Origin of the sequence: Shewanella loihica PV-4 (genome assembly GCF_000016065.1) — a bacterium.
Taxonomy (GTDB): Bacteria; Pseudomonadota; Gammaproteobacteria; order Enterobacterales; family Shewanellaceae; genus Shewanella; species Shewanella loihica.
Window position 1 is genome coordinate 1439513 of sequence record NC_009092.1, and the last position, 56817, is coordinate 1496329.

Here is a 56817-nt window from a genome sequence, read left to right on the forward strand (position 1 = left end):
CCACGCCGCTTATTAGGGCGATCAGCATCGCCATGGTGGCGAGCCCCACTATCCAGCGCGCGGCCACCACCGGCAGGTAATGCAGATCAAAATGCAGGCGGTAGAAGAAGTTGCCACCTCGGGAGTCGCGGATCTCGGTGATCATCTGCTGACCATCCTGGCTGACCACATGCTCATGGAACTTGCCGCGCCGCTCGCCCTTTTTAGGCTCGTCCGCCCAGCCGAAGCTCAGGTAAGGCTTGCGCTCACTCGGGAAGGAGATGGTCCAGCTCGCGGCGTCGGGGGCCTTGTCGGCCAGATAGGCCTGGCCCTTTGCGATCTGTTGACCAATTCGCTGCTGGTCATAGTCTTGAAAGACAGACTTGTGCAGCTCGGGTTTGCTCCACAGGCTGATCTCGTGACGAAAATAGCTCAGGCTGCCGGCAAAGAAGATAAGCAGTAGTAGCCAGCAAACGGCGAGGCCAGCCCAGGTGTGCATCCAGGTCATGGAGCGGAAAAAAGTCTCTTTCATGGGATTAACCTAAAACGAGTATGAGGCCATAGAGCAGGGTGCAAAGCGCCACAGGTTCCAGCACCACGCGCAGGTGAGACCTGAGGCTAAAGAGGCGGATGATCATCATGGCGAAGATGCTAAAGGAGACCATAGTGCCGACAAGCACCGCATCGAGACGGCTAAGGGGCAGAGTTTGTGCCAGCAGCATACAGGCGAGCGCCGCCACGCCGTAACCACCCAGCAGGGAGGCTAACAGGCGCACGATGACCGAAGCTCTGGGAGAGAGGTCTCGCCCGAATGACGTTAGACGTGGAGAAATGCTTGTATTCACTATGGATAAATTTATGAACTAAGGGTTAGCTTATTCTACACTTGTTGAGATAGGTTCTCATTCGTATTTACATGTAAAGCTGTTATCTCAAGTTACTCTTAGGTTTGCCCTTTGGCCCTCCCTTAGTTTGTGGGCTAGCATGAAGATGACGTCATAAAGACAGATTGATTAAATTTTGTTTACTTTGTGGGATTTATGGCCAAAACCGCCTGTTTATGCCTGATATCCTGTTTTCGCCGCTTGCTTTTAACCAGTATGGGGAGTACATATTAGTAGACACTGAATGGAGATTTACTTGGATTTCGCCCATGCTTATATAGGCGTCAATTGAAAAAAAAGTGCTTCAGCCCCTTGTTTTTTCTTTCACTCATCCCAAGTTCATTATTGAAGTCATCCTAAAAAGGAAAACCTATGAAAATAAATCTTTCTGGTCATCACGTAGATATTACCGATTCAATAAAAGAGCATGTGAATCAAAAGTTTTCCAAAATCGCGACCCATTTCCCAACGCTCATTTCACTCGATGTCATCATTGCTAAAGAGCACGGAGAGTTTCAGGTCGAACTCAGTACCAATTACGAAGGTAGCCGGATATCAGCCTCTGGGAGTGACGATATCATGTATCCTGCTATCACTAATGCCGCCAAAAAACTGGATGCGGCGTTAAAGCACAGAAAAGGCCATTTGAAGGCAGATCTGCATCAAAAGCCGGTAAGTACCACACCTGAGATTGCCCATGAGATCATCCAGGAGATGAAGTTGGTCTAAGCCTAAAAGGCATAAGAGACGAGAAAGCCACCCTTAGGGTGGCTTTTTTGCATCTGGACTATTTTGAATAAGTGCTTTTGTAAATAAGTGCTTTTGTAGATAAGGGCTCTTGTGAAGGGCCGTTACGAGTAGCTGCTTATGCGTATCTGAGGCTAAGGCAGGTCGACCTCGAGCGCCGGGCATTCAAGGGTTGTGCTGTGCGTCTTGTCACTCAGGTCTTGGTAGAGGGTTAAGGTGCTAAGCTTAGCCTGATAATGACCCGGAGGGATAACAAATGCCTGTGCCAGTTGCAGCGAGACGCTCAAGGACTCGCCCGCAGGTAGCAGTAGATAGTCCTCATCAAGTGGTTCGCCACGCTTGGCGAGTGCGCCCTGATATTCAAGCGTCTGTTGGCTATTCAGGTCGGTCAGGGTCAGAAACTTGCTAAACCAGGCATCGAAGGGGCTGTGCCAGCTCAGCAGGTACCAGTTGGTGTTTGCCGGCGCAGTTATCTCGAAGGTGAGGGTATTGTCTTGCTCCGCCTTTATGAGGCGACACGTGGGTAGCGCTTGATGTGCGAGGCTATTCATACTTATGGTCCAAAGTAGCAAGAGACTAAGTGACAGAAACCTTAAAGGCATAAACATAGGCGTTAACCTTGGCATTAGCTAAACAAAAAAAAGGGCGGATAATTCCGCCCTTAGATTGACAAGAAAGATAAGAAATAGATTAGTTTAAGTTAGGCGTGTTTTCAGCAAAATATTCATGGCTGTCAGCATTTTGAATCGCCTGTGAAGGATCGCTGATCGCCAGTGACTTAGCACCGCTCTGACCGTAAACAATATCATCAGTGCCCGCTACTACGTTGAAGTGGCTGGTTTCATGGATGATGGTGCCGCCCTTAGAGTCAGTACCCGACGTTGGGGCTGTCCAGAAGGCATTACACATGTAGATCTTGTATGGCTGAGTTGGGTAAACATAAGCGTAGTATTGCTTCTTACAGCTACAGTCGAAGGTCAGTGGCTCGTTGTTGAGCGCGCTATCGATCTTGCTGAAGTTGTTGCTTACCGTGTTCCAGCGAGACGAGCTGTAAGCGCCGAACCAGGTGCTGTAACGCTGTGAGTTGCTGCTGGCGGTGGCCAGGTGCTGGTTAGCGTCGGCTGACATTGTCTTAGCCGCGGCTAGGCCGGCAAGGATATCACTCTGCTGTGAGTTGCTGCAACGACCGGTGAAAGAGATGCCGTCAGGTGTGGTGCCGCCACCATCGCCGGTGCCTGGCTTGCCCTTGTTAGCGCCGCCTTTAAATTCGCGGCCTTCCAGGTAGAAGCTCGCTGGGGCAGAGTGTATGCCTTCTACGCCAAGGCGAGCCAGTTTCTTAGCCTGACCTGGGTTTGGCGCAAACAGCTGCATAGAGCTGACATCATAGCTGATCTCATAGTTAGCCGTGGATGACATGTCATACAGTGACGATAGCTCTACCTGATAAGAGATGCTCTCACCGGATTTTAGCTTGATGTAGTCTTTATGGCTTGGTGCTGGACGCTTGTAGTGGGCACCAAGGTAAGGGCGCTCTTGACCATCAGCGGTAACTTTAAATAGCGACTCTTCAACACCGTCTGCCGCAGTAAACCACTTGAGTAGTTTCACCGGAACGTTTGCTTCGTTGGTCAGGGTTAGGGTGACCATCACGTCCTGATCGCTGCTGAAGCTGTCTTGGCTCATCTGCAGTTTAGCGGCGATCCCTTCGGCGAGGGCTGATTGACTCAGTAAGGTGGTGGCAATAGCGAGTGTTGATAATTTGAATAGCTTGCTCATCAATTTGTCCTTTTGATTGAGGTTATTTTTATAGTGTTAACAAATGTTACTCAGTTGTTACATTTCGGAGTTTAATCAAATTAAGGTTTGAATAGCAAGTATTTATTGGAGCTTTATTTTGAATAACTAAAGTTGGCTAGTGCAATGTACTTTATCTGACTAGCGACAGGAAATTGGCTACCCCAACGTCAACGGTTTAGCTGCCATGTTCAAGCGTTGCTTTAACCCTCTCCTTAGCAGATTTTCCAAGTCGTAACTGCCCATCTCACCTCCGACCACACGCGGTTAAATACCTCTTGGGCTCGTCTTTGATTCGAGTCCTTTTCGGAAAAAATTGGAAAAATAAGTTGTGCGCAATTTAAATTTTGGGTATAACTGCTGCAAATGAATTGCGCGCAACTTAAATTGCATTCTTATTCGTATTCAAGAGTCGTACTCAAGAGTCGTAATCAAGAGTGCACTCTAAATTGCAAAAAGCACTTTGCTTTCAATGAACCTATTCTAGATGAGGAAAGACCATGAAGACTTTATATGAGACTCAAGCCACTGCGAGCGCCGGACGTAACGGACAGGTGACGACAGACGACGGCAAGCTGTCTATCGCCCTTAGCTATCCCAAAGAGATGGGCGGCAGCGGCGAGGCGAGCAACCCTGAGCAGCTATTTGCGGCGGGCTACAGCGCCTGTTTCTCCAATGCCGTTCTGCATGTGGCCAGAGAAGCTAAGGTAAAGCTGACGCAGGCGCCGGTTACCGCTAAGGTGGGCATTGGTGCTCGCGCAGAAGGTGGTTTCGGCCTAACCGTGGCCCTGAGTGTCGAGCTGGCGGTATCTGATGAGTTATCTCAGGAGCAAGCCGCAGAGCTGGTAAGAACGGCCCATCAGGTCTGCCCATACTCTAACGCAGTGCGCAACAACATAGATGTTGCGCTAACTGTGAATGGCCAGTCTCTGTAACTAGCTAGCTACTCTAGCTTATTAGCGAGTTCCAGGCTGGCAGCCCTAGGTGAAGGTGTTAACACACTAAAGCCTGTGTTTTGCCAGCTCGGTGAGTAGCATCTCACGTCCCTCGCTTTCCACATGGGTCAAGAAGGCCTGAGCGATTGCCGAGGGACGTTTTGATTTAAGCCAGAGAAAATACCAGTTGGAATTGATCGGCAATTCCTTCACATTCAGCTGCGCCAGCCCGGTATTGCCGCCAAAGGCGAGGGTATGGGCCGAGAGTATGCTGACGCCCAGTCCTGACATCACCGAGTGTTTGATCGCCTCATTACTCTCTATGGTCATCTTCACGTTAAGCTTCACCCCCTGTTTCGCCATGAAACGCTCAATCGCCAAGCGGGTGCCCGAGCCATTTTCACGCATTAAGAAGGGCGCATCACAGAGCTCGGCTAACGAAACGCCATCCTGACTGACCAGGGGATGATTCTCCTGGGCGATAGCCACCAGAGGATTGTTGAAGAATTCGATACTATCTGTGTTGAGATCCGCTGGGGGATGACTGAACACGTAGAAGTCGTCGATGCCCTGTTTGAGGCGCTCAATGATCTGCTGGCGGTTACCCACATTTAGCTGCACTGCGACATTGGGATAGCGCTCGCAGAAGGGGCCGAGCAGGTGGGGAATAAAGTATTTCGAGGTGGTCACCACCGCCAGGCGCAGGGTACCCGATTTGAGCTCCCCCATGTCCGACAGCGACATCTCCAGCCTCGCAAAGCTGTCGAGGATCTCTGTGGCCGATTTAACCACCTCCAGCCCCGCCTCGGTAAACACCACCTTGCGACCCACTATGTTATACAGGGGGAAACCTATCACATCGGCGAGCTTCTTGAGCTGCATCGAGATGGTCGGCTGAGTGAGGTGCAGGGTCTCGGCGGCGCCGCTGACGCTGCCGCTATCATAGACAGCCAGCAAGATCTCCATCTGCCTGAGGGTACCAAGATGTGCCTGTAGTCTGAGGGACATAGTCGCTCCATGTATAGATTTTTATCTATATAAAAACATAAAAATATCTATTTTTATATATAAATTGTTTTTGGCAAGATCGCTCCAGCTAAAAGAACACCGAATTTTTCGCGGTATCAGTCGTAAACGGGGGATCTTATGAAACAGTTAACTCAGCTTGTCCTGGCAGAAAAACAATCACTCTTCAGCCTAGTCGTGGGCATGGTGGTGACGGCACTGGCGTTTGCCGCCATGAGGGAAGGGCACAACGGTATGGGGCTGCTGGTTGTCGGTCTCGGCCTGATCTCACTGACCTTGGTCTCCATCGCCGCCAAGCTGTCGTCTAAGCTCTCGAATAGGCGCCGCACCGTAAAGCCTACCACTCGCCTGCAAGTAAAGGGCGCCTAAGATGCAGCTAGATATCACCATTGCCTTCTTTATCCTGGGGGCGCTCGCCACCCTGATCCGCTCCGACATTCAGTTTCCCAAGGCGCTCTATCAGAGTCTGACGCTATTTCTCATGCTGGCCATCGGCCTCAAAGGGGGCGTGGCACTGTCAAAATATGGTTCCATGGCGCTCTTGCCACAATCCTTGCTGGTGATTGGCATGGGGCTGATTATTCCGCTGATAGCCTTTCCTATTCTGCGCTATATCGGCCAGCTCAAGCTTGAGGATGCGGCCTCTATTGCGGCCCACTATGGCTCGGTCAGCATAGGCACCTACGCGGTGGCCGTGGCGTTTCTCGAGGCGCAGGGCATAAGCTATGAGGCCTACTTCCCGCTGTTTGTGGTATTGCTGGAGATCCCCGCCATCGCCGTGGGTATCGCCCTGGCCAGGCGTTCGGGCACTAATCTCAAGTGGCGCACGCTTATCCATGAGGTGTTCTGCAACCAGAGTCTGGTGCTGCTGGTCGGCGCGCTGATCATCGGCTACTTCTGGGCCGAGCGCATCGAGGGGGTGACCCCGCTCTTCTTCAACCTGTTCCATGGTGTGCTGGCCCTCTTCCTGCTGGAGATGGGCATGCTTGCCGCCAGCCGTCTAAAAGAGCTCAAGCAGATGGGCAACTTCATGCTGGCATTTGGCGTCTTCATGCCACTGATTGGTGGCTTGCTGGGCAGTATTCTTGGCTTACAGATGGGACTGTCGAGCGGCGGCGCCACTCTGCTGGCGGTACTGGGGGCGAGCGCCTCATACATTGCGGTGCCCGCGGCAATGCGGGTAGCGATTCCCGAGGCGAATCAGAGCCTGTCTATCACCTATTCACTGGCAATTACTTTTCCGTTCAACGTATTGGTGGGCATACCTACCTATGCGCTGTTCACCTATTGGTTATCAAATTAAGAGGCACGTATGAATAAAGCAAGAGTTGCAATCATCATGGGTTCACAGAGCGATTGGCCGACCATGAAAAATGCCACCACAGTCCTGGATGCCCTGGGGATCGCCTACAGCAAACAGGTGGTCTCGGCGCACCGCACCCCAGAGCGTCTGGTGAGCTTCAGCCATGGCGCGGCCGACGAAGGGATCGAGGTGATCATCGCCGGTGCTGGCGGCGCCGCGCATCTGCCGGGCATGACGGCAGCCATGACGCATCTGCCTGTGATTGCGGTGCCCGTGATGAGCAAGGCCCTGAAAGGGATGGATAGTCTACTTTCTATCGTGCAGATGCCAAAAGGGGTTGCGGTGGCGACTCAGGCGATTGGCGATTCAGGCGCCTTTAACGCCGGCCTGATGGCGGCGCAAATTCTAGCCTTGGGCGATAGCGAACTGACCCAGCGTCTGTGTGACTGGCGTGCTAGCCAAACCTCAGGTGTACCGCTGGAGGTAGAATAATGCGTATCGGCATTATCGGTTGTGGTCAGCTGGCGCGCATGATGGCGCTGGCGGGCATTCCATTAGGGCTGAAATTTAGCTTCGTCGCCGATGGTGGCCCTGATACGGATCTCAGCTGTGTCGAGGGGCTCGGCCCTGTGGCGCCCTGGCAGCCGGGCCAGAGTGTCAGCGCACTCTATGAAGCCTTGGGAAAACCAGAGGTGATCACGGTCGAAAAAGAACAGGTAGATCTCGAGCTTGTTCGCGCCCTCGAAGCCCACTGCATCATTAGACCGAATGTCGATAGCATCGCCAAGTGCAAGAGCCGTATTCACGAGAAGCAGCTATTAGCCGAGCTTGGTATTCCCTGCGCGCCCTTTACCTATGATGTCAGCCTCGAGGAGAGCGCCAAGACCTTAGATTATCCTATGGTGATCAAGTCCCTCGATGAAGGCTATGACGGTAAGAACCAATGGGTGGTGCGCAGCAATGATGATCTTGTCAGCGTTGCGCCTAATCTTAAACAAGGTCATTACCTAGCGGAGCAGTGGATTCCTTTTGATGCAGAGGTGTCTATCATAGGTGTGCGCGGCGCCAGCGGCGAGGTGAGCTGTTACCCCCTGACCGAGAATCAGCATCAAAATGGGATTCTGGTGCGCTCAATGGCGCCTGCCAGAGGACTAAGCGGCGAGATGGTGCAGCAGGCGCAAAGCTATATGACCAAATTGCTGCAAGCCCAAGAGTATGTTGGTGTGCTCGCCATGGAGCTGTTTGTGCTGGGTGATAAGCTGCTGGTGAATGAGTTAGCACCTCGGGTACACAACAGCGGCCACTGGACTCAGCTCGGCGCTCAAACTTGCCAGTTTGAGAATCACATCCGCGCCGTCGCCGGACTCGCCCTGGGGGCAACCTCGGCCATAGGTAAGACCGGCATGCTGAATCTGTTAGGTGTCGTTGCTCCGCCAATGGACGCCCTAAGCAGCAATGCCAGCCTGCACTGGTATAACAAGGCCGCCAAGCCCAACCGCAAGTTAGGACACATCAACTTCATGCTGGATGACTACGCCCAACTGGTTAGCCAGATGCAAAGCGTCGAGCAGTCGCTGGTGAAGTGCTAAGTTAAAAAGTTCATGCACGAGATTGGTGTTTAAGGCTTAGCTTCAAAGATTAATTGTCTTAAACCGATAAAGAGGAAAGCCCCGACAAGACCTGCCGGGGCTTTTTTATCTTTGATTTTAAGCCGTTAAATAGACTTGCTGCATGCTCTTAAAAAGCGATAGATACAAAAAAGCCGCTAAACCCCTCTGGTAAGGGCTTAGCGGCCTTTGAAGGTTATCGCTAACCTGATGTTGGTGGGGCGGCGTCATCTGAATAGGTTTGCTTTCTATCTGTTTTGATTAATTTATTGCCGGTTCAGTTTTTCTTTTTGGAGTACCATTTGGAATACCGTCTTTAAATGTCATTTTTGTTTATATTTTTCAATATTTAATATGTTTTTCAATGGTTTGGGTTTCTTTTCTTGCCTGGAAACTGAATTGGCGTCTATATTTCGATAATTGGCGTATTTTCACTATTTATTGAAAACATTGTAGTACAGTTTTGTTGCCTCAATCAGCATGTCATTATCTATTTTTTTTCCCTGTTCGTTGGCTAGAAAGATTATATCGTAAAGCTTGGCTATTCCATTTTCGAGCTCGTCTCTTTGGGCTAGTAACGAAGTATTTTGTTGTTTCAGTTGTGCGATAGGTGGTGTAGACCTTTTCAGCAATTGCTCATGTTTAGCTCTTTCAGCTTCAATTTGTCGCACTCTTTTCTCCTCGGCCAATTTTTCCTTTATGGCCTTCTGCTCGGCTAGGAAGTTACAGTAGTTTTCCGTAATGAGTTGAGTGACGATGTCCGTCTTATTGTGACCTTTGCACATTTGAGTGAGTTGATTGGATACGTCTCGATTCAAGCTTATTGATAGCGTAACCAAATTCTTATTCTTTCTGTGCTTCTTTGCTCGCCATGCATTACCCATTTTTTTGGCAAATAGCTTAATGTCAGAGGGGGGAGTATTTTTAGATAAGAAATGTTTAGCCAAAGCGGAATTTATCAGCTCACTTTGCAATAGTCCCTGTTGTAGAAAAACTCCCTGTTTAGATAAATATTTCTCTATCCATTTCATCGTGGCAGGGGTCTCTGAATCCAAAAATTCAAAAAGCTTGATGGCGTCAGGAGGCGTGAGTTGTTGTCTATTTGGCATGATTGGGTTCATGGTAAATTTGCGTTACTTGTAACGTAACATGGATTTTACCTTTTCAGTATGTCTATTTTCATGGGCTTTTGTGTGGTAGAACTAAGTGAAAAATGGACTTGTATGAATTCTAGGTATGCGACTTTTAGAATCAATGACGGATGCAGCTGCAGAAATTCGGTGGGTGTTATTAGCTTGGGCTGCTCGTTTGGGCAGTGGCTTTCAATCTGGGACAAAGGATGATTTGGCGTTGGCTTTGGGTGTATCAAAGCGGCATTTGGGTGTAGCGTTGGAGTACTTGGAAAGAGAGGGGTATCTTTGGAAGATAAAGAGAGCGATAGTGTTGCCTCCAGGAAAAAAGCGAAAAGTTGGCTTTGATTTCTGCTTGTCGCCCGAAGCATTGAGGATGTGGCATGCTTGGGATTCTTCCGAAGTCATATGGAAGGATGAAATTAACCATGTGCTTTTATCTTCAACACCTATAGCTTCATTTAGAACATCTGCAGCGATAACAACCCAAATGCGTTTGGTTTGGATCGCGCTATTGATGTCATCCGACAAGACTGGATATGTCGTAGGTATCGAGGATTCGTTTTTCAGTAAAGTACTTGGAATGACAGAGGCTCAGATTCGCCGAACGGTTAGAGCACTAGAGCTAGTTGGTGTAGTGTCAGTCGTTGCCGCTCAAATAGCTCGTACTACTCTTTTTGGGCCTATGCCTCCTGTCTATAAAGTTCATCCCCAGTCGAGTCAGTGGAAGATTATTAGGGTGGGTATTACTCGTAATGATATGGAGTTTGAGCCTATCAGGCTTCTAAGGAAACTGATTTCTTATGATCAGCTCGCAACAGTGCGTATGCGCTCTAAGAATGGAAAATTACCAATTCAAGACTCATATCTTTCTGAAGATCAATATTTTAGGTTATCGAAGCACTTTCGAAATAAGAAGCTTAAAGCCTTGGTTCAACAAACTTGCTTGGCGATAGTTTTCTCTCATGCTTCAAACATTTTGGCTACTCGTCTATCCGGCACTTCTCAGCTGCACAGCGGATTGAATTCATTATCTGAATCGAATAAAGGGGCCTTAACGGTCGTGGATCAGCCTGCGAATTATCAGGATAGGGATTTGTTTAATAGAGTTAGCTTTGAACTGTCGAATAGTCTGTCTTGTGGGGATGTAGTGAGCTTTGAAAAGGTGGGGGTGGAAGGTGGGGACCTAAACAACAAAATGGAAAATGAGATTTTCCGATCGTTTATCATTAAGGAATTGACGATTGATATAGTCGATTTAATCCAGCAACTTTCAAAAGAATTGCAAGTATTTGTTGATTCTTTTGGGGATAAACTGCGTGTCTTGAGTTATCAAAAGCATCAAGCTATCGGTGTCTCTCTGCCTGTGCAGGAAGCCTCTCTCAAACAAAGCCAAGACACAGGCTCAAATGAAAAAGCATACAAAATGCTAGCTTCACATGTGTTGGAAGTTATCGTTCCCAATGAAGAAAAATATACTGACTGTTTGATTTATGCTGGAGAGCTATATATGGCTAACTCCAGAGTGAAGCACCCAAAGGTTCGCCAAGTTGATAATCTAGTTTTGTTGTAAGAACACGTAGCACGATTGATTTGTGCGTCGAAGTCTTGAGTTTTACCTGTCAATCTTCGATGACAAAATATTTTAACTAGAGACTAAGCGGGAGGGGGAAATCCGCTTCAATTGCCTTCGTTTCGATCTGTTATGGCAAGGGGTTCGATGTATTCTTTTGTCTGTTTGTTAATATTAGTTTTGTTATCAAACTCTTAATGTGTGTGTCTGTTGATAATAGCATTTCCAACTGTACCCAACTGGTTGGTATTTCGTTTAAGTTAAAAATTATTGAGTCCAAACAAGTTATGAACAATAACTAACATGGGCTTATCAGTATGCGAACACGTTATCCTGCTAACACTAATCTTGTCGTGATCGATAATGGTCAATATCAAGGATGGAAAGTCAATTCTAGACCACTAAGTAAGCAATACTTGGATGCAATCCTCCGAACCATGCATGCCGCTCTTGATGAACATCCTCGTACCTTAATGGTACGATTTGATTTGCATTTGCCGCTTCTCAATTTCGATGATTCACCGAGGTTTTATGATTCAACGGTCATCAGTAAATTTTTCAAGTCACTTAATGCAAAAATCCAACATGATAGAGCAGTCAAACTACGAGAGGGAAAGCGTACACATCCATGCACGTTACGATATGTATGGGTGAAGGAATGTCGGGAGGCTGCTACGGACCATTATCATGTGGCGATTTTTCTCAATAACGATGCTTACTGCCATTTGGGAAGTTACAGTAATGGTGGCAACAATCTAAGAGCTAGAATTGTTGAGGCATGGGCTAGTGCTATTGGAGTTGATGAGTTCGTTGCAGAAGATAAAGTTCATTGCCCTAGTAAACCATTGTATTACATAAATCGTAATTCGGTTGGTTTTACTACAAGTTTTGCTAAAGCTTTTGAACGATTGAGTTATTTAGCCAAGCTTGAGACTAAGCACTATGGTGATAACACTCGTTCTTTTGGGTGTAGTCAACGTTAGCTGGGTGGTTCCATCAAGCTTTGATAATTTGCGGTATATCAGGGGCGTCTGTTTCGCCCCTGTATCTTGCTCGAACATATGTGAGGTTTTTAATACCTTAACCACAGCCATATATCTTTGCCAATATCCGCGACAGCGACTATGCCATCCCCAGCCACTTTAAGTGGTGCAACTACCGTGGTTTTTACTGCGGTTACTGCAGCTCCGGTGACTAAGGCGCCAACTGCTTTGCCATACTGACCGTCACGTAGGTGTTCTGTGGAGGTGGATAAAGTGTCACTGGTGCCATTAATCAGTGTCTCTATGGGCTTGGCTACCATATCGCCAGGGGTGCCCAGTACTGTGTTTACCGAATCGGGAAGCCCTATACGTTCACCTACCATCTTGGCTGCAGTCGAGGCTAATGCGATATTGGCACTACTGCTTTGTGCTAGACGTTTAGCGCTCAGTCCCAGTAAGCCAGCTCTCGCTGTCACTTGCATCGTAAGGTGTACGTTGTTACTTACTTGATCAGAGGTCGATTCTTCATCAAGGCACCAATTTACGAAATGCTCGCAGTTACTATTTAGGAGGTGATAAGGCCGTAAACCCACTTGGCTCAAAGCGCGTTCAACTGCACCATCTCTATCATATGCAATCGCTTTGCGTTTAACCTTCGCTCCTTCAGCAAACTCAGTTAAGGTTACTTGTTCAACAAAACCATCTTTGCGTTGATGGATAACTTGGTTATGGCCGACACAAAGGCCGTGATGCTGTGTTAGCCCTAACGGGTCGATATTGGTGACCAAATGATCACCGGCTTTAAATTTCTTCATGTTGTACTCCAAATAAAAAGAGAGCAGCGCCCGTTAAGGCTACTGCTCTCAAGTGAGGGATTAGTGGGAGGGTTAGATTTCTAGCTCAACAAAGTCCTTATCGATTTGCTGCTGGGTAATACCTATGTAGCGTAGGGTGACGGCCTCAGACCCGTGTCTAAGCATGCGCATCACCCGTCCAATGTCTTTACATGACTGATACAGGTGATAACCACGGGTCTTACGCATCGAGTGGGTCCCTAATGCGACCTTGATGTCTTCACCGACGAAGGCAAAGGCTTTGGTCACCGCGCGGCGACTGAGCGGCTTAGGCGCTGCATGCTGCATTTGTTGACTGCGATAGGATTGAAACAGATAGATGTGGTCAGGATGACGCTGGTGGATCTCTTCAATCAGCGCCTTGGTTTTGGCATTGAGTATGATATTGGCTTGCTTACCGGTCTTCTGCTCGATGATGGTTAAGCGGTCACCTTGGATATCGCTAAACTTGATCGCCAGTAGATCGGAGATGCGCAGCGCCAGGTTGAGTCCGATATTCCACACATCGGCCATCTGCTGACCAAAGTGACGCTCAAGCAGATAACTGATAAGCTTGATGGTATCGCGGCTTTTCACCGCCTCGACTTCTTTCATAGTGAAGTTCCCTCATTTGGCTATTTGATGAATATGGGAACCAGCCTCTTGCCAACCCCTATCGGGCCTGGGTTTGCTGGTGCCCACAATACCTTTTTGAGAACCAGAGTTAGTCAGTCGTGACTTGCACCTGGTAAACTTCCATGTCGACATAACTACAGAAGTTCTGCACTAGTAGCTGCACTAGACCGTCGACTTCACGCAGATGGCTTTTGCCATAGAAACAGCTGTAGACCTCTTTCTGAAGGAACAGTACATCCATCTCTTTTTCCAGCTCCGGGAAGGGACCACCGCAATAGGCAAAGTCGGTGAAGTAGTTGAGCTGCCATTGATCACCACTGCGGTAGAGGTTAATTTCTACCGGGTGATAGCCACCAGACTCGGCACTGTAATCCGGGTCACGATAGTTAAGGGTAACTAGATTGGTACCGCTATCGACTGTTGCGACTTGCTGCTCAAGTAACTCGTAAAACTGCTCTGGTAAGTTAATCGCCGTTTCGCGTTGTATTTGCATAGTAAACTCCAAAAAGTAAAAAGCCCGTAGGTCAAAGACGCTACGGGCAATGCCGGGTGATTCGGTATGAGGAAGAAAACTAGGTGTGGCAACTCCAGCTTGGATGATCGTTGTTGCCGTGGTTGTAGTAAATGCCGTTGAGGATTTTCTGCCACTCTCCCTCAGGCGTTCCGTATTGATCGCACTGTCTTTGGTAGCGGCAAAAACCGATCTCCTTTGGAAGGTGGCCAAGCATATCGCGCTGGCACACATAGAGTACCGTCTTGCGAAGTGCTTTAGGTGGCTCGATAGCTGCTGGGCCTATGATGTGACCATTATTGTCTAAAGGTCGCTCGAAAGTGGGCAGGGTTAATTCCAGGCTAAGGCGTTTGAGTAGTTCGGGAAACGCTGTGCAGGCCTCTGCGACCGAGGCCTGAGAAAAGCTGTCAGTAAATTCAATCATGAGGTTCTCCAAAATAAACTGGCTGCCAGAAGAGCAGCCTGTTATGCCGTGATGAGTTTTGTTCGAGGGAAAATATTAGAGCCAACCGCGCTCCGCAAACGACACACATTGGTCGCCCACCACAATGTGGTCCAGCACTGGCACATCTATGGTACTGAGAGCGTTGATTAACCGCTCGGTGATACGCCTGTCGGCCGCTGATGGCTCTGCACAGCCTGAAGGATGGTTATGGGCCAAGATCACCGCAGCGGCATTACATAGCAGTACCGCCTTAACGACCTCCCTGGGGTAGACGTTGGCGGCATCAATTGTGCCGAAAAACATCTCATTGAATTCTATTAGCCGATGCTGGCTATCCAGCATCATCACGCCAAATACTTCACGTTGGTGCTGGTGGAGCTTAAAGCGCAGAAAGTCGCGGGTGGCATCGGGGTTACAAAAGGCATCACCACGAACGAAACGCTCAGCCACTATGCCTGCTGCAGTTTCGAGGATTTGCGATGAAGTTTGTGACCAGCTGTTGCTGGGTAGGGTGATCACTTTGTGCATAGTGCCTCCTAAGGTTGCTAAATCGGTATATGCACTGGGGTGATATATATCTGAAAATTTTTCGAAATGCGGGGGATTGGTAGAAGTAAAGGAGGGAACGGACTTAGGCAGCGGACAGTTAAAATTTACTGCCACTGCTTATCTGATGAGACAATCACAAAGGAACTCATCATGAAACTCATTAAACTTAAAGAAGTACTGGAAATGACCAGTTTAAGCAAAGCGACTCTTTATCGGATGATTAAGCTGGGTGCATTCCCTGAGCAGCTATCGATTGGAGGGAGGGCTGTTGCGTGGGTCGAAGACGAAGTGCTCAACTGGATTGAAGAGCGAATCGCTGCCAGAGATGCGTGCTAAGCAAAATCAGACGCAGCCAGTTCGTGCTGTATAGATAGCTTTGTGACACCTGACCGCTCGCACAAAAACACCTTGCGGATGATTTTTCCCGTTTATTCTAAATGAGCGTTCTCGGCCAAGTGCTTCTGACAGAATCGTCCCTCGAATCTCCAAACCATGTTGGCAGGTGCATTACCTGCCAACATGGGGGAACGAAATTTGAACAGGAGCACAGCATAAAACTCATTCCTCTAAAGCAAGTCACCTAACGTACCGGCCTTGGCCGTTCGTCCATCTACAACTACATGGCGGCAGGCTACTTCCCCAAGTCAGTGAAGCTAGGTCCCCGGCTGGTGGCCTGGGTTGAAGAGGAAGTCGAGCAATGGATTGCTGATAAAATCAGCAAGCGAGACGTGGGTAGTGACCAAATAGTCAAATCTGCTTCTGGAGTGGATAAGGCTTAACCAAAGCGCGATTTTGTGGCCTGTAGCACTGGATAGGGAGCGCTGACTCTGGCACAATCACACCCTTCGTGGATTCGCTTAAGTGTCTATTCCTTAAATAATTAGAGCTACGGCGCTTATCTCAAGCAGATAAGATCGTTAATCATTTCTCGGAATGTCTGAGGGTGTTTGGGGAAATGATGAAAATTAGATTGTACAAAAAGTGAATCTTCTTCGGTGTGGCAATCTCATGACCGAATAGACCGTTGCGCCAACGGAACAAATGAAACAATCGAGAGCCATTAGCATCAATAACTCACCGAAAGAGAAATGGCTGTGGATGATGTTTTTGGCTCTAAAGTGTATACATCTCGACTAATAGGAATTCGCAGTGTCTCGACTAACTGATCTACTCGCCAAGGCCAAGGCCAAAGATTCACAGCTGGGTGCCGATTTGGAACGCGAATTTAAGGTGCTTTCCTCCCGGTTGTCGTTTGGTCTTAATTTTGAACGTCACAGCCCGGAAGCTGTGGAGTTGCCTTTGCGCTCTATTCGTAAGGGGGACAAGGTCCGCGTGTTGCCTGAGCGTGGCTCGGCCAAAAAAGGTGATCAGCGCCTGTGGCAGGTCAAGGCCATTCACAAGGCCCAAAATATCGCCGACCTGGAACTACTGGATACAGCAGAGCCAGAAATGCAATCGGCGCCGCTGAGCGAGCTTATCGTTGTTGCTGAATTCCGCGACACTATTTATCCGGGCCTGGTTAGTACAGGCAAGGTGACCCGTGGCGGCGACAAGCCTTTTCATTCAGTCATTAATGGCGAGAACTACCACGTTCTGAAGGCGCTGACTTATACACACAGAGGCAAGATTGACGCTATCTACATTGACCCGCCCTATAACTCTGGGGCCAAGGACTGGAAATATAACAACGATTACGTTGAAGGTGACGACCTATATAGACACAGCAAGTGGCTAGCAATGATGGAGCGGCGTTTATTTGTCGCAAAGGAACTACTCAACCCAGCGGACTCGGTACTAATAGTCACTATTGATGAAAAGGAATACCTTAGATTGGGCTTACTGCTTGAGCAGGTTTTTCCCGAAGCAAAGATTCAAATGGTTTCTTCTGTAATCAATCCTTTCGGTGTTGCACGGGCCGGTCAGTTCGCACGCGTCGACGAGTACATTTTCATTGTCAACTTCGGACAGTCAGTACCAGTCCAAACTCCCATCCAGACTCTGCAAGTGGGTGATTCTATGCAAGTAAACGGTGACGAAGACTTGGCAGAACAAGCAGGTGAGAACTTAAAAAAAGTTGATAAAACAACATATTGGTTTTCATTCATGCGTGCGGGAAGTAACTCTAGCCGAAGTCACTCGCCGGGATGTTTTTATCCGATATTTGTATCTAAAGATGGCGCGATTAAAGCGATTGGTCATCCATTGCCAAAAGGCGAAAGCAAGGATAACGTCAAAACTCCTGCGGGCACTTATGCCGCTTGGCCAGTTAATGAAGCTGGAGGTGAAGCTGTATGGCAAGCAAGTCATGAAAATGCAAAACAACTCTTGGCCTCTGGTTATATTAGGTCTGGCAGATTCAACAAAAAACTCGGTCGCCACAGCATCACTTACCTTAGAGAGGGCACAGTAGAAGCAATTGCTAATGGACTTCTGACTATCGCAGATGGTGAAATCAACAGAGTGGTTGAACAGACCCGAACCTATGTTGGCAAGTCAACTTGGAATATCCGCTCACATAATGCCACTAGTCAAGGAACCAAGTTGCTTGGTCGCATTCTTCCTCGAAGAAAATTTCCGTATCCAAAGTCACTATACGCGGTTGAAGATGCGTTGCGCTTCTTTGTAAGTGACAAACCCGACGCCATCATTCTCGATTTCTTCTCCGGCTCTGGTACCACTGCTCACGCCGTGATGCGGCTGAATAGGCAAGATGGTGGTCGTCGGCAGTGCATCTCAGTCACCAACAACGAAGTGGCTGCTGATGAGCAGAAAGCACTGCGTGAGCAGGGTTTGCGCCCCGGTGATGCTGAATGGGAAAAGTACGGTATCTGCGACTACATCACCAAACCCCGAGTGGCCGCTGCTATTACCGGCAAGACGCCAAGTGGAGATCCGATCAAGGGCGATTACAAGTTCACCGATGAATTTCCGATGGCTGATGGCTTTGAGGAGAACGCAGAATTTTTTACGCAGACTTATGAGGCCAAGAACGCTGTTAATCACAACCTGGCCTATGCCCGCATCGCGCCTTTGCTATGGCTGCGAGCCGGTGCAAAGGGTAGTCGCATCGACGAACTCCCTGTCGAGGGCTGGGCTGTGGCTGATACCTATGGGTTGTTAAACGAGGTTGATGAGGCCACACCGTTCATCGATGCCGTTGGTGCTGTTAACGGTTTGCGGATTGCGTACATCGTTACCGACGATGACCGGCGCTTTCAGGCGATTGCCAAACGCCTACCTGAAGGCGTAGAGCCTGTGCGCCTCTACGAATCCTACCTGTCCAATTTCAGCTTTGCGAACGGGGAATAATAAAGATGAAGTTTACCCTTAAGGACTATCAACGCGACGCAGTACGAGATGCATTGAACAACCTCAAAGATGCCCAGGATGACTGGCGACGCAAGTCGCGTAAATGTGCGTTTTCACTGACTGCGGTCACTGGTGCAGGTAAGACGGTGATGGCCGCTGCCGCTTTCGAAGCGTTGTTTCACGGTGATGATGAATTTGATTTCGACGCAGACCCCGGTGCAGTGGTGATCTGGTTTAGTGATGATCCGTCACTAAACGAGCAGACGCGCTTCCGCTTGATGGAAGCGAGCGACCGTATTAATCACACCGATTTGGTAGTGGTAGAAAACACCTTTAATCGTCCCCGATTCGAAGCTGGGAAAATTTATTTTCTTAACACCCAAAAGTTGGGCAAAAATAGCTTGTTGGTGCGTGGCCACAACCAGGAAGAATTGGAAGCCCAGGCTGGCTCTTTGTTTCCTGAAACTCGGCCAGATCTGCGTGCATACACCATCTGGGATACGATCCAAAATACGATTGAAGACCCCGAATTAACTTTGTATCTGGTGCTGGACGAAGCTCATCGTGGCATGGGCAATGCCGCAGTTAAAGAAAAAGGCACCATAGTGCAGCGCTTAATTAATGGTTTTGGCAGTGTGCCGGGTATCCCTGTAGTGTGGGGAATTTCGGCAACAGTAGAGCGATTTAACAAGGCGATCGAGTGCGCGGGTAAGCACATCAAGCTGCCCAATGTCGTAGTGGATGCGGACAAGGTGCAGGAGTCCGGCTTGATTAAAGACACCATCTTGCTAGATATTCCCGACGAAACAGGCGACTTCGATACTGTGCTTGTACGGCGAGCGACAGACAAGTTGAAAGAATCCACTATTGCTTGGCAGGAGTATACCAAACAACAGGAGGAGGCTCGCGTTGTTGTTCCGATGATGGTGCTTCAGGTACCTAATACGCCGGACCCAAATGAGATCGGTAGGGCACTGGATACCATATTTGATCGCTACCCAGAATTGCCTGCTACCAGTGTGGCGCATGTTTTTGGTGATCACACCACGCAGCAATTCGGTAACCACAATGTGCCGTACATCGAACCGCAACGAGTGCAGGATTCCACTTGGGTGAGGGTATTGATTGCAAAAGATGCCATTAGCACCGGTTGGGATTGCCCGCGTGCGGAAGTGATGGTTTCTTTCCGCGCTGCCAGCGACCGCACACATATAACCCAATTGCTCGGCCGGATGGTGCGTTCGCCTTTAGCCCGCCGCATCCCTGGTAATGATCGACTCAATGCTGTGGATTGTTTGCTGCCGAAGTTCAACCGCAAGACGGTTGAAGAGGTGGTGGATGCATTAATGAATGGCGATGATTCTGCACCACCAACCGGGCGCATTTTGGTTGATTATGTGGAATTGAAGCCTCACCCTAAGGCCAACAAGTCCGTTTGGGATGCGTTTGAAGCTCTGCCGTCTCAGAACCGTCCACAGCGTGGTGCAAAACCGGCAAAGCGTCTTACCGTACTGGCCCATGAGTTGGCATCCGACGGCATTCTGGCTGGTGCAGGCAGGTTGGCTCATGGCGTGTTGCACAAGGCGCTGGATGCATTCCAGGAATCTCAAAAAGATAAGATCCAGGGCAAGCGCAAGTCAGTGCTCACCGTGGATGGCAAGACGGTTATTGCCGACATGAAGGGCAAGGAAAAGACCTTCGATGAGTTTTGGGAAGATGCCGACGTCGCAGTGATTGACGATGCTTACCGGCGCGCAGCGCGCATCTTTAGCCCGGATATCGCAAAAACTTATGTTGAACATTTGGCACGACAGGTCGCAGACTTAGACGACGATCCGGAGGAGTTTCTTGAAGCCATCGTAGAGGCCAGAGTCACAGTCGCGGGGCTGGGTTTGGTCACTGAAGTTCAAGCTTATTTCGACGCTGAAGCTGATAAGCTTGCGAAAGAGTGGCTGGTGAAATATGCATCTCAGATCAAAGCCCTATCAGACGATCGCAAGGAGTCATATCGACAGATCGTGGAGATGAGTACTGAGCCCCAGAGTTTCGATTTGGTAAAACCTGAATCTCGCTGTGAAGCAGCCAAGGCACGAGAGAGCGACAAGGAAATCAAATTCCCAACTTGGAACAATCATTTACTGTCAGACAAGGACGGCAAATATCCAGTCGAGATGAATGAATGGGAGCGCACGGTTGTCGAGGCGGAGTCAAAGCGTGATGGCTTTCTATTCTGGTATCGCAACCCTCAGCAACCGGGGCAGTCCTCTTTGGGCATAGCCTATCTTGAAGATGAGCAATTCAAGATCGTCCGTCCAGACTTTATCTTTTTCGCGGAGCAAGATGACAAGATCGTAGTGGATTTGGTTGATCCGCATGGGGTCCATCTGGCTGATGCTCTACCAAAGTTACAGGGCTTGGCAGCTTATGCAACCAAGCATGCTAACGCTTACCGCCGCATCGAAGCTGTAGCGGAAGCGCATGGCAAGCTGCGTGTGCTCGATTTGACCCGCACAGATGTTCGTCAGGCAGTGCTGGATGCATCGAGCGCGAAGAGTCTGTTCGAAGGTCTATCGGCTGATGATTATGTATGACGACACAACGAGAATGAACTAAAGACCCAAATGAAGGCGGCAATCACATAACGAAACCGCAGCAAGCCAAAAATTATTAGTGGTTGTTAGCATTAAACTACAGGATGCGGAAATTTTAAATATTCAATATTTTCAAATATCTAAATCCAATGTGCTGGAATTTCCAGCTCAAAGCTCCCCGCAACATACTGAAGCATCGTGATGATCTCACGATGCTTTTTTTCATCATAAGCCTGGCCGTTTTGCCTCTGGGCCACCAGCATTTGCAGCTCTGGCAGCTGAAACATCCCCAAACGATAAAAATTGCCCCAACTGGGCTCGCCAAACAGGTTGTAAATAACCTGGTTATCATCCCTTTCAGTGGCAAGCCGTTTTGGCCCCTGGACTTTGGTCAGCGCTACTTCAGCTTCGTCTTTGTCTTCGTAGGTGTTGAGGAGTTTCATAATGAGTACGGTACTGGATTTTTGGGAAGCGGACATTGAACGTGATATGGGGAGTAATTGCAAATTCTGGTTTAGATTTGTTAGATAGACTTGGTAGATATAAGCTGACGTGACAAGCTACTGTACACTTATATATACTAACAAACTTAAATATTACAGGGAGTTGTTACGGTTAGTGGAAGACAAAAAACAGCGTGATGAGAACGGTTGATGATGACAACTCCAACCATACAGTACGCTTATGCATTGGATTGCAAGGGAAGTCTAACCCATATCAGTGATGCACAGCGTTCAAATAGCTACACTTGTCCAGGCTGCAAATGTCCTCTGACGGCGGTTTTGGGGGAATTCAACGCCAAGCATTTTCGGCATTTTGAAGAGTGCTGTGCGCTTGAGACCTACTTGCACAAATGCGCAAAAGAGGCATTTTACCTACGTTATCAACAAGCTCTTTCTACTGAGACAGCCATCAGCCTGGAACTGGAGCGTGAGGTTTCCTGCTATGGCGCTCGTTTAGGTCTACTGGGCAGCGCAACGGCTAGGTGTTCGAAAACCAAGTCTGCACGTTACAATTTAACGCAGTTTTTTAACTGTGCAGAGCTTGAGAAGCGCGATGACGTTACAGGGCTACAACCGGATGTGATGCTATGCGATTTGCAGGGCAATAGGCGTTGTTATGTAGAGATTTGCGTAACGCATCCATGCTCCGAGGAAAAGATTGCTAGTTGCGTCCCAATTTTGGAGTTTAAGGTTGAATCTGAAGCAGACATCCAAATGTTGCTTACGGGGCAATACTCTATCAAAGATGAGCGACTCAATGTTTTTAATTGGCAACCACCGCCACAAACAGTTGATCACTGCGTCGGGTATTGCTCAGTTGGCAATGTAGAAATGTCTGTTTGGAGTTTAAGCGATTCTGGCAGACTAAATGAGAGAGTCATGCCACTAGACCAAGTGGACTTGTTGACCAGCTCAACATTGAATACATGGCCCCGCTCGCTTGAGCCAGTTGAGGTGGCAGATAGATTAAAAACCTTTTTACGTCATGCTGAACCTAGTTCGCGACTTCCAAATTGCCTTTTATGCGCGCATTCGATGCAATGGGACAGTGGCTTTGTACAGTGTCGCAGTAAAGGTAAACAGGTTGCGTATACTGAAGCTCGTCAGTGCGCCAAATATCAGGTTGCAGTATGACAAAAAGACTGACGTGGGAACAAACGCGTGTTGTTCGTCATGACGCGGGACATGCTTTGATTAAGGCTGTGCCGGGCAGTGGAAAAACGACCACTCTGGTTAAGCGTGTAGAGCGGTTGATTAAAACAGGAGTAGAACCAGGTTCCATTCTAATCCTGATGTACAACAAATCGGCAACTGTGAGCTTCAGCGATAAGTTAAAGCTGGCCTTGAAGTCGGATGCTATTCCCGAGGTACGTACATTTCACAGCCTTGCCTTGAAGATAGTGGCATTGGCAGAGCGCCAACAACTTACACCCAAGAAAATGTTAATAACGCCGGGTAATTATCGTTATGACGAGCTGGTTAAACAGGCTTACCGTGTCGGGTGCAGTTACGACTCTGGTTATATTGAACAGAGTGATATAACGGATTTTGAAACATTTGTTTCTCGATGCCGTGCATCCGCTGTGACACCAGCCGATGCGGCCGCAGATCCTACGTTCAGTAAGATCAAGCCAGAGTTTATTCGGGCATATGGATGTTACTGTGAGCTGCTGGAAGCGAATGGCCTGAGAACATTCGAAGACAGCATGATTGAAGCTGTTTCTCTGTTAAGGATCTATCCCGGCCTTGTAGCCCGATTCAAACACATCATCGTAGATGAATACCAGGACGTCAATCTCGTACAGCATGAGATGATCCGCTTACTCACCAAACCTGACACATCGGTGATGGTAGTCGGGGATCTCAATCAGTGCATTTACGAATGGCGGGGGGCGCAGCCTGACTTTATGGACGGTTTGTTTGAGCAACAATTTCCCAATACCACTGTGTTTCAGCTTTCGTGTACATTCCGATTTGGTCATGAACTTTCGCTGATTGCTAATTCTGTTATTCGGCGTAACTCTAGCAAGTTGACCAGGTTGTGCGTAAGCCATCCATCTACGCCTAAAACAGAAGTCAAGCTGCATTTGGATAACTGTTTATCCGAGGTGTTATCAGCAATAGCTACTGAGAATGGTTCACAAGCGATACTCTCCCGTTCAAATGCAAGATTGACTGAGGTTGAGTTGGTATTACGCCTGTGTGGGCGCACATATCGCTATCTGAACGGTTCATCGTCTCTCTATAGCCGCTCTGAAATAGGGTTACTAGTGGTAGGTGTGCTGCTATGTGTTTATGGCGACCTAAGACTAATAGAGAATCACCCGTGTAAACGGGAAATGCTCTACGGGTTTCTGAGGGAGGCCGGAATCCGATGGCAGAAAGGTCAGGTTAAAGAGGCTCTTGATGCCCTGATGACACAGGTGGATGTGTTTTCGGTATTAGGGAGACTATTCGAGAATTCCCCACATCAGAGGGAACGCCTGGAGCGACTCGCCTCGGTTCGCAATAAAGACGATGATAGCGTGCTGGCGTCGAATGTATTACAGCACTTGAGTCTGGCAGGATTTATTGAAGGTGTCGGCTCGGATAGCGTGAGACGCACTGCATCAAATGATCGTCTGCGGGGTGTTGATCGGATTGAAGAGCTACTGATATCAAATCCAATTGATGCTCGAACATTTTTGAATCTTATTCTGCATCCGCAAGACATATCCGCAGACAGTGAGCCTATCACGCTTGCTACCATACATGGTTCTAAGGGCCTTGAGTGGGACCACGTCATATTGATTGGGCTTAATGATTGCGAATTTCCTGGAGGTAAGCCTGATAGTGGCACTCAATTACCTGCGCTAACGTCTGAATCGATTTCTAACGAAGAACTAGAAGTGGAGCGGCGGTTGTTTTACGTAGGGATTACTCGTGCAAAGCACCAATTGCATTTGGTTGCGCCACTAGATGAAAGCCTCACTTGGTGGCTTAAAAAACGCTGGGATAGCACTCCGAAAAAGGTGCCTGTAGCGACTCGATTCATCTATGAAGCAGGGTTAACTGCTTGTTCTCTAACGAGCCAATCCATTTATGCCGGATTGTTAGAACAGCAAACGACTGAATTTAGCAAGTTTCACCAATGGTATCTGAAGGATCTTCAAAGGCTAAGAGTTTAGGGGAGCTTGTGCATTTGCCTGTCGAGAGGCTGTTGATGACAGCTCCCTAAAACCTTTGGCTATCAATCTCCTTTAGGTTGTTGAGTATTTGCGTAAGCCATTACACAAAAGCAGCCCTGTAGCCCCTGCAGTTGCAAGACCTAGCCATTTGTTTTTACAGGTAAGACCGAAAGAGCCTACAAGTAGCGCAGCCAACAGCTGCTCAGAACCATCTTTGGTGCCCAACAGCTCATTTGCAAAGTGTTCACAGTTGAAACTGATAGGACAATAGCGCCGGTTCTCCTCTGAGATGCGCTGAAGCTGTGCTTTCAAAGCAGTGGGGTCTACGCCAATAGACCTCTTAAGCTCAACCTTCTTACCCTGTGAAAAGTGCTCCATCGAGATAACCTCAACATTGTTGTCTGGTGAGTTATGAGCGACTAAGTCACGATCAACCATTACGCCTACGTGCATGACTAGCCCCTTGCTGCGATAGACTCGATCGCCTATCATCGGATTTAGTTTTTTATACATATTTACCTCATAATTAGGAAAAAACGACAATTGATACGTATTTAGTGGATGTATGCGAAAAACGTATTTTTGCATGTTAATCCTATATTGAGGTGAGGACAAGATCTTGATGGAGAAAATCGAACAAACGACTTACTCGGCCGTGATGGGGGCTGTGGTTAGTAGCATCAGGCGAGAGAAGGGGATCGAACAGTCGGATGTTGCCGCTCGTATGGGGTTGTCTCAGGCGAGTTACAGTCGCTTGGAAGGAGGCAAGGCTACCTATTCTATAGATCAGGTATTTCTCGTCGCAGAGGCTTTACAAGTAGAACCAGCAGAGCTGTTTCAACGTGTTTGCACCACTGTAGGTAAGCTGAAGGCTGAAGAGTTTGATGTAATTGCACAGCAACGTAGCAATGCAACCGGTAGTCAGAGCTCAAGTGTGGGCACTCTTGTTGCCGGTGCTGCGCTTGGAGCTTTGTTGGTTGGTTTATTGAGCAAATCAAAGTAGCTTTAAAAGACGTGGCTATTTGAAAAGAAGGGGCATTTACCTGTACCCCTTTCGTATCTGTATTTGGACCATTCAAAGCCCAATCACAACAATGGTACCTCCAGTTATCAAATTGGGATTACTGCAGCTTGAGCTTGTCAAAATCTGAGTAAATTGTCCCTTAGATGCTTGGGTTTTCTTGGCTGTGGCATAATGAGCTAGGTTTCGATAGCGTCGAGAGCTGGGATGCGTTAACACACCAAAGGAGTATACTTATTAATCGTCGTTGGTATCGCCTTCACAGTCATAACAAAATCCATGAAGGCCTGCGAGCTTCTCTCCGCATTCAACGCACAATGGCTGATCTTCTTCTGAATCTACATCGTAAGTATCAAAAACATTTTCAGCCATGCTAAATTCCCTCTAGATAATAAAAATATAGTCGAAAGGGGAGCATATTTGGATTGGGTACTTAATGCAATACGTTGTAGCTAAGCATGTTTCGTTCGATATGTAACCGAGAAGATGGGCAGTTCCAATATTTATGAGTTGCCCGATTTCAACTGACTCGCCGGCATGAAACGGACAAATTTCCTTGGGAAGCCTCTTCAATATGCTTGCTCCACCAGCTCATCATTGGACGGCGCCGCTCCAGGAAATCGGAGCGGTTATATGCCGCCCGAACCTGATTTGCATCTACGTGAGATAATGCAGCCTCAATTAAGTCAGATTCAAAGCCTTGCTCGTTTAGCGTGGTGCTAGCGAGTGCTCGCATGCCATGGCTTACCAATTTTCCTTTTAGCCCCATACGTTTTAATGCAACATTGGCTGTTTGCGTGTTGCAGTGCGACTTAGGATCTCTATCTGCAGGGAATATGTAATCTCTGTGCCCACTTATGGGTTTTATCGCGTCAAGGATGCCTAGCATCTGCTGAGTAAGTGGAATAACATGCTCACGGCGCCTTTTCATTTTTTCAGCGGGAATTGTCCAAGTTAAATTATCAAGATCTAATTCATCCCAGCGGGCAGTAGCTGCTTCCGAAGGGCGTGTCATTGTGTGTAATTGCCATTCGATAAGGCAACGAGTGACACGCTTAATTGATGCTTGAGAGAGGTGGCGCATAAGAAGTGGTAGTTCTGATGGAGTTAGTGTGGCCATACTTTCTTTTTTTGGTTTTTTAAATGCCGCACGAATACCAACTAATGGATTTGAATCTATATAGCCACAGTTAACTCCGAAGTTCATAATCTCATTTAGCCTTTGGCTAAGTCGCTTTATGGTTTCTAAGCTGCCTTTTGCTTCAATTGGGCGAAAAACTTTTATCACCAGTGGGGCTGTTATTTTGTTTAGCGGTGTATCTCCTAGTTCAGGGAATACATGGCTTTCTAATGAGCTCCATGTTTTGGCTGCATGGCTTTTAGTCACCTCGCTTTTTTTGATCTCTAACCACTCGGCAGCAACATTCTTAAGGGTATATAGAACCTCTTGCTTTAATTTTAATGATTCTTGTTCTCGCTTACTTTTGGGGTCAACACCGCAGGCTACTAGTTGTCGGTATTCCAAAGCAATTTCGCGGGCTTTAGCTAATGGAATATCAGGGTATGGACCGATCCCAATGTTGACTCGTTTTTTAGTGACTGGATGATAGTAGTTATAGTTCCATAGCTTTGAGCCGTTAGTCCTCACTCGAAGCTGCAATCCGCCTCCATCAGATAGAACGATATCCTTCGGACCAGGTTTTTGGTTTTTGATTTGAGTATTGGTAAGAGGAGTTGTAATGACTGCCATGTGTCTCCCGAGCGCTTCAAGCTGGATGATTTTTAACCTTGGTATTCCAAAGATAGGTCAAATCATCTTGGTATACCAGCTGAAATACCAAAGTGTTGAACTTTTATGAGACGTTATGATTCTAATTGATGCTCTAAGTTATTGATTTTATTTGCTTCAGGCAAGAAAAAAGACGTCCTGAGACGTCTTGATTCTTTGTGTTGGTGGAGGCGGCGGGACTTGAACCCGCGTCCAAAAAGCCTACATCCTCGGCGCTACATGCTTAGTCTTTCTATTGGTTAACCAACAACACTCCGAAAGACAGGATTGTTATTGGCGAGTTCAGTACTGTTTCGCGGTTCACCCCTGAACATGGTTCCCTCGCTATCAAATGTAAAGGTGACCATCTTAATACTCTGCCCATTTGAGAAACGTGAGCAAGATGGCTAGCTAGCCTAAGCTGCTAGAGCGTAGTTATCGTCGTTTGCAACTATAACTGTGCGGCTTTTTACGAGGCCAACCGCCCCTCGGCATGCTCCTAGGGTTTCGTGAATCTTGTCGAATCCAGAATCGCCCCCAGTACAAGGTCGATTGTAACCCGCGTCGTCCTCGATTACCAAGGATTAATCATTGGGGTTACTATCGTTTGTTCGTTATCCGTACGTTTTATGCCAGACAAGTCGCTGAATCACAGCGATTATTATCGTGCGGCATGTTTCATGGTACGAGATTTTTCAATCTTCCACTCGCGCTCTTTGGTGTCGTCGCGCTTATCGTGCTCTTTTTTACCCTTACCCAGGCCGATTTCGAGCTTCACCCAGGCATTTTTTCGCCAATACATGGAGATAGGCACGATAGAGTAACCTTGACGCTCGACCAAACCCTGCAGCTTATCAAGCTCTCTGCGGTTGAGCAGCAGCTTACGATCGCGCATGGGGTCACAGACCACGTGAGTCGATGCGGTATTGAGCGGTGTGATGGTGCATCCAAACAGGTAGGCCTCACCGTCTCTGAGGAACACATAGCTCTCAGACAGGTTTACCTTTCCGACTCGGATCGATTTCACTTCCCATCCCATCAGGGATAAGCCGGCTTCAAATTTTTCTTCAAATTTATAGTCGAAGTTTGCGCGTTTATTGCGTGCAATCGTCGCCGGTGGGTTCTTTGATTTTTTTGCGTTTTTCTTAGCCATAGGAGGGCTATTATACGCGCGGTAAATCAATTTGGAATTGGCTCGCGCGATTATTTGTTTAATTTGCCTGCGTAAATGGGTCGAGGTGGTGTTTTTTTGAGCTTGGTGTCAGTGCCGGGTGAGGTGACCGGTGTTGCCGAGCATGTTAAAATCAATTTTTTGCTTTATGGTGTCAGGCCAAGGTTTCAGGTTAAACAGTCATATGCCCAAGATTTCCCGTAGCGTATTAGTGCGCTTTAGTGCCATGCAGATGTACGAGTTAGTCAACGATGTGGAGTCCTATAAGGAGTTTCTGCCGGGTTGTGTTGGCGGTAAGGTACTTGAGTTTGATGGTAAGACCATGGTGGCCTCGGTCGATGTCTCCAAGGCGGGGATCAGCAAGACCTTTACCACACGCAATCAGGTTATTCCTGGTAAGCGGATTGAACTGGCGCTGGAAAACGGCCCCTTTAAGCATCTGCACGGCCAATGGGAGTTTACCGAGCTGACGGAAGATGCCTGTAAGGTGGATTTCGAGCTCAACTTCGAGTTTTCCAGTTCGATAGCGGATCTGGCCTTCGGTAAGGTGTTCAAAGAGTTGATGTCTTCTATGGTGACCGCCTTCACCAGCCGCGCCAAAGTGATTTATAAATAACAGCTGTTTAATCTTCTTAGGATGTAAGATGAGCGATCAAGATAAGTTTGCCGTTGAAGTGATTTATGCACTGCCTACCCAGCAGAAGCGTATCAGCGTCATGGTGTCGCCGGGCACCAGTTGTATCGAGGCGGTGAAGCAGAGCGATATCTGCCGGTTCTTTCCTGAGATCGATCTGGATAAAGTAAAGCTAGGTATCTTCAGCCGAGCGGTGAAGCATGATGAGGTGCTAGAACCCGGGCAGCGAGTGGAGATCTATCGTCCCTTGATTGCCGATCCCAAAGATGTGCGTCGTCAACGCGCCGAAAAGGCTAAGAGCGAGGGCCGCGCCAACAAGACCACTGGCGCTAAGGTGAGCTAGTTAGGTCTGAGTTTCCGCTGGGAATAGTTTCGAGTGTTAAGCAAGACGAGATAAGCCGTCAGACAGGATAGGCTGCAAGGCGCATTAAAGAGTTAAGAATTAAGAGAAAGCCGCTAGATAGTAAAAAGGGTCTTAAGCAATGCTTAGGACCCTTTTTTCGTCTTAAAACCCAGGCGCTTAAAACTGGCCTGGCGTTAGTTAAAGCGTTTATTCAAACTCTTTAACTTCGTTGAGTTCTTGTGCTTTCTTCTCTTCCACGAGCGGCTTGGTATCTGGACGCTGCTCAGGGTTTAGCGGAACCAGGTCGCCCTTTGCGGCGCCTAGCTCTGGTAGCGAGCTCTGATCCAGCGGGGTGTTAAAGTCGGCGGCCAGTTCATAGTCGCCATCGACTTTAGAAAGCTTGTCATTGGTAAAGTGCAGCACCAGTTCTTTGTGGGTGATGCTGGCGTCACGACCACTCTTGTAGTGATAGACATAGTACCAGGTGTCGTCCGAGAAGCTGTCTCTTAATACGGGACGGCCCAGGATATATTCGACCTGCTCTTTGGTCATCTCGATTCTGAGTTTCTCGACCTGCTGCGTCTCCATGTAGTTGCCTTGCGGCACATCTGGTTTATAGATCAGCCAGTCGAACACGCTGCATGCGCTTAATGAAAGAGACAGCGCCGCTGCGCCTAATAGAGTAATACTATGTTTTTTGATGGTCATTGAATGCGCTACTTCCCTAAAAATCTGTCGGCCATGATACCCAAGCATTCCCCATGCTGACAAGCGCTATCGCCGTTTTCTGGATCTAGTCTGTGTATCAGCTTAGGCCTGTGTGTTTGGGGAGCCCAAGGGGAGGGCGAATAGTTCAGACAGGCGTGTTAAGGATTAGTTTCACCAGCTTGAGCGAATTTTGTCCAAGTAGCGCAGGAGAATCCCTGAGTCGTGATGAAAATGCCAGACTAATTAATTGTTAGTATTTGTTTTATCCCGAATTGTGGTAAGTTAATTTGGTTTACACCTTTGCAGCATTGGCTTAATTTGTTTGGTTGAAAAGTGGCAAATAGCCAAGGAGCGAAGGGTGGTTGATTACCCGAGCAATGGACGGAAGCATCGATAATGGGTGAAGCCTATACAAGAGGCAGTTTGGTTTGCGTTGGCACAGGTCTTAACCTGGGCGGTCAGATAACCGTGTTGAGTAAGAGTTATATCGAGCTGGCCGACGTGGTTTTTTCTTTGGTGCCCGATGCCTTTGCCCTCCAGTGGCTTGAGAGCATGAATCAAGATGTCCGTTCATTGCATCGATACTATGCCCAGGGTGAAGAAGTTAAGAGCCGTCGTGATACCTATCAACAGATGGTCGAGGCGATATTGACCGAGGTTAGGGCGGGTAAGCGGGTCGTGTGCGCCCTGTATGGTCATCCTGGTGTGTTTGCCTGTGTGTCCCATATCGCCATTCGCCGGGCGCGCGAAGAAGGTTTCGAGGCTAAGATGGAGCCGGGGATCTCAGCCGAAGCCTGCTTATGGGCCGACGTGGGAATAGATCCGGGTCAGTCTGGCCATCAGAGCTTCGAGGCCAGTCAATTCATGTTTTACTGTCATACGCCGGATCCCGCCACTCACTTGCTGCTGTGGCAGATAGCCATCGCCGGAGAGCACACGCTCACAAAGTTTCATACTAACTCGGATTGTTTGCAGGTCTTGGTTGAGCAGCTTAGCGAGTGGTATCCGTTAGACCATGAGGTCATTCTGTATGAAGCGCCCAATTTACCGACTCAAGCGCCTCGAATTGAACGCTTATTACTCAAGGCTTTACCCCAAGCCAAGTTAACTTCTATTACTACCTTGCTAATTCCACCGGCGGCGCCGCTGAAGGTGAACCATAAGGTTTTGGCAAAACTCGGTATTTCAGAAGCTTTATTGGGCTAAAAATGAGACGGAGTTTGATTAAAGCTAGAGTGGTCAAACTTTTGTCTAGCAACTAGTGTTATTACATAGCAATGGAGAATGATATGTCTAAGCTAAGCGATTTTTTTCAGAAGTTAGGTTCGGATGCCGCGTTGTTAGAGGCTTACAAGGCTGATCCAGAAGGTGTGATGAAAGCCAATGGCCTAACGGATGAAGAGATCCAGGCGGTGTTGTCGGGTGATAAAGCGCAGCTCGATTCGCTCTCAGGTGACACCAGCGAAGTACAATCCTATTTGATCATCACTAACCCAGATGACAGCAAGTAACTCGTAGAAACTATATGTATTACCTCAGACTATTTTTGGCTTGTGTCTTTTCGATAGCGCTTTGCGGATCTGCCGTTGCGAGCGATGTCGATTATGACGCGGTTATCGATGAGCTAAAGGCATCGTTAATTGCAGAGCCGGCCAAGTCGTCTGAGGTAATTGCCTACCTTAAAGAGAATACCCAGCACTTGAGCCGCGAACAGAGGGCTCGGGTGTTGACCCTGGAGAGTAACAAGGAGATGTATAACGGTTCCTACGAACGCGCCTTTAACCTACTCACTCAGGCCGAACAGCTGAGCCACTCTCCCGAAACTCAAAATTCCATCTATCTGTATCAGGCCACAGCGCTGATCGCCATGAAGAACTATCAGGGCGCCTTGGATGCGATGGCCAAGAATCTCGATCGTATCGAGCAGATAGATGATGTGACCATTAAGATGACCTCTTATCTGAGGTTGGCCAACCTCTATCTGGATCTCGAAGTCTATGACGAGGTGAAGCGCTATGCCTCGCTGGCCTATGCCCTCAGCCGCGACAGATCGCCGAAAGAGCAGTGTTATGCCCAGCTGTTTTTGGCGGTAGGGGAGCTAAAGCTCTCCCACTATCATGAGGCTAAGCAGTTATTTGCCGATACCCGCACCTTCTGTAGTGAACATAATATTCCGCTTATTGTTGCCATGGCCGACAAGGGCAAGGGCACTTCACACCTTAAGCTCGGCGAGCTTGAGCAAGCGGAGAAGCTGTTCCTTTCAGCGCTTGCAAAGTACAAGACATTTAAGTTTCAGTTAGAGATTAACGATGTTAATGCCTTGCTGGCCGAAACCTACTTGATGAAGAAAGAGGTTGAGGATGCCAAGCAATACGCCCAGCAAGTCATACATGTTGAGGACGAGCCAAGCGTGCTCAACGCTAAGAAACGCGCCTATAAGATGATGGCCGATGCCTTGGCTTTAGAGGGAAGCTACCAGGAGGCCTATCATTATCTGGACGAGTATATGCAGCTCAGTGAGGCCGATATCGACGAGACCAAGGCAAAAGCCTATGCGTATCAGATGGCTAAGTTTGAGAATGCCGAGAAGGCCCGTGAAATTAAGATGCTCAATCAGGATAGGGCGCTCTATACCGCGCAGCAAAAGGTAGTTGAGCTGGAAAGATACAACGAGAGTATGGCGCTGATGATTGCCATAGGTTGCTCTATCTGTCTCATTATTTTTGGTGCTTCTATGTTTGTGCAGAAGCGCAAATATAAGCGCATCTCTCAGCGGGATCCTTTGACCGGAGTATTAAACCGAGGCACGGGGCAAGACTTTGCCGAAAATCTCTTCGTCGATGTCTTGGCTCATCGCAGCATGTTTAGTGTGGTGATGTTCGACTTAGATCACTTCAAGGCGATCAACGATACCTATGGCCATAGCGCCGGAGATTGGGCATTGCGGCGAGTAGTCGATGCCGTGACGCCAAGCCTCAAGAGCAGGGATCTGTTTGTGCGCATGGGCGGTGAAGAGTTTGCGCTCTTCTTGCCGTACACGGATGAGCAGGCGGCCCTCAAGATAGCCAAGCAGTGTCGCGTGGCTATAGAGGCGATTCAGACACGGCCTCACTATAGCGACCTGAGCATTACCGCCAGTTTCGGTGTCTGCACCAGTGTGGAGGAGGATCTTAGCCTGGATCCACTCATGAAGCGGGTCGATATCGCCATGTATCAGGCCAAGGGCAATGGCCGTAACTGCGTGGTCATGTACCGCCCAAGCATGGAGTCTACGCCCGACACCCCCATTAATGCGGTGAATGCTTAGCCTTAGCTAACTGGGGTTTGCGGTTGTTTAGCTCAAACTCGTTACCCTTAGGCGAGTCACTGGCTTGCCGACACTTGTCTTTAACTCTGCTAGTCCTTCTTGTTTGCGAAAGTCCTTCTTGTCTGTGTTCGCGCTTCTCGTTGGTGTTAGTGCTTCTAGCCTGTCTGTGCTGTCTAAGCTGTTCTCTTCTAGTGAAGCTTTTGTCTTTATACATACTTAGCAGTTCTCTGTTGCATCGACGGGAGCCTATCAGGCCTTCCTGCAACAGGTAATCGATATTTACCGAGTGAGTTCACTTCTTCTAGCTAGTTTTCCCGTCTTGCGCAGAGCTTCCTGTCCAATGTTGTCAGTCGCTCATCTCTAGGCCTTGTGCGGTCAGCCTTCAGTATTTTGTTATTTGAATTCAGGTTTCTTGTCTTTCATTAGAGCTGACATTAAAGCTGAGCGGCTAGTGATCGTGCGAGTTAGTCATTTTGCGCTGGTCACTTAGCGGCAGAAGGAGAGCGATAGAAGGAGAGCGATAGAAGGAGAGCGATAGAAGGAGAGCGATAGAAGGAGAGCGATAGAAGGAGAGCGAGGCTTGTCGAATGGCCGAGTTAGATGCCTTGTCTTGGCAGCATGATAGGCGTCTCTGCTGGGTTAACTATGCAATTTATTCGGTTTTTTTTAATTTTTTTTGCAGCAAACCAAAAAAAATCGTGATGTTGATCGACAAACGTTACCGAATTGTGACAAGCCATTTGGCCTCTTGCTTATATCGTTTACGTAAACGTCAAATTAAAACGCGCGTTTGATTTTGAGCGTTTTGGGGTTGCTTGTAAAGTGTTGAAATAATTTAAGTTTAATAGCCTTACTTGCAAGTAAAGCAAAACGTGCCGCCTTTTTATCTGTCAGGCTTCTAGGTGAAATATCTGTATCGACAAAATTACTATAGGTAATAAATTTTCGTAATAACTTTCAAGCTGTAGGGCTTGGTTCATTTGTCAGACAACTTTCAAATCTAGTCATTTCTTGATTTATTGTTATTGATATTTATTGTTTTAAAACAGTATGTTGGGTTCAAAATCTCTGTTTGGTCTTACCAATTTTTTGTGATGTAATGCAGCTTTTTTCGCTGCTTTTCTCACCGCCAGTATTGTTGCAATCCCAACAGTTTGTTAGTAGGTTTTGTTCAAAACGTACATTTGTAACCCCTTGCTGGTGTTTCAAGCTGTATGGCCATCATTACAAGGTATGGCGGGCCTTAGGTTAAAGGCAGGAAGAATTGAAATTAACGGTAAGTGAGCGCTTGGGAGATATCGGGATGACTGAACAGGTAATGAATAAACATCAGCTAGAGACGGGATTGTCTATCCTGGGGGCGCCAGTGCCGGGGCAAGAGATAGTGCTTAACGAAGGTGCGCTGAGTTTGCTTGAGGTCTTGTGTGATCAGTTTGCGGCAGAGGTACCTAAGCTACTCGAGATGCGCAGGCAGAAGCAGGAACTGATTGATAAGGGCTCGCTGCCCGATTTCTTACCCGAGACCCGTGCCATCAGAGACGGCGACTGGCAGATCCGCGGTATTCCCCAAGACCTGCAAGACAGACGCGTAGAGATCACAGGGCCTGTGGATCGCAAGATGATCATTAACGCCCTCAATGCCAACGTTAAAGTCTTTATGGCCGACTTCGAAGACTCTCTGGCGCCTAGCTGGATCAAGGTGATTCAAGGCCAAATTAATCTGCGTGATGCCGTGCGCGGCGAGATAGAGTACACGGCGCCCGAGACAGGTAAGCATTATACGCTCGATGATGATCCTGCCGTGCTTATCGCCCGTGTACGCGGCCTGCACCTTAAAGAGAAGCATGTCGCCTTCAATGGCGAGGCGATCCCTGGGGCACTGTTTGATTTCTGCCTCTACTTCTACCACAACTATCGCCAATTGCTGGAGAAGGGCAGCGGACCTTACTTCTATATTCCTAAACTCGAGAGTCATGTCGAGGCGCGCTGGTGGGCCAAGGTGTTTGCCTATGTCGAAGAGCGCTTCTGTCTAACGCCGGGCACCATTAAGTGTACCTGTCTTATCGAGACACTACCGGCGGTGTTCGAGATGGAGGAGATCCTTTATGAGCTGCGCTCTAACATAGTCGCGCTCAACTGTGGCCGCTGGGACTACATCTTCAGCTACATCAAGACGTTGAAGAAGCATAGCGACCGCATCTTGCCAGACCGTCAGGCGGTTACCATGGATAAGCCGTTCCTGAGCGCCTATTCGCGTTTGCTTATCAAGACCTGTCACAAGCGTGGCGCCCTGGCGATGGGAGGCATGGCTGCCTTCATTCCGGCTAAGGATCAGGCGCAGAACGAGGCGGTACTGGTTAAGGTGCGCGGCGATAAGGAGCTAGAGGCGCGTAATGGCCATGACGGCACCTGGGTGGCACATCCGGGTCTGGCCGACACCGCTATGGGGATCTTCAACGAATACATAGGTGAAGATCACGTCAACCAGCTGCATATCACCCGTGATGTCGATGCGCCGATTCTGGCCAGGGATCTCCTGATGCCCTGCGAAGGCGAGCGCACCGAGTCGGGCATGCGCCTCAACATTCGAATTGCGCTGCAATATATCGAGGCCTGGATCCGTGGCAATGGCTGTGTGCCCATCTACGGCTTGATGGAAGATGCCGCCACGGCAGAGATCTCACGTACCTCTATCTGGCAGTGGATCCAGCATGAGCAGAAGCTCTCTAACGGCAAGCTGGTCACCAAGGCGCTGTTCAAGGAGATGCTGGTGGAAGAGCTGGCTAACGTCAAACTCGAGGTGGGACCGGATCGTTTCACCCATGGCAGCTTTACCCAGGCCGCCGTATTGCTGGAAGAGATCACCACGGCCGACGAGTTGGTGGACTTCCTGACCCTGCCGGGCTACGAGATTTTGACCCAGGGCGATAACGCCTAGCGAGATGATTTTATAAATGAAAGGGTAATACCCAAACCTATTTAGCGCCTTTGAATGTGAGTGGTATTGAGGGAGCTGGATGCTAACACCTGAGATGGAGAAGATTATGACTAAGGCAACTACACAGATTTCACGTCAACAACAGATTGATGCGATTAAGCAAGATTGGGCTGAAAATCCACGTTGGGCCGGCGTTCGTCGCCCCTATTCAGCAGAGGACGTAGTGGCCTTACGCGGTTCGATTGTCCCGGAAAATACCCTGGCAACCCGCGGCGCCGAGAAGCTATGGCAGCTGGTTAATGGTGGCGCTAAGAAAGGTTATGTTAACTCGCTCGGCGCCCTGACCGGTGGTCAGGCGGTACAGCAGGCCAAGGCGGGTATTGAGGCCATCTACCTGTCGGGCTGGCAGGTAGCTGCCGATGCTAACCTGGCGGGCACCATGTACCCAGATCAGTCGCTTTATCCGGCTAACTCAGTACCTGCAGTGGTTCAGCGCATCAACAACTCGTTCCGCCGCGCCGACCAGATCCAGTGGAGCAACGAGATCGACCCACAAGATGAGCGCTACACAGACTACTTCTTGCCTATCGTGGCCGATGCCGAAGCCGGTTTTGGTGGTGTACTTAACGCCTACGAGCTGATGAAGAACATGATCGATGCCGGCGCGGCGGGTGTGCACTTTGAAGATCAGCTAGCCTCGGTGAAGAAGTGTGGCCACATGGGCGGTAAGGTGTTGGTGCCGACCCAAGAAGCGGTACAGAAACTAGTTTCGGCGCGTTTGGCTGCCGACGTGAGCGGCGTACCAACTCTGGTTATCGCCCGAACCGATGCGAACGCTGCGGATCTGCTGACCTCTGATTGCGACCCTTATGATCGCGACTTCATCACCGGCGAGCGCACTTCAGAAGGTTTCTACCGTGTGAATGCGGGCATTGACCAGGCTATCTCTCGTGGTCTGGCCTACGCCCCATACGCAGATCTTATCTGGTGTGAGACGGCTAAGCCGGATCTTGAAGAGGCGCGTCGCTTTGCCGAGGCTATCCATGCGCAATACCCAGATCAGCTGCTGGCCTACAACTGTTCACCTTCTTTCAACTGGAAGAAGAACCTGGATGACGCCACCATCGCCCGCTTCCAGCAGGAACTGTCGGACATGGGCTACAAGTACCAGTTCATCACCTTAGCCGGTATTCACAACATGTGGTACAACATGTTCGACCTCGCCTATGACTATGCGCGTGGTGAAGGCATGAAGCACTATGTCGAGAAGGTACAGGAAGTCGAATTCGCCGCGGCGAAGAAAGGCTACACCTTCGTGGCGCACCAGCAAGAGGTGGGTACAGGCTACTTCGATAAGGTGACCAATGTGATCCAAGGCGGTGAGTCTTCGGTCACGGCGCTGACAGGCTCTACCGAAGAGGAGCAGTTCTAAAGTTTCGACTTGCTGTCCTTTAGCAGCGGTTGTTCCTCGCACTGTGTTCCTACGTGCAGTGCGAGGTTTTTCTTTCCTTTCTACTTGTTTATTTTTGCTTGCTTTGGCGGTCCCTCTTGAGCCGCCTTTTTTATTTTGTGCTTATCAATACGCTCCCGCAGCCGATAAAGAGATGAAATCCTCACCAAGCGAGCAGCTGGCGCAGGATAAAGCCCAATTGCCACTGGCGGCTGATGTAATTGTTATGTTATAAGTTTTTCTGCCTATAATTCATCAAAGACGGCGCCGGCAAGCGAGCGCTATCCTTATTTTTTTATATAAAAGAGTAGATACGCATTGAACACTGCCATGTCAGGTAAAGGTGCAGAATACTGGACCAAACGCATCAGCGAACAGGAGATGCCGGCACTGAGCTCGACGGTGAAAACCCTAGAGAAACTTGCCAAAGATGATGTTTCCTCCCTGGCGATACTCGGCCGCAGCGTGATGCATGACAACGCGCTGACCTCGCGAATTCTTAAGGTGGCCAATAGCGCCATCTATAACAAGGGGATCTCCCACGTCACCACTGTAAGCCGCGCGGCTGTGGTACTGGGCTTTGATACCATACGCAACATCTGTATTACCGCCAAACTGCTCAGTAGCCTGCTAGAAAACAAGGGCTTATCTGAGCCTGTGTATCACAGGCTGCTCACCCTGATGGCCAGAGCCTTCCAGGCTGCCATGCTGGCCAAGATGATGCTTAAAGATCATGATGAAGAGCTGCAAGAAGAGGTGTTTATTGCCGCGCTGCTCTATCACCTGGGAGAGAGTGCCTTCTGGAGCATGGGCGGTGAGACCACAGAGCAGCTCGATGCGCGCCTTAATCAGGTCGATGAGAAGGATGCCAACAATGTGGTTAGAGAGGTTCTGGGCACCTCTTTTACTCAGCTTTCCATGGGCATAGCCAAAAACTGGGGCCTAGGTGAGGTGTTGGTGAAGTCCCTGTCTAACCCGAACGAGCGCACGCCAGAGATCCGCTCCATCTACCTTGCGAACAAGATTAGCGAGTTGATGGCCAGCGACAGCAAAGATATTGCCGAGCTGAATCATCGAATCAAGCAGGCGGCAGACATGCTGGATCTCGAGGTGGATGAGTTTAAGGGGCGGATGATTCAGTGCAGCCACGCCACGCGAAAGCTGGCCGATACCTATGGCGCCAAGGTGCTGGTGGCCTTTTTGCCCGATACTCACCAATTGACGCTGGCGGCGGAGCCTGAGGCCGAGCCCATTAAGGTGCGTGAGTTTAATGTCGACCTGCAGCTGAAGAAATTAAGGGAACTTACAGATTGTGCCATCAACAAGGCGAACTTTAATGAGGTGATCACCATTACCCTGAGTGGGCTGCTCGATGGTATCGGCATGGATCGCTGCGCCGTGATGCTGCTCTCACCAAACCGTAAACGCCTGCAACCTCGGGTGGTGTTAGGCGAGAACGGCGATAAGATGAAGAATGAGTTTATCGTCGAGCTCAATCACGATAAGAATGTGTTTGCCGAGAGTGTCGATCTCAAGAAACCGCTGTTTATCGACAACCCTAGCTCGGAAAAGTGGCGTCTCTATACCGACGAAGAACTCAGGCGCCACACCTCTGTCATGGGCTTCATGCTGGCGCCGATCTTGGTGGATAACAAGGTGATTGGCCTGTTATATGCCGACAGGCACAGCTCAGAGCGTAAGCTGGCGGAAGTGGATTTCGAGCGCTTTACCCACTTCGCGCAGCTGACCAATCTCTGTCTATCTGTCTCTGTGCATTAACACTACTCTTTCTGACTCGCGGCGCTGATTTGCGCCGTGATCCGCTTGGCCATGGCGTTGGGGATAGGAAAACTCAGGTGGTATTGCAATATCTTCCAGCCTCCCGGCGTCAGTACCAGAGTGCCTGTGCCGCGGCAGTTGCCGTAAGACTTACTGCTTAAGTGTTCATCGAAGACTATCACCTCGCCGTGTTGCTGGAGCTGCCTCGAAACTAGGGTGTAGTGCCAGCCCTTTGTCGGGCGGGCATAGGCGGAAAATTCCTGCATGTTCCAGTTTTCCGTGGCATCGGTACCGATAAAGTGGGCATCCTCGGTATAGAGGGCGAAGTAGTTGTCCCAATCGGCGCTCGCCGCGTAGCCGTGAAGCTTGTCTAAGGTCTGGGTCGCCTCTAGCGGGATCTCAGCCCGGCAGATGCCGCTCATAAGGAGGGCGCTGGCAGCCAAAAGCCAAGTCAGCATGGGATGTCTGACGGTCATGGTAAAACTCCTTTTTCGTGTCGTTAATGCCAGTTTACCGGATCTAGCTTGAAAAAATGACTCATCTGTTGATAGAGGGCCTGATGCTGCTGGTAAAACTCATGGGGGCGTTCGAAGAAGGTCTCGGTGATCACCGCGAAGAACTCGGCCTCGTTGGTGGCGCCGTAATAGTTAAACAGGCTGGGTTGATGCCACTTGGCATCTTCGCGTAGTCGCGTGAACTCCTGCGCCATGACGGTCGACCAAGATTGATAGTCGTTGGCATGGGCTAGGATGGGCGCACCATTGGAGTGGCCATCTTCCTGATCCAGCTGATGGGCAAACTCGTGGATCACCACGTTGTGGCCATCATAGGGTTGGGCAGCATCTTCCTTGGTGGTATGCCAGGAGAGCACCACCTTGCCAAATTCCCAGGACTCGCCAGAGAGTATGTTTTTGCGCTCCCAGAAGGTGCCATCGCCATTTTGCTGAGTCTGGTTGACGATAAACAGGCTGGGGTAGACCAAGATCTGTTTCAGCTTAGGGTAGTAGTCGGTGTCGCGATTGAGCAGTAACAGGCAAGCCTGGGCGGCTATGGTTACTCTGATCTCATCATCAATCTCTATCCCCTGGCAGCCGACGAACTGCTTCTCGGCGATGAAGATCTGGATGTGACGCTTGAGCTGTAGTTGCAGGTCGCTTGGCAGGGCACGAAAATAGGGCATGCGGCGCTTGAGTATGGCGCGCCAACTGGCGGGAAAGGCCCGCTTGGCGATCTGCGCGCGGCGATACCTGACATACCTTGGCTTAAACAGTATGTACCCTATGGCGGCGCTACTGACCAGCGCAAGAATAAAGATGGCTAGCATAAAAATCTCCCTATGATATAGCAAGATATGGTGTTGCTTGCCGCAAATTCAATCTTAGGGCCAGAAAAAGCGTGGAGAAAAAAGGTGTGGAGAAAAAAAGCTGGCAGCCCGTAAGTTCGGAAACTGAAATCTGTCGCTGCCAGAAAGGTTAGGGAGACGGGGCGAAAATGGCGACGCGCTGGGTGATGATGAGCCCAGCGCGTCTGGGGATATAGCTAATCGATTAATACTATCGCTTACTCAATCGACTAATTTAGTCGACTAACTTAATCAACTAATTTAATCGACTATGATGGATTGTTCCTTCTGTTGCCGTTCGCTTTCCGATAACGAGTAATGGTGCTCGATGAGAAAGCGGATCAATTTCGACTTAGCCACGTCGCAGCCGCTGGCTAGTTCGGCGAGGTGCGCGATGGCAGACTCGCTCAGGGTAAAGGTCGCCTTACGATAGGGCCCAGTGCCCTTAGGCACCACCTTAGGTGCGGCCTGAGAGGCATGGCGATTTAGAAAATCACCATCGAAGCCGGTCTCTAAGGCGATAACCTCGGCCATCTGCTGCACATTGCTCGGCTGCCCGGCGGCATAGTGTGTCGCATCTTCGATGAAATCATCGATCAAGGCATCGAGCGAAATATTCAGCAGCTTACGGTTTTGTCTCGCGGCACTAGACTGCGTAGAGCTTTTCTTGAGATCGGCCAGACCCATAGTTACCCCTTAACTTATCCATCTGTTTTTCGGCAAGACGATTGCGAATTTCTGTAGCACTCGAAGCTTGCAGCATTTCACAGGCTATGCTGCGTATCTCCTCGGCGGCCTTGCCTTTTGGCTGAGTTTCCATGACAGACAGACCCGATTCTTCGCTGTCATCATAAATGTTTCGGCTGTAGGTGATGGCGTCAAGCACGTTGATGTCGTAAGTCTTACACACCTCTTTCGCCTCAAAGATGCGGTTAGCCTGGTTTGGTAGGCTAGGGCATTGAGTGATCACGAAAGATGCGCGCATCTTAGGGTTAATCATCATACAGGTAGCGACGATATCATCCATGTGGCTGACGGTTTTCAAGTCTCTGCGCTTAGGACGCAGTGGCATCAACACATGGGAGGCAACCGACATGGTGGCGCGCAGTGCCAGGTTATCCTGACCGCCACAGTCGACGATGACATAGTCATAGTGTTGCTCCAGGCTGAGCAGATCGTTGCGTATCTTGCCGTAGAGCTGTACGCAGTTGATGCTGGCCAGGGTGCCATTGTTGTTACGAGCTTGAATCCAGTCTGAGGTGGTCCGCTGGGGATCACAATCGACCATGATGACCGACGCGCCGCATTCTACCGTGAGAAATACCGCTATGTTTTGGGCTAAACAGCTCTTTCCGCTACCGCCTTTTTCACCGCCAACTAAAATGATCATTCTATTTCCTCTCGACTGCCAATGATTGCCGATGTTTGTTGTTAGGTTCCCAAGTGATGTACTGCTGTCTCGCGACCTCACCTGTTTGGGCATGAGTCCAATTTAGGTGTTAATTAATTGTTGGTCAACTACATGAAAATTGACGTTTTTTTTGATTATGGCGCTTGTCATTAAGTTGACGTTTTGGCTTGTTTGGCAGATATTTGACGCTAAGGGCTTGAGGGATAAGGTCTCACGGATAATATGTTTTAAAACATAAGGTTACTTTTTATTTGTTGGTTTTATTGCCTGACTTGTCATGCTTATGCCTTAAAAGTGTAAGACTTTCACCTTACTTTTATTTCAAAAATTGCGATTATTTAATTTTTATATTTCCAAATGTTATATGTGTAATGACTAAAACTTTGAACTCGGTTTGCTTGCCTCTGGAAAAATTTACCTTATGTTTCAAGGCGGCGCGCGGGAAATGAACAAGTGTTACTGCTATTTATAGCAAGCTCCTTTCTATCCAAAGCACTTTTTATTCAGAGCACTTGGTTTGGCGCCAGAGGTCACGTAAGCTGGGCCCCGCACACCTCCCGATAGCCATTTAGGATAGTTAAGTTAGGATAGTTACGATGGATCAACAGGCCTTAATCGAGGCGATTAATCAAAAAATGCCCTTTGGTAAATATGCAGGATTACGCTTACTCGAGCTGCCAGAGCCCTATTTAGTCTGGTTTCACAGCAAAGGCTTCCCCGAGGGCAAGTTGGGGCAGCAGCTGGCGCTCATCTACGAAGTGAAGCTCAATGGCCTCGAGGGCATGCTCAAGCCGTTATTAGTTCCGCGCACTCAAGGATAAAACTCGGGAATGAGAGCTTGATCTAAAACTGATTCATTGAATGCTGTTTTAGGTACGCCGGGTAGAGATTTATGGCTAAGGCCATGTTTTAATGCAGGGGTTAAAGGCAAACACTTAAGGAATGACAATGATAACTAAATTAGTTCGTTTAGCCGCAGCGGCCACCTTAGCCCTGGGGATCTCGAGTGCCTGGGCGGCTGGTGTAGTGCATCAGGGCACAGTGGTCGATACCATGAACGGTGGCGGTTATACCTATGTTCAGATCAAAGAAGCCGACAAGACCTTCTGGGCGGCCGGACCTCAGGCAGAGGTGAAAAAAGGTGACGTAGTTGTCGTTCAAGAGCAGATGTGGATGAATGACTTTACCAGCAAGACGCTTAACCGCACCTTCGACGAACTGCTATTTGTGGGTCGCATCGACAAGAAGTAACTCGGATGGCCATGCGGCCTGACCCAACATAAGAGCTAAACATAATAGATAGTGCCGCTAACTTGTTATCGGCACTATTTTTTTGCCCGATGGACGACTAATATTAGGCTGCAATTTACGACAAGCAGGTTTGCTAAAAGTGGTGGCAAAGAGCTGGTAGCGGCCAGGCTCATTCGGCCAGTATCACTCGGCCAGCGTCATTCGGCCAGTGTACTCGGCCAGTATCACTCGGCCAGGGCCACTCTGTGAGATTTGATTAGGCGATGATTAAGATAATTCCCTACCGTAAGGGATATAGTACTCAGGTCAGCGAGGTCTATCATCTGGCGGTGCGGGCGATTGACGAGACCCATTACAGTGCGGCGCAGAAGTGCGCCTGGTCGAGGGCGCCGCGCTCTGGCTATCACTGGCAAAAACGCCTGACCCGCTCACAGGCCTGGTTAGCCGTCGACACAGAAAGCCTAATTAGCGGGCTACCGCGCTGCGTCGGTTTTATCAATGTGGAGACTCACTATGCCTCGCGAGGATATATCGACAGTCTCTATGTGCACCCTGGATATCAGGGGCTGGGGATAGCGCGTCAACTGCTACGCCAGCTTGTATCATGGTCGGCGGCGCAGGGGATGCTTGAGCTGAGCGTCGATGCCTCTAGCCTGTCCAGGCCACTGTTTTTGGCCGAAGGGTTTGTTTTGCGACACAAGCGATATCAGGAAAAGGCAGGCCAGATATTTATGGCCTACTATCTGGTGAAGTCTCAGGCCTAGTCTAGCTAAATAGCCTTCCTAGTTAGCCTCACTACTTAGTTTTCCCACTTTAATCTCGATATGTTCTCAGACAAGCAAGTTAAATAAACCTAATAACGTCCCCGAGTTTTCAGGCCTAACTTAATTCTGATTTGGATCTAGCTACAGGCCATCCAGGTGACTGGTATACAACACATGGGGCGGCATGATGCCGTGGAGCCCCTCTTCGCGCTGCATGTAGCGGATGAAGGCCTGGGGCAGGGTGAGCGCCTCAATCGATTCCTGTTGCTCGGCTCTGAGCAGATCCTGATAGCCTTCCTTGCCCGACGCTGTATAGGCCGAGGAGACGCCGCTATACATGCGGTCTGGCATCACACTGTGCCACTGCATCTCGCCGGCGATTTCGGTCAAGATCTCCAGGTGTAGAATGCGGGTGCCCAGCGGCTGCCTGCCGTCATAACAATATTTGAGGCCATAGGTGTAGGGGAAGCTGCCGGCGCCCGTGCCGGTAATGCTGTTGTTGGTGGCCGAGTTGATGGCCGACTCCAGGGTCTGATATAGGTAGCGGCCCAAGATGCGGTATTTCACCAGGGGGAGGGCGAAGGGCAGCAGGCGTCCCAGCACGTCGGCCATGGTCACTGTGCCCTTGTTGAGGGACTGTCTGACGCCGCCGGCATTGTGCAGGGCAAAGTCCACCTGAAGATCGAGTCTGCGGGTCTCATGATAGATGCTCTTGCAGACCCAGGGGGCGATCTCGCTGCCGTGGGGCAGTGCCTTGCTGGGCAGGCGGGTGTGGATCAAGTTTTTCGGCACAAACCCCAGCACCTGATGTTCCAGCGCGTCGATGGCGGGACGATAGCGCTGGGCGATCACCTGATTGATCTCGCTTAGCTCTTCATCCCATAACCCTTCATTCCACAGCACGCCTGGATGCGCCATGAGCTGCAGCTTCAGCGCATTGTAGGTAGCGGCGGTGACCTCTTGCTCCCCTTCGATGATCAGATGCTCATCGAGCATGAAGTAGTTGTGTCCGGCAAGCTTTGTAACACGCCCCTTGTCGTCAAATTCGATGTCGCATAGCCCCAGGGTTTCGGCGTACTTGCCTGCATGCAAAATAGGCGTGTCTTCCACGCGATAGCCATAGGGCAGGGCGTTGATGCCGATAGCGCTGAAATCGCCCTGTAGGGTATGTGAGTGACCACCGACGATCAGACTGATGCCAGGGACTTCTCTGGCTAATTCTTTATCCTTATCCCAACCTAGATGACTCAGCACCAGGATATGATCTATGCCGTCGGCCTTGAGTTTGGCCACCGTATTGGTTGTGGTCGCGATGGCGTTGGCAAAGTGGGTATCTTCATCTGGCCTGGCGATCTCTTTCATCTGATCCAGGGTGATCCCTATGATGGCTATCTGCTTGTCGCCAAGGGGTTTTAGCAGCACCTTGGCCATCTGGCGCTCGGGAATATAGTCAAATAGCTTGGGGTGGCCGGCGAGTCTGTCCTGCTTTAGGGGATCTTCCTGGCTGAGATCCATGTTGCCGGCGAGCAGAGGGAAGTTAATGGTATCGAGAAACCGTTTAACCGGTTGATTGCCAGCGTCTATCTCATGGTTACCCAGCACCATGGCATCTGGGGCGAGGCGATTGAGCAGATCGGCGTTGGCGACGCCCTTAAACTGATTGAAGTAGAGAGTGCCCTGAAAGCTGTCGCCCCCATGCAGAAACAGAAAATCTTGCCCGGCATCTGCCGCTTGCTGACGCGCTTGCTGCACCTGATAGCCGATCCTGGCATAGCCACCGCTATGGCTATAGACCTCATAACTTTGTTGCTCATGGGTGAGCAGAAATTGAACGCGTGAAGGATCGAAGTGAGAGTGGGTGTCGTTGATGTGTGCAAGCTTGAGCGAATATCTGTTGGTCATGTAGGCTCCATCTGTGAAGCGGGCAAGTATACCTCAGCGGGGGTAAATGAAAAAGGGAAGCATTCGCTTCCCTTTGTTAACTTTTCTTAAGTATTTAATGAGCTGCTAATTTATATCGGCTCAGTACTTAAGTTATTTGGGTTATTTGCTCACCTTACCCAGAGGTTCTGTCTCAGCGACGCTGGCCTCTGGTGGCTCGCTCTTCGGCGTTTCGTCATCTTCTGACGAGCCCTCATCCGAGATGCGTATCCCCTTGTGAGTCATGCGGCGCTTCCACAGGCGTCTCGCCAGTTGCTGCATGTCGGTCACAGGGTCGTTGCTGTCGACAATCTCAAGGCCCAGCAGGGACTCGATGATGTCTTCCAGGGTGACTATACCGTGGCCACTGCCGTATTCATCCACCACCATGGCGATCTTGGTGTTGCGCTTAATCATCAGCTGGAACAGCGGCAATATCTTGGCCGTTTCCGGCACGATAACCAAGTTACGACGCACCGCCGAGATAGGCGCCTGAGGCGTGTCCCGCTCCGACAACAGGATGGTGTTGCGGTTGACATAACCCACGATATTGTCGCGATCGCCATCGAAAACCGGAATACGGGTAAAGGGGCTCTTCTTATGAAGCTTGGCAAACTCGGTCTGAGTCATGGTCGCTGGCACGCTGAACATCACGGTTCTTGGCGTCATGATGGCGGTAACCGGCATCTCCTTGACCGACAGCATCTGCGTCAGGATCATAGATTCCTGCTCGTCCAGCTCACCCGACTCATGGCCTATCTTGGCCATGGCGCTCATCTCCTGGCGAATGTATTGGCCATCGTCGCCTTTACCCAGCTTGCGAGTCACCTGCTGTGACATCCAGATCAGCGGCTTAGTGATGCGCTCCATCCACAGCAGCACCAGCGACACACTCGGAGCCAGGCTGCGCCAGTAGTTCGCGCCCAGTGTCTTAGGGATGATCTCAGAGAAGAAGAGGATCAAGAAGGTCAGCACGCCCGAGAAGACGCCTAGCATCTCATCGCCAAACACCTTTGCGGCCTGCGCACCGGCAACGGCGGCACCGACGGTATGGGCGATAGTGTTCAGGGTCAAGATAGAGACCAGTGGCGATTCCACATTCTCCTTCTGGTGGCTCAAACGCTCGGCCGCCGCGGGATGGGTTTCTTTCAGGTTCGCGATAAAGCTAGGGGTAACAGACAGAAGCACGGCTTCGAATACACTACAGAGAAAAGAGATCCCGATAGCGACAAAGACAATAACAATAAGGGTTATCATGGGGGAGGTAAAACAACTCCAGGTAGCAAGCCAATATTAGCTTGGGAGGGATTCTAGCATAGTCTATTTCCTTACTGGCTAAAATTTATTGATATCTGTATAATTCGCCGCCCTGTGGCAGGTTTTGGTGTTGAGGTTAGTCAAAATGAGTGAAAAAAAGATCAATTTATTGGATCTCGATCGTAAGGGATTGAGAGCGCTATTTACCGAGATGGGTGAAAAGCCTTTCCGTGCCGATCAATTGATGAAGTGGCTTTACCATTTTGGCGTCAGTGATTTCGAACAGATGACCAACATCAACAAGGTGTTACGTGCCAAACTGGCCGCGCGTTGTGAGGTGGTGGCGCCAGAGATCTCCAGCTACCAGAAGTCTGCCGATGGCACCATCAAGTTCGCCATCAACGTGGGCAATGGCCAAGAAGTCGAAACCGTCTACATCCCAGAGGAGGACCGTGCCACCCTGTGTGTCTCTTCTCAGGTGGGTTGCGCCCTTGAGTGTACCTTCTGCTCGACCGCCCAGCAGGGCTTTAACCGTAACCTTACCGTGTCTGAGATTGTTGGTCAGATCTGGCGCGTGTCTCACTTCCTCGGTTTCCAGAAAGAGACCGGCGAGCGTCCTATCTCCAATGTGGTGATGATGGGCATGGGGGAGCCGCTGCTGAACCTGAAAAACGTCATGCCGGCTATCGACATCATGCTGGACGACTTCGGCTTCAGCCTCTCTAAGCGCCGCGTGACCGTCTCTACCTCGGGCGTGGTGCCTGCGCTGGATATCTTGGGTGATAACCTGGATGTGGCCCTGGCGGTAAGTATTCACGCGCCAAACGATGAGCTGCGTGATGTGCTGGTACCGGTCAACAAGAAGTATCCGCTGCAGGAGTTCCTGGCGGCGATCCGTCGTTACCTGGCCAAGTCCAACGCCAACCGAGGCCGCGTGACCCTGGAATATGTGATGCTTGATCATATCAACGACAGCACAGATCAGGCTCATGAGCTGGCAGAGTTGATGAAGGATACCCCTTGTAAGATCAACCTGATCCCTTTTAACCCTTATCCTGGGTCACCATATGGGCGTTCATCGAACTCACGTATCGACAGATTCTCTAAGGTGCTGATGGAATATGGTCTGACGGTGATCGTTCGTAAGACCCGCGGAGACGATATTGACGCGGCCTGTGGCCAGTTAGCCGGGGATATTCGCGACCGAACCAAACGTTTAGCGAAAAAACGCATGCAAGATAGTCAGATTTCAGTCACAATAAACTAACTTATTGTATCTGCTACTAGATAGGCTTGCGAATGTTAAGCAAAAAGCCAACATTGACCCTGTTAGTCATCCTGACCTCGGCGCTGATGTCAGGATGCGTGACTGAAAGAACTTACAGTGGCACAGATGTGCCCGTTCAAGAGCGTACCTTCGACAATGTTTCTGCCGCCCGCCAACGGGTGCAGCTGGGTCTGACCTATCTGCAGAAAGGCAACAGCGAACAAGCCAAGTACAACCTGGATAAGGCGCTCGAGTTTGCGCCTAACATCGAAGATGTACACGTGGCATTAGCCTATTACTATCAATCGGTTGGTGAATTAGAGCTGACCGAGAAGGCGTATCGCAACGCCATCAATGCCAGCGATGCCAGCGGCGATTCCATGAATAACTTCGGCGTGTTCCTCTGCCAGCAGGCAAAGTACGATCAAGCCGAAGAGATGTTTCTTCGGGCGGTAAAAATGCCCAAATACACCCGTTCGGCCTCCAGCTATGAGAACCTGGGGATCTGTAGCCGCAAGTCGGGTGACCTGCAAAAAGCACAACGCTACTTCGAGATGGCACTTAACTATGACCCGCGTCGTGCCAACTCCCTATTAGAACTGTCTGAGATCGAATTGGATCTGGGGAACTACTCCGCCGCCAAGAAAGGCTTGGCGCGTTACCATAGAGTAGTGCCCGAATCGGCTCAGAGTTTGGCGTTGGGAATTAAAATTGAGCAAGGCCTAAATGACCCTGAAGCGATGAGAAAATTTGGCATTCTTCTCCTGGCTAAGTTTCCCGCTTCCAATGAGGCCAAGCAGTATAGAGCAAGTATGCACTAATGACTGATAATCAAATCGATATGCTCAAGGATGATGCTGAGAAACCAAAGGAAGCCGGTGAAACACTGGGTCAGTGGTTAAAGGCGGCGCGTGAGTCGCGCCAGATGACTTTAGCCAGCGTGGCCGAGCAACTCAATCTGCGCCCATCGATTGTTCAAGATCTCGAGGCGGACAACTATGACAACATAGCGTCGGCGACCTATGTCAAAGGCTATGTGAAGAATTATGCCCGTATCCTGGGGCTGGAGATGGCCAAGGTCGACGCCTACCTTGCCGAAAGCTTTCCTGTGGTCAGCGCGCCTACCATGCAGAGTTTCTCCCGCAAGACCACGCGCCAGGCCAGAGATGGCCGCCTGATGCTGGTGACTTATCTCATCATCTTCGTCTTGTTGGCCTTGTTGGTACTCTGGTGGGTACAAAAGTCCGCCATGGTGGCCGATCTGGATCTCTCCAAGCCATCGGTGGAAGAAACTGCCGAGCTCTCGACCCTGCCGGCTTCGTCTGAGCCTATGCTAGCTCAAGACCCACAGGCAGGCACAGGCATCGAGATGCCAAGAGAGCAAGCTGCGCCTGATCAAACCGTGTCTGATCAAGCTGTACCTGATCAAACAATGGCGGAGGAGTCTACCAGTGCACAGCTGACAGGCGAACAGGCTGAAGACCTAGCACCTGAGGCTGGCTCGACACCTGAGACTGGCGTAGCGCTGGAAGTGACCAACCAAAATTCCCAAGCAGATGAAGCCCTTAAGAGCGCAGACGATGCCGTGTTGGCCCTGAGCCTGAGTGGTGATTGCTGGATCAAGGTGACAGATGCCGACGGCAAGGTGCTGGTCAATGGCCTCAAGCTGGCAGGCAAAGAGATGAATGTCTTTGGTCAGGCGCCGTTTAAGGTTATATTGGGGGCGCCGCAGTCGCTGACCATGCGTCTCAATGGTGAACAAGTTGATTTGGCCAAGTATCCCAGTGGCCGAGTTGCCAGACTGACGGTCGGTAGCGCCGTCAATCTTTGAAGTAAAAGAGTGAATTAAGATGTACAACGAGTCCCCAATCATTCGCCGCCCTTCGACACGCATCTATGTGGGCGATGTGCCCATCGGTGATGGCGCGCCAATTGCCGTGCAATCTATGACCAACACCCGCACCACAGATGTTGAGGCCACGGTGGCTCAGATCCGCGCGCTGGAAAATGTCGGCGCCGATATCGTACGCGTCTCTGTGCCTACCATGGATGCCGCCGAGGCGTTCAAGGTGATCAAGCAGCAGACTAAGGTCCCGCTGGTTGCCGATATCCATTTCGATTACCGTATCGCCCTGAAAGTGGCGGAATACGGCGTGGATTGTCTGCGTATCAACCCGGGTAACATAGGCAACGAAGAGCGCATCCGCAGCGTGGTGGAGTGTGCTCGCGACAAGAATATTCCGATCCGTATCGGCGTTAACGGCGGTTCATTAGAGAAAGATCTGATGGACAAGTACAAGGAGCCGACGCCGCAGGCCTTGCTGGAATCGGCCATGCGCCATGTGGATATTCTCGACCGACTCAATTTCGATCAGTTTAAGGTGAGCGTGAAGGCGTCAGACGTCTTCTTGGCGGTGGAGTCCTATCGTCTGCTGGCCAAACAGATCAAACAGCCGCTGCACCTTGGGATCACCGAGGCCGGTGGCGCCCGCGCCGGCGCCGTGAAGTCGGCCGTTGGCCTTGGCATGTTGCTGGCCGAAGGGATTGGCGACACCCTGCGTATCTCGCTGGCTGCCGATCCCGTTGAGGAGATCAAGGTTGGTTTCGACATCCTCAAATCCCTGCGTATTCGCTCGCGCGGCATCAACTTCATCGCCTGCCCATCTTGCTCGCGTCAGGAGTTCGATGTGATAGCCACGGTGAACGAACTTGAGCGTCGCCTGGAAGATGTGGTGACTCCTATGGATGTCTCCATCATAGGTTGTGTGGTCAATGGTCCGGGTGAAGCCCTGGTATCGGATATTGGCCTGACAGGTGGTAACCGTAAGAGCGGTTACTATGATGATGGCGTGCGCCAGAAGGAGCGTTTCGACAACGAGCATATCGTAGATCAGCTCGAGGCGAAGATCCGCGCCAAGGTCGCCAGCGTCGACGCGCGTATTCCGACAACCGATATCACGGAATAACCCTTTGCTTGCTGCGCAGAAGATGGGGCTTTTAGCCCCGTTTGTGGCGCAGCTCACTGGCGCGCCGCGCCGGTTTTGCGTTTATTGTTGATGCGCCTATAATGCGAGGCGCTTTTTTATTTTTTACAGCTAAATTTCGGACGAGTTGATACAGTGGCAAAACAGATTCAAGCGATTCGCGGAATGAACGATATTCTGCCGACCCAGAGCCCGCTATGGCAAAAACTAGAAGCAGTGTTGCGTGATACCGTTGCGGCCTATGGTTACAGCGAGATCCGCACTCCTATCGTAGAGAGTACCGACCTGTTCAAACGTTCCATCGGCGAAGTGACAGATATCGTCGAGAAAGAGATGTATACCTTTGCCGATCGTAATGGCGATTTGCTGACGCTGCGCCCTGAAGGCACCGCCTCTACCGTGCGCGCGGGTAACGAGCACGGCCTGCTTTACAATCAAGAGCAGCGTCTGTGGTACATGGGTCCCATGTTCCGCCACGAGCGTCCACAGAAGGGGCGCTACCGTCAATTTAACCAGTTCGGTGTCGAGGTCTATGGTATCGCCTCGGCCGATATCGACGCCGAAGTCCTGATGATGTCTCACCGCCTGTGGCAGAAGCTGGGGATCAGCGAGCATGTGAAGCTTGAGCTGAACACCCTGGGGGATGCACAGGAGCGTGCGGCCTACCGTGACGCCCTAGTCGAGTTTCTTGAGCAGCATGAGGAGAAGCTGGACGAAGACAGCCAGCGCCGCATGTATTCAAATCCGCTGCGCGTACTGGACAGCAAGAACCCTGATGTACAGGCGCTGCTGGGTGATGCCCCGGCGCTGATGGATTACCTTGGCGAAGAAAGTCGCGGCCATTTTGCACATTTGTGTGAACTACTTGAAGCCGTTGGCATCCAATACGAAATTAACCCTCGTCTGGTGCGCGGTTTAGATTACTATAACCGCACCGTATTCGAGTGGGTCACCGACAGCCTGGGTGCCCAAGGCACAGTATTGGCCGGTGGTCGTTACGACGGCCTGGTAGGTCAACTGGGTGGCAAAGACACCCCGGCGGTAGGTTTCGCCATGGGGCTCGAGCGCATCGTATTGATGCTGGAGACGCTGGCGCTGACCGACGATGTATCGGGTCCGGTGGATGTGTATGTTACTGCCATGGGCGATGATTGCCGAGTGGCGGCCATCAAGGTGGCGCAGCAGTTACGTGAAGTTGACGGCCTCAAGGTGATGAGTCACTGCGGCGGCGGTAACTTCAAGAAGCAGATGAAACGTGCCGATAAGAGCGGCGCCAAGCTTGCCATAGTGATCGGCGAGACTGAACTGGCCAATGGTCAGGTGGCGCTTAAATATCTGCGTGAAGAGAAAGAACAAGAATTGGTTGCACAGGATTCGTTAGCAGCTTACGTTGCAGAACTGATTTAAAGAGGAAGAGAAACGTGGAAATTTATAGCACAGAAGAACAACAAGTCGATGCTATCAAACAGTTCTGGAAAGACTATGGCAACTCGATTGTCATAGGTGCAGTGGTAGGCCTGGGTGGCCTTTACAGCTGGAACTACTATTCAGATTACAAGGTGGCTCAGGCCGAAGAAGCTTCTGAAGCCTTCCAAACTATCAGCAACTCGGTCAAAGCCGATTCGAGCATGCTGGCGGCCGCCGAGAGCTTTGCTAAAGACCACGACGGTCAGCAGGGCTATCAGGCACTACTACAACTTATCGTGGCCAAGGCCGCGGTAGAAGCCGGTGAGCTGGACAAGGCAGAGCAGGCCCTTAAGCAGATCCTGGTCAGCAAGCCTGAAGAAGGTCTGGTTGCGGTTGCGACCTTGCGTCTTGCCCGCGTGCAGGCAGAGCAAGGTCAGCTGGCAACGGCACTGGCGACTCTGGAGCAGCTTAACACGCCTTCGTTTGCCGTACAGCGTGATGAGTTAAAAGGTGATTTCCTGGTACGCCAAGGCGATGCCGACAAGGCAAAGAGCGCCTATCAGTCAGCCCTGGACAATGGCGGAGCAACTTCAAGCCCAGCCTTACAGATGAAGCTAGATAACCTGAACAAGGCATAAGGAAGCTGCCCATGAAGTCTTGGTGCAAAACATTACTGGCTTGCAGCTTGAGCCTGGGGTTGTTGTCGGCCTGTTCTTCTAACGATGTTGAGGAAGAGCCGGTAAGTCCGCTGCCGCAGATTGAGGCGAGCGTCTTCCCCGAGGTCAGCTGGAGTGCTTCCGTCGGCAGTGGTGTGGGTGACTACTACTCTAAGATCCGTCCGGCGGTGCGTTACGGCAAGCTGTTCGTCATGGATCGTTACGGTGAAGTCGCCGCCTACGATGAAGCCACAGGTGAGCAGGTCTGGTCGCTGGAGATCAGCTCCTGGTTCAAAGAGGGCGCCTTGTCTAAGAACAAGGGCGCGCGTCTCTCCTCAGGCATTACCGCTGCCCGTAACAAGGTGTTCTTCGGTGGTGAGAGTGGCCTGCTGGGCGCCGTCGATGCCGAAACCGGCGAGATGGTCTGGCATGTGACCGCGGGCGGTGAGCTGCTGTCGGCGCCAACTGTAGGCGAAGATGTAGTGGTGGTTCACACCAGCACGGGCGCTCTGGAAGCCTATAACGTCGATGACGGCAAACAGCTGTGGGTCTACGAGAGCAAGTTGCCAACCCTGACCCTAAGGGGCACAGGTTCTGCTGCCTATGAGGCCGGAGGTTTCTTCGTCGGCACCGCCGATGGCAAGGTCGCGGTTGTGGTGAAAAGCAACGGTCAGGCCGCCTGGGAGCAGCCTATCTATACGCCAAAGGGGGGTAACGAGTTTACCCGCATGGCCGACGTGGATATGAAGCCGCTTATCGTGGGCGAGAACATCTACGCGGTGAGCTACAACGGTAACCTGGTCTCCATGGAGCTGCGTACAGGCCGTGTGGTCTGGAGTCGTAAATATTCTAGCTTCAACGAGTTGGCCTCGGCCGGTCTGAACCTTTACCTGGTCGATGACCACGGCCGTGTGTATGCGGTCGATAAGCGTAACGGACTTGAAAGCTGGAGCAACAGCGAGCTGACTAACCGCGAATTGACCTCACCAGTGGTCTTCAAAGACTACCTGGTGGTGGGTGATTTCGAAGGCTATCTGCATTTCATCGATCGCGCCTCAGGCAAGCTGGTGGGCCGCGTCGAAGTGGATAGTTCAGGTTTATTTAGCCAGCCACTGGTAATAGATGATAAGATCTACGTCCAGAGTCGCGGCGGCAAGGTAGCAAGAATTACGCTTCCCTAAGGCGAGCTTTAACAGTTTTTAAAGCCCCTGGACCTTGTGCTGGGGGCTTTTTATTTAAGATATTCAGATAGATTTGTAGATTAGAGGCAAAAAAATGATTCCAGTTGTGGCCCTGGTAGGCCGACCAAACGTAGGTAAGTCGACCCTGTTCAATCGTCTTACGCGCACCAGAGACGCCTTGGTAGCTGACTACCCAGGTCTGACTCGGGATCGTAAGTATGGTCGAGCACATCTATCTGGTTACGAATTTATCGTGGTGGATACCGGCGGTATCGACGGCACCGAAGAGGGGATCGAGACCCGCATGGCAGAGCAGTCGCTGGCGGCGATCGAAGAAGCCGATGTGGTGCTCTTCCTCACCGACGCCCGCGCGGGTCTGACGGCCGCCGACGAGGCGATCGCCGAGCACTTACGCCGCCGCGAGAAGACCACCTTCGTGGTAGCCAACAAGGTCGATGGTATCGACGCCGACTCTGCCTGTGGCGAGTTCTGGGCCCTGGGCCTGGGTGAGGTCTACCAGATGGCTGCCGCCCAAGGTCGCGGTGTGACCAACATGATCGAATACGCGCTGACCCCTTACGCCGAAGCCATGGGACTGACCCGTGACGGCGAGGGCGAAGAGGAAGCCGACGAGCGTCAATACACAGAGGAAGAGGCCGAGGCCGAGCAGCAGCGTCTGCAGGACTTGCCAATTAAGCTGGCGATTATCGGTAAGCCTAACGTGGGCAAGTCGACCCTGACTAACCGTATTCTGGGTGAAGAACGTGTCGTGGTCTACGATGAGCCGGGTACGACCCGTGACAGTATCTATATCCCGCTGGAGCGCGACGGTCAGGAATATGTGATCATCGACACCGCGGGTGTGCGTCGTCGTAGCAAGGTGCACGAGACAGTCGAGAAATTCTCTGTGATCAAGACCCTCAAGGCGGTAGAAGATGCCAACGTGGTGCTCTTGGTGGTCGATGCCCGCGAGGGGATCGCTGAGCAAGACTTAGGTCTGCTGGGCTTCGCCCTGAACGTGGGTCGCGCCCTGGTGATCGCGGTGAACAAGTGGGACGGTATCGATCAAGACGTGAAAGAGCGCGTGAAGAGCGAGCTTGACCGTCGTCTGGGCTTTATCGATTTTGCTCGTATTCACTTCATCTCGGCGCTGCACGGCACGGGTGTGGGTCACCTGTTCGAGTCGGTAGAGGAAGCCTACGAGAGCGCCACGCGCCGCGTGAGCACCTCTATGCTGACCCGCATCATGCAGATGGCTCAGGACGATCACCAGCCGCCGCTGGTGAATGGTCGCCGCGTTAAGCTGAAGTACGCCCACGCCGGTGGTTACAACCCGCCAATCGTGGTGATCCATGGTAATCAGGTGAAGAAGCTGCCGGATTCTTATAAACGCTTCATGATGAACTACTACCGTCGCTCACTCAAGGTGATGGGTACGCCGATTCAGGTCCGTTTCCAGGAAGGGGGCAACCCGTTCGAGGGCCTGAACACCAAGAAGCTAACTGTGAGCCAGGAGCGTCGCCGCAAGCGTATGATGAGTCACATCAAAGACAAGAAGAAGTAACTTTCTCTGTCTCACTAAAAAGGTCAGCCTAGTGCTGGCCTTTTTGTTATCTTGGTGTTTTATCCTGCCCACTCCCTTTTCTTCGGTCTTATAAGCTGCCTGTTGCAAGCAAATCGAACCTTTATAGGGATGCCGACTATACTCAAGAGTGCAGTATTTAAGGTAGTTTAACTCACCTGAGGATAGTGT

General features: G+C 50.2%; 56 protein-coding genes, 1 other RNA gene and 1 pseudogene (1 of these 58 running past the window's edge). 34 read left to right on the plus strand and 24 right to left on the minus strand.

What is annotated here, in order from left to right; genetic code table 11:
- Positions 1-511: the 5' portion of a PepSY-associated TM helix domain-containing protein gene (locus SHEW_RS06385; RefSeq protein WP_011865041.1), read on the minus strand. 1202 nt of this gene lie to the left of the window's left edge; the window shows 511 of its 1713 coding nt (coding positions 1-511); the start codon lies at positions 509-511; its stop codon lies off the left edge, out of view.
- 4 nt (positions 512-515) lie between these two features.
- Entirely contained in the window at positions 516-755 is a 240-nt protein-coding gene (locus SHEW_RS06390; RefSeq protein WP_049766501.1) for a hypothetical protein, read from the minus strand.
- Positions 756-1235: 480 nt separating this feature from the next.
- On the opposite strand from SHEW_RS06390, the gene hpf reads away from it, so the two are divergent.
- Positions 1236-1592 carry a ribosome hibernation-promoting factor, HPF/YfiA family gene (gene hpf / locus SHEW_RS06395; RefSeq protein WP_011865043.1) on the plus strand — a complete coding sequence of 119 codons (357 nt, stop codon included), beginning with the start codon at positions 1236-1238 and terminating at the stop codon, positions 1590-1592.
- Positions 1593-1744: 152 nt separating this feature from the next.
- Here hpf and SHEW_RS06400 read toward each other — a convergent pair whose 3' ends face one another.
- Entirely contained in the window at positions 1745-2161 is a 417-nt protein-coding gene (locus SHEW_RS06400; protein WP_041406517.1) for a hypothetical protein, read from the minus strand.
- Positions 2162-2300: 139 nt separating this feature from the next.
- Entirely contained in the window at positions 2301-3386 is a 1086-nt protein-coding gene (locus tag SHEW_RS06405) for a M35 family metalloendopeptidase (protein WP_011865045.1), read from the minus strand.
- A gap of 518 nt (positions 3387-3904) precedes the next feature.
- Here SHEW_RS06405 and ohr point away from each other — a divergent pair.
- Positions 3905-4339: an organic hydroperoxide reductase Ohr gene (gene ohr / locus SHEW_RS06410; protein WP_011865046.1), complete on the plus strand. Its 435-nt coding sequence runs from the start codon at positions 3905-3907 to the stop codon at positions 4337-4339.
- Between the two features lie 66 nt (positions 4340-4405).
- On the opposite strand, the gene SHEW_RS06415 is transcribed toward ohr, so the two are convergent.
- Positions 4406-5347 (minus strand): LysR family transcriptional regulator, encoded by a 942-nt coding sequence (locus tag SHEW_RS06415; protein WP_011865047.1) that lies wholly within the window; start codon positions 5345-5347, stop codon positions 4406-4408.
- Positions 5348-5485: 138 nt separating this feature from the next.
- On the opposite strand from SHEW_RS06415, the gene SHEW_RS06420 reads away from it, so the two are divergent.
- From SHEW_RS06420 to SHEW_RS06435, 4 genes are read left to right on the plus strand one after another with little or no spacing between them, the layout of a single operon-like run.
- The gene (locus SHEW_RS06420; RefSeq protein ID WP_011865048.1) at positions 5486-5734 is read left to right on the plus strand and encodes a hypothetical protein; all 249 of its coding nucleotides are present in this window, start codon (positions 5486-5488) and stop codon (positions 5732-5734) included.
- 1 nt (position 5735) lies between these two features.
- Positions 5736-6668 (plus strand): sodium-dependent bicarbonate transport family permease, encoded by a 933-nt coding sequence (locus SHEW_RS06425; RefSeq protein WP_011865049.1) that lies wholly within the window; start codon positions 5736-5738, stop codon positions 6666-6668.
- A gap of 9 nt (positions 6669-6677) precedes the next feature.
- Entirely contained in the window at positions 6678-7160 is a 483-nt protein-coding gene (gene purE / locus SHEW_RS06430) for a 5-(carboxyamino)imidazole ribonucleotide mutase (RefSeq protein WP_011865050.1), read from the plus strand.
- Positions 7160-8257: a 5-(carboxyamino)imidazole ribonucleotide synthase gene (locus tag SHEW_RS06435; protein ID WP_011865051.1), complete on the plus strand. Its 1098-nt coding sequence runs from the start codon at positions 7160-7162 to the stop codon at positions 8255-8257. Before purE ends, SHEW_RS06435 begins: the two co-directional genes overlap by 1 nt.
- Before the next feature lie 452 nt (positions 8258-8709).
- On the opposite strand, the gene SHEW_RS06440 is transcribed toward SHEW_RS06435, so the two are convergent.
- Entirely contained in the window at positions 8710-9384 is a 675-nt protein-coding gene (locus tag SHEW_RS06440; RefSeq protein ID WP_041406520.1) for a hypothetical protein, read from the minus strand.
- 127 nt (positions 9385-9511) lie between these two features.
- Between SHEW_RS06440 and SHEW_RS06445 the strand changes: the two genes are divergently transcribed.
- Both SHEW_RS06445 and SHEW_RS20335 read left to right on the plus strand, forming a co-directional pair.
- On the plus strand, positions 9512-10978 hold the full coding sequence (locus tag SHEW_RS06445) for a hypothetical protein (RefSeq protein ID WP_011865053.1): 1467 nt from the start codon (positions 9512-9514) through the stop codon (positions 10976-10978).
- Between the two features lie 317 nt (positions 10979-11295).
- The gene (locus tag SHEW_RS20335; RefSeq protein ID WP_011865054.1) at positions 11296-11961 is read left to right on the plus strand and encodes an inovirus Gp2 family protein; all 666 of its coding nucleotides are present in this window, start codon (positions 11296-11298) and stop codon (positions 11959-11961) included.
- 89 nt (positions 11962-12050) lie between these two features.
- On the opposite strand, the gene SHEW_RS06450 is transcribed toward SHEW_RS20335, so the two are convergent.
- From SHEW_RS06450 to radC, 5 genes are all read right to left on the minus strand, one after another.
- Complete coding sequence (locus SHEW_RS06450) at positions 12051-12776, minus strand: lecithin retinol acyltransferase family protein (RefSeq protein WP_011865055.1); 726 nt, start codon at positions 12774-12776, stop codon at positions 12051-12053.
- 72 nt (positions 12777-12848) lie between these two features.
- The gene (locus SHEW_RS06455) at positions 12849-13409 is read right to left on the minus strand and encodes a site-specific integrase (protein ID WP_011865056.1); all 561 of its coding nucleotides are present in this window, start codon (positions 13407-13409) and stop codon (positions 12849-12851) included.
- Between the two features lie 109 nt (positions 13410-13518).
- Entirely contained in the window at positions 13519-13923 is a 405-nt protein-coding gene (locus SHEW_RS06460; RefSeq protein WP_011865057.1) for a DUF2787 domain-containing protein, read from the minus strand.
- Between the two features lie 79 nt (positions 13924-14002).
- A complete protein-coding gene (locus SHEW_RS06465) occupies positions 14003-14365 on the minus strand; it encodes a hypothetical protein (protein WP_011865058.1) in 363 nt (120 codons plus the stop codon).
- Between the two features lie 75 nt (positions 14366-14440).
- Positions 14441-14914 carry a RadC family protein gene (gene radC / locus SHEW_RS06470; RefSeq protein WP_011865059.1) on the minus strand — a complete coding sequence of 158 codons (474 nt, stop codon included), beginning with the start codon at positions 14912-14914 and terminating at the stop codon, positions 14441-14443.
- 171 nt (positions 14915-15085) lie between these two features.
- On the opposite strand from radC, the gene SHEW_RS06475 reads away from it, so the two are divergent.
- From SHEW_RS06475 to SHEW_RS06490, 4 genes and pseudogenes are all read left to right on the plus strand, one after another.
- On the plus strand, positions 15086-15271 hold the full coding sequence (locus tag SHEW_RS06475) for a helix-turn-helix transcriptional regulator (protein ID WP_011865060.1): 186 nt from the start codon (positions 15086-15088) through the stop codon (positions 15269-15271).
- Positions 15272-15534: 263 nt separating this feature from the next.
- Positions 15535-15714: pseudogene (locus tag SHEW_RS06480) on the plus strand (helix-turn-helix transcriptional regulator); the annotation flags it as partial.
- Positions 15715-16084: 370 nt separating this feature from the next.
- Positions 16085-18244, plus strand: a complete 2160-nt coding sequence (locus SHEW_RS06485) for a site-specific DNA-methyltransferase (protein WP_011865062.1) — start codon at positions 16085-16087, stop codon at positions 18242-18244.
- Between the two features lie 5 nt (positions 18245-18249).
- Entirely contained in the window at positions 18250-20835 is a 2586-nt protein-coding gene (locus SHEW_RS06490) for a DEAD/DEAH box helicase (RefSeq protein ID WP_011865063.1), read from the plus strand.
- 140 nt (positions 20836-20975) lie between these two features.
- Here SHEW_RS06490 and SHEW_RS06495 read toward each other — a convergent pair whose 3' ends face one another.
- Entirely contained in the window at positions 20976-21278 is a 303-nt protein-coding gene (locus SHEW_RS06495) for a hypothetical protein (protein ID WP_041407040.1), read from the minus strand.
- Positions 21279-21488: 210 nt separating this feature from the next.
- Here SHEW_RS06495 and SHEW_RS20340 point away from each other — a divergent pair, with 210 nt between their 5' ends.
- Together SHEW_RS20340 and SHEW_RS06500 are read left to right on the plus strand one after the other, a co-directional pair.
- The gene (locus SHEW_RS20340) at positions 21489-22472 is read left to right on the plus strand and encodes a competence protein CoiA family protein (protein ID WP_011865065.1); all 984 of its coding nucleotides are present in this window, start codon (positions 21489-21491) and stop codon (positions 22470-22472) included.
- The gene (locus SHEW_RS06500; protein ID WP_011865066.1) at positions 22469-24505 is read left to right on the plus strand and encodes an ATP-dependent helicase; all 2037 of its coding nucleotides are present in this window, start codon (positions 22469-22471) and stop codon (positions 24503-24505) included. Before SHEW_RS20340 ends, SHEW_RS06500 begins: the two co-directional genes overlap by 4 nt.
- Before the next feature lie 72 nt (positions 24506-24577).
- Here the strand turns inward: SHEW_RS06500 and SHEW_RS06505 are convergent, their stop codons facing one another.
- Entirely contained in the window at positions 24578-25093 is a 516-nt protein-coding gene (locus tag SHEW_RS06505) for a hypothetical protein (RefSeq protein WP_223294772.1), read from the minus strand.
- A 34-nt stretch (positions 25094-25127) separates the two neighbouring features.
- On the opposite strand from SHEW_RS06505, the gene SHEW_RS06510 reads away from it, so the two are divergent.
- The gene (locus SHEW_RS06510; protein WP_150100025.1) at positions 25128-25508 is read left to right on the plus strand and encodes a helix-turn-helix domain-containing protein; all 381 of its coding nucleotides are present in this window, start codon (positions 25128-25130) and stop codon (positions 25506-25508) included.
- A gap of 255 nt (positions 25509-25763) precedes the next feature.
- On the opposite strand, the gene SHEW_RS21000 is transcribed toward SHEW_RS06510, so the two are convergent.
- The 4 genes from SHEW_RS21000 to smpB all read right to left on the minus strand — a co-directional run bounded on the left by SHEW_RS21000 (position 25764) and on the right by smpB (position 28447).
- Positions 25764-25898, minus strand: coding sequence for a hypothetical protein (locus SHEW_RS21000; protein WP_263053316.1), 135 nt, complete (start codon positions 25896-25898; stop codon positions 25764-25766).
- 148 nt (positions 25899-26046) lie between these two features.
- Complete coding sequence (locus SHEW_RS06515; RefSeq protein ID WP_011865069.1) at positions 26047-27276, minus strand: integrase domain-containing protein; 1230 nt, start codon at positions 27274-27276, stop codon at positions 26047-26049.
- A 201-nt stretch (positions 27277-27477) separates the two neighbouring features.
- Positions 27478-27833, minus strand: a transfer-messenger RNA (tmRNA) gene (gene ssrA, locus SHEW_RS20345).
- 122 nt (positions 27834-27955) lie between these two features.
- The gene (gene smpB, locus SHEW_RS06520) at positions 27956-28447 is read right to left on the minus strand and encodes an SsrA-binding protein SmpB (protein ID WP_011865070.1); all 492 of its coding nucleotides are present in this window, start codon (positions 28445-28447) and stop codon (positions 27956-27958) included.
- A 202-nt stretch (positions 28448-28649) separates the two neighbouring features.
- Here smpB and SHEW_RS06525 point away from each other — a divergent pair, with 202 nt between their 5' ends.
- Both SHEW_RS06525 and SHEW_RS06530 read left to right on the plus strand, forming a co-directional pair.
- Positions 28650-29081 carry an SRPBCC family protein gene (locus tag SHEW_RS06525; RefSeq protein ID WP_011865071.1) on the plus strand — a complete coding sequence of 144 codons (432 nt, stop codon included), beginning with the start codon at positions 28650-28652 and terminating at the stop codon, positions 29079-29081.
- 28 nt (positions 29082-29109) lie between these two features.
- Positions 29110-29442: an RnfH family protein gene (locus tag SHEW_RS06530; protein ID WP_011865072.1), complete on the plus strand. Its 333-nt coding sequence runs from the start codon at positions 29110-29112 to the stop codon at positions 29440-29442.
- Positions 29443-29649: 207 nt separating this feature from the next.
- Here the strand turns inward: SHEW_RS06530 and SHEW_RS06535 are convergent, their stop codons facing one another.
- Positions 29650-30150, minus strand: coding sequence for an outer membrane protein assembly factor BamE (locus SHEW_RS06535; protein WP_041406523.1), 501 nt, complete (start codon positions 30148-30150; stop codon positions 29650-29652).
- A gap of 396 nt (positions 30151-30546) precedes the next feature.
- On the opposite strand from SHEW_RS06535, the gene SHEW_RS06540 reads away from it, so the two are divergent.
- From SHEW_RS06540 to SHEW_RS06565, 6 genes are all read left to right on the plus strand, one after another.
- Positions 30547-31356, plus strand: a complete 810-nt coding sequence (locus tag SHEW_RS06540; protein ID WP_011865074.1) for an SAM-dependent methyltransferase — start codon at positions 30547-30549, stop codon at positions 31354-31356.
- Between the two features lie 83 nt (positions 31357-31439).
- Complete coding sequence (locus SHEW_RS06545; protein WP_011865075.1) at positions 31440-31661, plus strand: hypothetical protein; 222 nt, start codon at positions 31440-31442, stop codon at positions 31659-31661.
- Positions 31662-31696: 35 nt separating this feature from the next.
- On the plus strand, positions 31697-33457 hold the full coding sequence (locus tag SHEW_RS06550; RefSeq protein WP_190272410.1) for a tetratricopeptide repeat-containing diguanylate cyclase: 1761 nt from the start codon (positions 31697-31699) through the stop codon (positions 33455-33457).
- Between the two features lie 1303 nt (positions 33458-34760).
- On the plus strand, positions 34761-36395 hold the full coding sequence (aceB, locus tag SHEW_RS06555; RefSeq protein WP_011865077.1) for a malate synthase A: 1635 nt from the start codon (positions 34761-34763) through the stop codon (positions 36393-36395).
- A 106-nt stretch (positions 36396-36501) separates the two neighbouring features.
- Complete coding sequence (aceA, locus tag SHEW_RS06560) at positions 36502-37827, plus strand: isocitrate lyase (protein ID WP_041406525.1); 1326 nt, start codon at positions 36502-36504, stop codon at positions 37825-37827.
- Positions 37828-38175: 348 nt separating this feature from the next.
- Positions 38176-39624 (plus strand): HDOD domain-containing protein, encoded by a 1449-nt coding sequence (locus tag SHEW_RS06565; RefSeq protein WP_011865079.1) that lies wholly within the window; start codon positions 38176-38178, stop codon positions 39622-39624.
- Positions 39625-39626: 2 nt separating this feature from the next.
- On the opposite strand, the gene SHEW_RS06570 is transcribed toward SHEW_RS06565, so the two are convergent.
- From SHEW_RS06570 to SHEW_RS06585, 4 genes are all read right to left on the minus strand, one after another.
- Positions 39627-40100 carry a nuclear transport factor 2 family protein gene (locus SHEW_RS06570; RefSeq protein WP_011865080.1) on the minus strand — a complete coding sequence of 158 codons (474 nt, stop codon included), beginning with the start codon at positions 40098-40100 and terminating at the stop codon, positions 39627-39629.
- A gap of 23 nt (positions 40101-40123) precedes the next feature.
- Positions 40124-40948, minus strand: coding sequence for a M90 family metallopeptidase (locus tag SHEW_RS06575; RefSeq protein ID WP_011865081.1), 825 nt, complete (start codon positions 40946-40948; stop codon positions 40124-40126).
- 279 nt (positions 40949-41227) lie between these two features.
- Positions 41228-41653 carry a hypothetical protein gene (locus tag SHEW_RS06580; RefSeq protein ID WP_011865082.1) on the minus strand — a complete coding sequence of 142 codons (426 nt, stop codon included), beginning with the start codon at positions 41651-41653 and terminating at the stop codon, positions 41228-41230.
- Entirely contained in the window at positions 41613-42356 is a 744-nt protein-coding gene (locus tag SHEW_RS06585; RefSeq protein WP_011865083.1) for an AAA family ATPase, read from the minus strand. The genes SHEW_RS06580 and SHEW_RS06585 overlap by 41 nt, the downstream gene beginning before the upstream one ends.
- A 617-nt stretch (positions 42357-42973) precedes the next feature.
- On the opposite strand from SHEW_RS06585, the gene SHEW_RS06590 reads away from it, so the two are divergent.
- The 3 genes from SHEW_RS06590 to SHEW_RS06600 all read left to right on the plus strand — a co-directional run bounded on the left by SHEW_RS06590 (position 42974) and on the right by SHEW_RS06600 (position 44392).
- Entirely contained in the window at positions 42974-43198 is a 225-nt protein-coding gene (locus SHEW_RS06590; protein ID WP_011865084.1) for a DUF3820 family protein, read from the plus strand.
- A 127-nt stretch (positions 43199-43325) separates the two neighbouring features.
- Positions 43326-43628 carry a hypothetical protein gene (locus SHEW_RS06595; RefSeq protein WP_011865085.1) on the plus strand — a complete coding sequence of 101 codons (303 nt, stop codon included), beginning with the start codon at positions 43326-43328 and terminating at the stop codon, positions 43626-43628.
- Positions 43629-43891: 263 nt separating this feature from the next.
- Positions 43892-44392, plus strand: coding sequence for a GNAT family N-acetyltransferase (locus SHEW_RS06600; protein WP_011865086.1), 501 nt, complete (start codon positions 43892-43894; stop codon positions 44390-44392).
- Positions 44393-44533: 141 nt separating this feature from the next.
- On the opposite strand, the gene SHEW_RS06605 is transcribed toward SHEW_RS06600, so the two are convergent.
- Positions 44534-46294, minus strand: a complete 1761-nt coding sequence (locus SHEW_RS06605; protein ID WP_011865087.1) for a bifunctional metallophosphatase/5'-nucleotidase — start codon at positions 46292-46294, stop codon at positions 44534-44536.
- Positions 46295-46435: 141 nt separating this feature from the next.
- Positions 46436-47569: a CNNM domain-containing protein gene (locus SHEW_RS06610; protein ID WP_011865088.1), complete on the minus strand. Its 1134-nt coding sequence runs from the start codon at positions 47567-47569 to the stop codon at positions 46436-46438.
- Positions 47570-47714: 145 nt separating this feature from the next.
- On the opposite strand from SHEW_RS06610, the gene rlmN reads away from it, so the two are divergent.
- The 8 genes from rlmN to der all read left to right on the plus strand — a co-directional run bounded on the left by rlmN (position 47715) and on the right by der (position 56628).
- Positions 47715-48836 (plus strand): dual-specificity RNA methyltransferase RlmN, encoded by a 1122-nt coding sequence (rlmN, locus tag SHEW_RS06615; protein ID WP_011865089.1) that lies wholly within the window; start codon positions 47715-47717, stop codon positions 48834-48836.
- 32 nt (positions 48837-48868) lie between these two features.
- Complete coding sequence (pilW, locus tag SHEW_RS06620) at positions 48869-49657, plus strand: type IV pilus biogenesis/stability protein PilW (RefSeq protein WP_011865090.1); 789 nt, start codon at positions 48869-48871, stop codon at positions 49655-49657.
- Positions 49657-50667, plus strand: a complete 1011-nt coding sequence (locus SHEW_RS06625; RefSeq protein WP_011865091.1) for a RodZ domain-containing protein — start codon at positions 49657-49659, stop codon at positions 50665-50667. Before pilW ends, SHEW_RS06625 begins: the two co-directional genes overlap by 1 nt.
- Positions 50668-50686: 19 nt before the next feature.
- On the plus strand, positions 50687-51802 hold the full coding sequence (gene ispG, locus SHEW_RS06630; protein ID WP_011865092.1) for a flavodoxin-dependent (E)-4-hydroxy-3-methylbut-2-enyl-diphosphate synthase: 1116 nt from the start codon (positions 50687-50689) through the stop codon (positions 51800-51802).
- Positions 51803-51955: 153 nt separating this feature from the next.
- Positions 51956-53227, plus strand: a complete 1272-nt coding sequence (gene hisS, locus SHEW_RS06635) for a histidine--tRNA ligase (protein ID WP_011865093.1) — start codon at positions 51956-51958, stop codon at positions 53225-53227.
- 14 nt (positions 53228-53241) lie between these two features.
- Positions 53242-53865 (plus strand): tetratricopeptide repeat protein, encoded by a 624-nt coding sequence (locus tag SHEW_RS06640; protein WP_011865094.1) that lies wholly within the window; start codon positions 53242-53244, stop codon positions 53863-53865.
- 11 nt (positions 53866-53876) lie between these two features.
- The gene (gene bamB / locus SHEW_RS06645) at positions 53877-55064 is read left to right on the plus strand and encodes an outer membrane protein assembly factor BamB (protein ID WP_011865095.1); all 1188 of its coding nucleotides are present in this window, start codon (positions 53877-53879) and stop codon (positions 55062-55064) included.
- A gap of 94 nt (positions 55065-55158) precedes the next feature.
- Complete coding sequence (gene der / locus SHEW_RS06650) at positions 55159-56628, plus strand: ribosome biogenesis GTPase Der (protein ID WP_011865096.1); 1470 nt, start codon at positions 55159-55161, stop codon at positions 56626-56628.
- Positions 56629-56817 lie beyond the last annotated feature (189 nt).

Excerpts from the sequence above, each read along its gene's own strand:
- hpf (WP_011865043.1), top strand. The coding sequence starts at position 1,236 with ATGAAAATAAATCTTTCTGGTCATCACGTAGATATTACCGATTCAATA.
- SHEW_RS06400 (WP_041406517.1), bottom strand. The coding sequence starts at position 2,161 with ATGAATAGCCTCGCACATCAAGCGCTACCCACGTGTCGCCTCATAAAG.
- SHEW_RS06405 (WP_011865045.1), bottom strand. The coding sequence starts at position 3,386 with ATGAGCAAGCTATTCAAATTATCAACACTCGCTATTGCCACCACCTTA.
- ohr (WP_011865046.1), top strand. The coding sequence starts at position 3,905 with ATGAAGACTTTATATGAGACTCAAGCCACTGCGAGCGCCGGACGTAAC.
- SHEW_RS06415 (WP_011865047.1), bottom strand. The coding sequence starts at position 5,347 with ATGTCCCTCAGACTACAGGCACATCTTGGTACCCTCAGGCAGATGGAG.
- SHEW_RS06420 (WP_011865048.1), top strand. The coding sequence starts at position 5,486 with ATGAAACAGTTAACTCAGCTTGTCCTGGCAGAAAAACAATCACTCTTC.
- SHEW_RS06425 (WP_011865049.1), top strand. The coding sequence starts at position 5,736 with ATGCAGCTAGATATCACCATTGCCTTCTTTATCCTGGGGGCGCTCGCC.
- purE (WP_011865050.1), top strand. The coding sequence starts at position 6,678 with ATGAATAAAGCAAGAGTTGCAATCATCATGGGTTCACAGAGCGATTGG.
- SHEW_RS06435 (WP_011865051.1), top strand. The coding sequence starts at position 7,160 with ATGCGTATCGGCATTATCGGTTGTGGTCAGCTGGCGCGCATGATGGCG.
- SHEW_RS06440 (WP_041406520.1), bottom strand. The coding sequence starts at position 9,384 with ATGCCAAATAGACAACAACTCACGCCTCCTGACGCCATCAAGCTTTTT.
- SHEW_RS06445 (WP_011865053.1), top strand. The coding sequence starts at position 9,512 with ATGCGACTTTTAGAATCAATGACGGATGCAGCTGCAGAAATTCGGTGG.
- SHEW_RS20335 (WP_011865054.1), top strand. The coding sequence starts at position 11,296 with ATGCGAACACGTTATCCTGCTAACACTAATCTTGTCGTGATCGATAAT.
- SHEW_RS06450 (WP_011865055.1), bottom strand. The coding sequence starts at position 12,776 with ATGAAGAAATTTAAAGCCGGTGATCATTTGGTCACCAATATCGACCCG.
- SHEW_RS06455 (WP_011865056.1), bottom strand. The coding sequence starts at position 13,409 with ATGAAAGAAGTCGAGGCGGTGAAAAGCCGCGATACCATCAAGCTTATC.
- SHEW_RS06460 (WP_011865057.1), bottom strand. The coding sequence starts at position 13,923 with ATGCAAATACAACGCGAAACGGCGATTAACTTACCAGAGCAGTTTTAC.
- SHEW_RS06465 (WP_011865058.1), bottom strand. The coding sequence starts at position 14,365 with ATGATTGAATTTACTGACAGCTTTTCTCAGGCCTCGGTCGCAGAGGCC.
- radC (WP_011865059.1), bottom strand. The coding sequence starts at position 14,914 with ATGCACAAAGTGATCACCCTACCCAGCAACAGCTGGTCACAAACTTCA.
- SHEW_RS06475 (WP_011865060.1), top strand. The coding sequence starts at position 15,086 with ATGAAACTCATTAAACTTAAAGAAGTACTGGAAATGACCAGTTTAAGC.
- SHEW_RS06490 (WP_011865063.1), top strand. The coding sequence starts at position 18,250 with ATGAAGTTTACCCTTAAGGACTATCAACGCGACGCAGTACGAGATGCA.
- SHEW_RS06495 (WP_041407040.1), bottom strand. The coding sequence starts at position 21,278 with ATGAAACTCCTCAACACCTACGAAGACAAAGACGAAGCTGAAGTAGCG.
- SHEW_RS20340 (WP_011865065.1), top strand. The coding sequence starts at position 21,489 with ATGATGACAACTCCAACCATACAGTACGCTTATGCATTGGATTGCAAG.
- SHEW_RS06500 (WP_011865066.1), top strand. The coding sequence starts at position 22,469 with ATGACAAAAAGACTGACGTGGGAACAAACGCGTGTTGTTCGTCATGAC.
- SHEW_RS06505 (WP_223294772.1), bottom strand. The coding sequence starts at position 25,093 with ATGCAAAAATACGTTTTTCGCATACATCCACTAAATACGTATCAATTG.
- SHEW_RS06510 (WP_150100025.1), top strand. The coding sequence starts at position 25,128 with ATGGAGAAAATCGAACAAACGACTTACTCGGCCGTGATGGGGGCTGTG.
- SHEW_RS21000 (WP_263053316.1), bottom strand. The coding sequence starts at position 25,898 with ATGGCTGAAAATGTTTTTGATACTTACGATGTAGATTCAGAAGAAGAT.
- SHEW_RS06515 (WP_011865069.1), bottom strand. The coding sequence starts at position 27,276 with ATGGCAGTCATTACAACTCCTCTTACCAATACTCAAATCAAAAACCAA.
- smpB (WP_011865070.1), bottom strand. The coding sequence starts at position 28,447 with ATGGCTAAGAAAAACGCAAAAAAATCAAAGAACCCACCGGCGACGATT.
- SHEW_RS06525 (WP_011865071.1), top strand. The coding sequence starts at position 28,650 with ATGCCCAAGATTTCCCGTAGCGTATTAGTGCGCTTTAGTGCCATGCAG.
- SHEW_RS06530 (WP_011865072.1), top strand. The coding sequence starts at position 29,110 with ATGAGCGATCAAGATAAGTTTGCCGTTGAAGTGATTTATGCACTGCCT.
- SHEW_RS06535 (WP_041406523.1), bottom strand. The coding sequence starts at position 30,150 with ATGACCATCAAAAAACATAGTATTACTCTATTAGGCGCAGCGGCGCTG.
- SHEW_RS06540 (WP_011865074.1), top strand. The coding sequence starts at position 30,547 with ATGGGTGAAGCCTATACAAGAGGCAGTTTGGTTTGCGTTGGCACAGGT.
- SHEW_RS06545 (WP_011865075.1), top strand. The coding sequence starts at position 31,440 with ATGTCTAAGCTAAGCGATTTTTTTCAGAAGTTAGGTTCGGATGCCGCG.
- aceB (WP_011865077.1), top strand. The coding sequence starts at position 34,761 with ATGACTGAACAGGTAATGAATAAACATCAGCTAGAGACGGGATTGTCT.
- aceA (WP_041406525.1), top strand. The coding sequence starts at position 36,502 with ATGACTAAGGCAACTACACAGATTTCACGTCAACAACAGATTGATGCG.
- SHEW_RS06565 (WP_011865079.1), top strand. The coding sequence starts at position 38,176 with ATGTCAGGTAAAGGTGCAGAATACTGGACCAAACGCATCAGCGAACAG.
- SHEW_RS06570 (WP_011865080.1), bottom strand. The coding sequence starts at position 40,100 with ATGACCGTCAGACATCCCATGCTGACTTGGCTTTTGGCTGCCAGCGCC.
- SHEW_RS06575 (WP_011865081.1), bottom strand. The coding sequence starts at position 40,948 with ATGCTAGCCATCTTTATTCTTGCGCTGGTCAGTAGCGCCGCCATAGGG.
- SHEW_RS06580 (WP_011865082.1), bottom strand. The coding sequence starts at position 41,653 with ATGGGTCTGGCCGATCTCAAGAAAAGCTCTACGCAGTCTAGTGCCGCG.
- SHEW_RS06585 (WP_011865083.1), bottom strand. The coding sequence starts at position 42,356 with ATGATCATTTTAGTTGGCGGTGAAAAAGGCGGTAGCGGAAAGAGCTGT.
- SHEW_RS06590 (WP_011865084.1), top strand. The coding sequence starts at position 42,974 with ATGGATCAACAGGCCTTAATCGAGGCGATTAATCAAAAAATGCCCTTT.
- SHEW_RS06595 (WP_011865085.1), top strand. The coding sequence starts at position 43,326 with ATGATAACTAAATTAGTTCGTTTAGCCGCAGCGGCCACCTTAGCCCTG.
- SHEW_RS06600 (WP_011865086.1), top strand. The coding sequence starts at position 43,892 with ATGATTAAGATAATTCCCTACCGTAAGGGATATAGTACTCAGGTCAGC.
- SHEW_RS06605 (WP_011865087.1), bottom strand. The coding sequence starts at position 46,294 with ATGACCAACAGATATTCGCTCAAGCTTGCACACATCAACGACACCCAC.
- SHEW_RS06610 (WP_011865088.1), bottom strand. The coding sequence starts at position 47,569 with ATGATAACCCTTATTGTTATTGTCTTTGTCGCTATCGGGATCTCTTTT.
- rlmN (WP_011865089.1), top strand. The coding sequence starts at position 47,715 with ATGAGTGAAAAAAAGATCAATTTATTGGATCTCGATCGTAAGGGATTG.
- pilW (WP_011865090.1), top strand. The coding sequence starts at position 48,869 with ATGTTAAGCAAAAAGCCAACATTGACCCTGTTAGTCATCCTGACCTCG.
- SHEW_RS06625 (WP_011865091.1), top strand. The coding sequence starts at position 49,657 with ATGACTGATAATCAAATCGATATGCTCAAGGATGATGCTGAGAAACCA.
- ispG (WP_011865092.1), top strand. The coding sequence starts at position 50,687 with ATGTACAACGAGTCCCCAATCATTCGCCGCCCTTCGACACGCATCTAT.
- bamB (WP_011865095.1), top strand. The coding sequence starts at position 53,877 with ATGAAGTCTTGGTGCAAAACATTACTGGCTTGCAGCTTGAGCCTGGGG.
- der (WP_011865096.1), top strand. The coding sequence starts at position 55,159 with ATGATTCCAGTTGTGGCCCTGGTAGGCCGACCAAACGTAGGTAAGTCG.